Annotated in this window: 47 protein-coding genes, 8 tRNA genes and 3 pseudogenes (1 of these 58 only partly in view); 35 read left to right on the top strand and 23 right to left on the bottom strand. The window is 46.4% G+C overall.

What is annotated here, in order from left to right:
- The first annotated feature begins 195 nt into the window (after positions 1-195).
- A complete protein-coding gene (locus ACU70B_RS11795; RefSeq protein ID WP_447183721.1) occupies positions 196-1,440 on the top strand; it encodes an acyl-CoA dehydrogenase family protein in 1,245 nt (414 codons plus the stop codon).
- A gap of 34 nt (positions 1,441-1,474) precedes the next feature.
- Positions 1,475-2,845 (top strand): acetyl-CoA hydrolase/transferase family protein, encoded by a 1,371-nt coding sequence (locus ACU70B_RS11790; protein ID WP_447183720.1) that lies wholly within the window; start codon positions 1,475-1,477, stop codon positions 2,843-2,845.
- A 211-nt stretch (positions 2,846-3,056) separates the two neighbouring features.
- Here the strand turns inward: ACU70B_RS11790 and ACU70B_RS11785 are convergent.
- A tRNA-Leu gene (locus tag ACU70B_RS11785) sits at positions 3,057-3,141 on the bottom strand.
- 59 nt (positions 3,142-3,200) lie between these two features.
- Positions 3,201-4,193, bottom strand: coding sequence for a GGDEF domain-containing protein (locus ACU70B_RS11780; protein WP_447183719.1), 993 nt, complete (start codon positions 4,191-4,193; stop codon positions 3,201-3,203).
- Positions 4,194-4,463: 270 nt separating this feature from the next.
- Here ACU70B_RS11780 and ACU70B_RS11775 point away from each other — a divergent pair, with 270 nt between their 5' ends.
- Genes ACU70B_RS11775 through ACU70B_RS11765 form a run of 3 tightly spaced genes read left to right on the top strand, consistent with a single transcriptional unit; the run spans position 4,464 to position 7,637 of the window.
- Positions 4,464-5,327 (top strand): energy-coupling factor transporter transmembrane component T, encoded by an 864-nt coding sequence (locus tag ACU70B_RS11775; RefSeq protein ID WP_447183718.1) that lies wholly within the window; start codon positions 4,464-4,466, stop codon positions 5,325-5,327.
- Positions 5,328-5,330: 3 nt separating this feature from the next.
- Positions 5,331-6,998, top strand: coding sequence for an ABC transporter ATP-binding protein (locus ACU70B_RS11770; RefSeq protein WP_447183717.1), 1,668 nt, complete (start codon positions 5,331-5,333; stop codon positions 6,996-6,998).
- A gap of 9 nt (positions 6,999-7,007) precedes the next feature.
- Positions 7,008-7,637 (top strand): ECF transporter S component, encoded by a 630-nt coding sequence (locus ACU70B_RS11765; protein ID WP_447183716.1) that lies wholly within the window; start codon positions 7,008-7,010, stop codon positions 7,635-7,637.
- A 1-nt stretch (position 7,638) separates the two neighbouring features.
- On the opposite strand, the gene ACU70B_RS11760 is transcribed toward ACU70B_RS11765, so the two are convergent.
- The gene (locus ACU70B_RS11760) at positions 7,639-7,806 is read right to left on the bottom strand and encodes a hypothetical protein (RefSeq protein ID WP_447183715.1); all 168 of its coding nucleotides are present in this window, start codon (positions 7,804-7,806) and stop codon (positions 7,639-7,641) included.
- Positions 7,807-8,033: 227 nt separating this feature from the next.
- On the opposite strand from ACU70B_RS11760, the gene ACU70B_RS11755 reads away from it, so the two are divergent.
- From ACU70B_RS11755 to ACU70B_RS11725, 7 genes are all read left to right on the top strand, one after another.
- Positions 8,034-8,702: a nuclease-related domain-containing protein gene (locus tag ACU70B_RS11755; RefSeq protein WP_447183714.1), complete on the top strand. Its 669-nt coding sequence runs from the start codon at positions 8,034-8,036 to the stop codon at positions 8,700-8,702.
- 32 nt (positions 8,703-8,734) lie between these two features.
- On the top strand, positions 8,735-9,928 hold the full coding sequence (locus ACU70B_RS11750) for an outer membrane protein assembly factor BamB family protein (RefSeq protein WP_447183713.1): 1,194 nt from the start codon (positions 8,735-8,737) through the stop codon (positions 9,926-9,928).
- 4 nt (positions 9,929-9,932) lie between these two features.
- On the top strand, positions 9,933-11,537 hold the full coding sequence (locus ACU70B_RS11745) for an S-layer homology domain-containing protein (RefSeq protein ID WP_447183712.1): 1,605 nt from the start codon (positions 9,933-9,935) through the stop codon (positions 11,535-11,537).
- Positions 11,538-11,634: 97 nt separating this feature from the next.
- Positions 11,635-12,528 carry a methyl-accepting chemotaxis protein gene (locus ACU70B_RS11740; RefSeq protein ID WP_447183711.1) on the top strand — a complete coding sequence of 298 codons (894 nt, stop codon included), beginning with the start codon at positions 11,635-11,637 and terminating at the stop codon, positions 12,526-12,528.
- A 114-nt stretch (positions 12,529-12,642) separates the two neighbouring features.
- Positions 12,643-13,338: a GIY-YIG domain-containing protein gene (locus ACU70B_RS11735; protein ID WP_447183710.1), complete on the top strand. Its 696-nt coding sequence runs from the start codon at positions 12,643-12,645 to the stop codon at positions 13,336-13,338.
- 114 nt (positions 13,339-13,452) lie between these two features.
- A complete protein-coding gene (locus ACU70B_RS11730) occupies positions 13,453-13,917 on the top strand; it encodes a deoxycytidylate deaminase (RefSeq protein ID WP_447185765.1) in 465 nt (154 codons plus the stop codon).
- An 11-nt stretch (positions 13,918-13,928) separates the two neighbouring features.
- A complete protein-coding gene (locus tag ACU70B_RS11725) occupies positions 13,929-14,462 on the top strand; it encodes a hypothetical protein (RefSeq protein ID WP_447183709.1) in 534 nt (177 codons plus the stop codon).
- Positions 14,463-14,497: 35 nt separating this feature from the next.
- Here ACU70B_RS11725 and ACU70B_RS11720 read toward each other — a convergent pair whose 3' ends face one another.
- Positions 14,498-16,057 (bottom strand): oxygen-binding di-iron domain-containing protein, encoded by a 1,560-nt coding sequence (locus tag ACU70B_RS11720; RefSeq protein ID WP_447183708.1) that lies wholly within the window; start codon positions 16,055-16,057, stop codon positions 14,498-14,500.
- A gap of 190 nt (positions 16,058-16,247) precedes the next feature.
- Between ACU70B_RS11720 and ACU70B_RS11715 the strand changes: the two genes are divergently transcribed.
- The 5 genes from ACU70B_RS11715 (at position 16,248) to ACU70B_RS11695 (ending at position 23,728) form a co-directional block, all read left to right on the top strand.
- Complete coding sequence (locus ACU70B_RS11715; RefSeq protein WP_447183707.1) at positions 16,248-18,884, top strand: FAD-dependent oxidoreductase; 2,637 nt, start codon at positions 16,248-16,250, stop codon at positions 18,882-18,884.
- 139 nt (positions 18,885-19,023) lie between these two features.
- Entirely contained in the window at positions 19,024-20,301 is a 1,278-nt protein-coding gene (locus ACU70B_RS11710; protein WP_447183706.1) for an ArsB/NhaD family transporter, read from the top strand.
- Between the two features lie 283 nt (positions 20,302-20,584).
- Positions 20,585-21,388 (top strand): hypothetical protein, encoded by an 804-nt coding sequence (locus tag ACU70B_RS11705; RefSeq protein ID WP_447183705.1) that lies wholly within the window; start codon positions 20,585-20,587, stop codon positions 21,386-21,388.
- Between the two features lie 230 nt (positions 21,389-21,618).
- Entirely contained in the window at positions 21,619-22,290 is a 672-nt protein-coding gene (locus ACU70B_RS11700) for a response regulator transcription factor (protein ID WP_447183704.1), read from the top strand.
- Positions 22,283-23,728 carry a HAMP domain-containing sensor histidine kinase gene (locus ACU70B_RS11695; RefSeq protein ID WP_447183703.1) on the top strand — a complete coding sequence of 482 codons (1,446 nt, stop codon included), beginning with the start codon at positions 22,283-22,285 and terminating at the stop codon, positions 23,726-23,728. The genes ACU70B_RS11700 and ACU70B_RS11695 overlap by 8 nt, the downstream gene beginning before the upstream one ends.
- Before the next feature lie 44 nt (positions 23,729-23,772).
- On the opposite strand, the pseudogene ACU70B_RS11690 reads toward ACU70B_RS11695, so the two are convergent.
- From ACU70B_RS11690 to ACU70B_RS11655, 8 genes and pseudogenes are all read right to left on the bottom strand, one after another.
- A pseudogene (locus ACU70B_RS11690) lies at positions 23,773-23,955 on the bottom strand (3D domain-containing protein); the annotation flags it as partial.
- 1,153 nt (positions 23,956-25,108) lie between these two features.
- Complete coding sequence (locus ACU70B_RS11685) at positions 25,109-26,254, bottom strand: tyrosine-type recombinase/integrase (protein WP_447183702.1); 1,146 nt, start codon at positions 26,252-26,254, stop codon at positions 25,109-25,111.
- Between the two features lie 18 nt (positions 26,255-26,272).
- Positions 26,273-26,626 (bottom strand): hypothetical protein, encoded by a 354-nt coding sequence (locus ACU70B_RS11680; RefSeq protein ID WP_447183701.1) that lies wholly within the window; start codon positions 26,624-26,626, stop codon positions 26,273-26,275.
- A 415-nt stretch (positions 26,627-27,041) separates the two neighbouring features.
- A pseudogene (locus ACU70B_RS11675) lies at positions 27,042-28,324 on the bottom strand (IS110 family RNA-guided transposase).
- A gap of 144 nt (positions 28,325-28,468) precedes the next feature.
- The gene (locus ACU70B_RS11670; protein WP_447183700.1) at positions 28,469-28,702 is read right to left on the bottom strand and encodes a YvrJ family protein; all 234 of its coding nucleotides are present in this window, start codon (positions 28,700-28,702) and stop codon (positions 28,469-28,471) included.
- Between the two features lie 75 nt (positions 28,703-28,777).
- On the bottom strand, positions 28,778-29,002 hold the full coding sequence (locus ACU70B_RS11665) for a DUF2922 domain-containing protein (protein ID WP_447183699.1): 225 nt from the start codon (positions 29,000-29,002) through the stop codon (positions 28,778-28,780).
- Positions 29,003-29,050: 48 nt separating this feature from the next.
- Complete coding sequence (locus ACU70B_RS11660; RefSeq protein WP_447183698.1) at positions 29,051-29,275, bottom strand: DUF1659 domain-containing protein; 225 nt, start codon at positions 29,273-29,275, stop codon at positions 29,051-29,053.
- 202 nt (positions 29,276-29,477) lie between these two features.
- Positions 29,478-30,056, bottom strand: coding sequence for a hypothetical protein (locus ACU70B_RS11655; protein ID WP_447183697.1), 579 nt, complete (start codon positions 30,054-30,056; stop codon positions 29,478-29,480).
- A 347-nt stretch (positions 30,057-30,403) separates the two neighbouring features.
- Between ACU70B_RS11655 and ACU70B_RS11650 the strand changes: the two genes are divergently transcribed.
- Genes ACU70B_RS11650 through ACU70B_RS11635 form a run of 4 tightly spaced genes read left to right on the top strand, consistent with a single transcriptional unit; the run spans position 30,404 to position 34,456 of the window.
- Positions 30,404-30,655, top strand: coding sequence for a hypothetical protein (locus ACU70B_RS11650; RefSeq protein ID WP_447183696.1), 252 nt, complete (start codon positions 30,404-30,406; stop codon positions 30,653-30,655).
- A gap of 39 nt (positions 30,656-30,694) precedes the next feature.
- On the top strand, positions 30,695-31,822 hold the full coding sequence (locus ACU70B_RS11645) for a phospholipase D family protein (RefSeq protein WP_447183695.1): 1,128 nt from the start codon (positions 30,695-30,697) through the stop codon (positions 31,820-31,822).
- Positions 31,823-31,838: 16 nt separating this feature from the next.
- Entirely contained in the window at positions 31,839-33,245 is a 1,407-nt protein-coding gene (locus tag ACU70B_RS11640; RefSeq protein WP_447183694.1) for a DNA adenine methylase, read from the top strand.
- Between the two features lie 29 nt (positions 33,246-33,274).
- Positions 33,275-34,456, top strand: coding sequence for a site-specific DNA-methyltransferase (locus tag ACU70B_RS11635; protein WP_447183693.1), 1,182 nt, complete (start codon positions 33,275-33,277; stop codon positions 34,454-34,456).
- Between the two features lie 198 nt (positions 34,457-34,654).
- Here ACU70B_RS11635 and ACU70B_RS11630 read toward each other — a convergent pair.
- From ACU70B_RS11630 to ACU70B_RS11610, 5 genes are all read right to left on the bottom strand, one after another.
- Positions 34,655-34,730, bottom strand: a tRNA-Lys gene (locus tag ACU70B_RS11630).
- Between the two features lie 7 nt (positions 34,731-34,737).
- Positions 34,738-34,812, bottom strand: a tRNA-Gln gene (locus tag ACU70B_RS11625).
- 47 nt (positions 34,813-34,859) lie between these two features.
- Positions 34,860-34,936: transfer RNA gene (locus tag ACU70B_RS11620), tRNA-His, on the bottom strand.
- A gap of 21 nt (positions 34,937-34,957) precedes the next feature.
- A tRNA-Arg gene (locus ACU70B_RS11615) sits at positions 34,958-35,034 on the bottom strand.
- Positions 35,035-35,041: 7 nt separating this feature from the next.
- Positions 35,042-35,115: transfer RNA gene (locus ACU70B_RS11610), tRNA-Gly, on the bottom strand.
- A gap of 293 nt (positions 35,116-35,408) precedes the next feature.
- On the opposite strand from ACU70B_RS11610, the gene ACU70B_RS11605 reads away from it, so the two are divergent.
- The 3 genes from ACU70B_RS11605 to ACU70B_RS11595 all read left to right on the top strand — a co-directional run bounded on the left by ACU70B_RS11605 (position 35,409) and on the right by ACU70B_RS11595 (position 37,937).
- Positions 35,409-36,704, top strand: coding sequence for an acetyl-CoA hydrolase/transferase family protein (locus ACU70B_RS11605; protein WP_447183692.1), 1,296 nt, complete (start codon positions 35,409-35,411; stop codon positions 36,702-36,704).
- Positions 36,705-36,812: 108 nt separating this feature from the next.
- Positions 36,813-37,250, top strand: coding sequence for a thioredoxin family protein (locus tag ACU70B_RS11600; protein ID WP_447183691.1), 438 nt, complete (start codon positions 36,813-36,815; stop codon positions 37,248-37,250).
- A complete protein-coding gene (locus ACU70B_RS11595) occupies positions 37,251-37,937 on the top strand; it encodes a cytochrome c biogenesis CcdA family protein (RefSeq protein ID WP_447183690.1) in 687 nt (228 codons plus the stop codon).
- Positions 37,938-38,017: 80 nt separating this feature from the next.
- Here the strand turns inward: ACU70B_RS11595 and ACU70B_RS11590 are convergent, their stop codons facing one another.
- From ACU70B_RS11590 to ACU70B_RS11575, 4 genes are all read right to left on the bottom strand, one after another.
- Positions 38,018-41,098: an S-layer homology domain-containing protein gene (locus tag ACU70B_RS11590; RefSeq protein ID WP_447183689.1), complete on the bottom strand. Its 3,081-nt coding sequence runs from the start codon at positions 41,096-41,098 to the stop codon at positions 38,018-38,020.
- A 127-nt stretch (positions 41,099-41,225) separates the two neighbouring features.
- Entirely contained in the window at positions 41,226-41,864 is a 639-nt protein-coding gene (locus ACU70B_RS11585) for a transglutaminase-like domain-containing protein (RefSeq protein WP_447183688.1), read from the bottom strand.
- Positions 41,865-42,343: 479 nt separating this feature from the next.
- Positions 42,344-42,658: a hypothetical protein gene (locus ACU70B_RS11580; protein ID WP_447183687.1), complete on the bottom strand. Its 315-nt coding sequence runs from the start codon at positions 42,656-42,658 to the stop codon at positions 42,344-42,346.
- A gap of 206 nt (positions 42,659-42,864) precedes the next feature.
- Positions 42,865-42,942 (bottom strand) — tRNA-Pro (locus ACU70B_RS11575).
- A gap of 153 nt (positions 42,943-43,095) precedes the next feature.
- Between ACU70B_RS11575 and tsaA the strand changes: the two genes are divergently transcribed.
- On the top strand, positions 43,096-43,884 hold the full coding sequence (tsaA, locus tag ACU70B_RS11570; protein WP_447183686.1) for a tRNA (N6-threonylcarbamoyladenosine(37)-N6)-methyltransferase TrmO: 789 nt from the start codon (positions 43,096-43,098) through the stop codon (positions 43,882-43,884).
- A 59-nt stretch (positions 43,885-43,943) separates the two neighbouring features.
- Here tsaA and ACU70B_RS11565 read toward each other — a convergent pair whose 3' ends face one another.
- Positions 43,944-44,786, bottom strand: coding sequence for a L,D-transpeptidase family protein (locus ACU70B_RS11565; RefSeq protein WP_447183685.1), 843 nt, complete (start codon positions 44,784-44,786; stop codon positions 43,944-43,946).
- Between the two features lie 200 nt (positions 44,787-44,986).
- Here ACU70B_RS11565 and ACU70B_RS11560 point away from each other — a divergent pair, with 200 nt between their 5' ends.
- The 9 genes from ACU70B_RS11560 (at position 44,987) to yihA (ending at position 55,316) form a co-directional block, all read left to right on the top strand.
- Complete coding sequence (locus tag ACU70B_RS11560; protein ID WP_447183684.1) at positions 44,987-46,207, top strand: tetratricopeptide repeat protein; 1,221 nt, start codon at positions 44,987-44,989, stop codon at positions 46,205-46,207.
- A 139-nt stretch (positions 46,208-46,346) separates the two neighbouring features.
- Positions 46,347-46,877 carry a peptidoglycan-binding domain-containing protein gene (locus ACU70B_RS11555; protein WP_447183683.1) on the top strand — a complete coding sequence of 177 codons (531 nt, stop codon included), beginning with the start codon at positions 46,347-46,349 and terminating at the stop codon, positions 46,875-46,877.
- Positions 46,878-46,960: 83 nt separating this feature from the next.
- A tRNA-Gly gene (locus ACU70B_RS11550) sits at positions 46,961-47,035 on the top strand.
- A gap of 138 nt (positions 47,036-47,173) precedes the next feature.
- Positions 47,174-48,496, top strand: a complete 1,323-nt coding sequence (gene tig, locus ACU70B_RS11545) for a trigger factor (protein WP_447183682.1) — start codon at positions 47,174-47,176, stop codon at positions 48,494-48,496.
- A 49-nt stretch (positions 48,497-48,545) separates the two neighbouring features.
- Entirely contained in the window at positions 48,546-49,148 is a 603-nt protein-coding gene (gene clpP, locus ACU70B_RS11540) for an ATP-dependent Clp endopeptidase proteolytic subunit ClpP (protein WP_447183681.1), read from the top strand.
- A gap of 27 nt (positions 49,149-49,175) precedes the next feature.
- Complete coding sequence (clpX, locus tag ACU70B_RS11535) at positions 49,176-50,423, top strand: ATP-dependent protease ATP-binding subunit ClpX (protein ID WP_447183680.1); 1,248 nt, start codon at positions 49,176-49,178, stop codon at positions 50,421-50,423.
- 143 nt (positions 50,424-50,566) lie between these two features.
- On the top strand, positions 50,567-52,195 hold the full coding sequence (gene lonB, locus ACU70B_RS11530; protein ID WP_447183679.1) for an ATP-dependent protease LonB: 1,629 nt from the start codon (positions 50,567-50,569) through the stop codon (positions 52,193-52,195).
- Positions 52,196-52,346: 151 nt separating this feature from the next.
- Complete coding sequence (gene lon, locus ACU70B_RS11525; protein WP_447185764.1) at positions 52,347-54,647, top strand: endopeptidase La; 2,301 nt, start codon at positions 52,347-52,349, stop codon at positions 54,645-54,647.
- A gap of 84 nt (positions 54,648-54,731) precedes the next feature.
- The gene (gene yihA / locus ACU70B_RS11520) at positions 54,732-55,316 is read left to right on the top strand and encodes a ribosome biogenesis GTP-binding protein YihA/YsxC (protein WP_447183678.1); all 585 of its coding nucleotides are present in this window, start codon (positions 54,732-54,734) and stop codon (positions 55,314-55,316) included.
- A 1,591-nt stretch (positions 55,317-56,907) separates the two neighbouring features.
- On the opposite strand, the pseudogene ACU70B_RS11515 reads toward yihA, so the two are convergent.
- Positions 56,908-56,973, bottom strand: a pseudogene (locus ACU70B_RS11515) (SEC-C metal-binding domain-containing protein); the annotation flags it as partial.
- 469 nt (positions 56,974-57,442) lie between these two features.
- Between ACU70B_RS11515 and ACU70B_RS11510 the strand changes: the two are divergent.
- On the top strand, positions 57,443-57,671 hold the start of the coding sequence (locus ACU70B_RS11510; RefSeq protein ID WP_447183677.1) for a valine--tRNA ligase. Its footprint extends 2,426 nt past the window's final position; the window shows 229 of its 2,655 coding nt (coding positions 1-229); it begins with the start codon at positions 57,443-57,445; the stop codon falls past the right edge of the window.

The following is a 57,671-nucleotide window of genomic DNA, read 5'->3' as shown; positions in this document are numbered from 1 at the left end:
AGCACTTTAATCATATTTGTAATATAGAAGTATATGCAATAACATATCGTGATAAAAAAACGACAATGTAATACGCTGTGATTATTGATGGCTTCACGAAGATACAAATGACAGACATAAAAAAACTTGCGTAATATGACAAACGTGGTAGAATAATATTACATGATGTAATAAAAATGAAAGGGTGGGATGTACATGTTTCAATTTGTAATGACACCGGAACAAATCAAGTTAAGGGACGAAGTCAGGGGATTTGCCAAGTCTATACCACGTGAGTATATCCTGGATATGGATGCGAACAAGATTAAATATCCCAGGGAATATCTTCAGGAAGCCGGACGCCGCAACCTGATCGGCTTGAGGGTTCCCAAAGAATATGGAGGGCGCGGCCTGCAATGGGAAGATGATATCATAGCATTGGAAGAGATTTGTGTAAACGGATACATGTTTGGCTGTACCTATGGGGTTACGGGTGATGTGGTTCCCGAAGCCCTGGTTCATTTTGGCACGGAAGAGCAGAAAAAGAAATACCTGCCGGCGATCTGTTCGGCGGAAAAATTTGCGGCCGAATGTCTAACCGAACCACGTGGGGGATCTGACTTTTTTGGTTCGACTACTTACGCTGCCAAAGATGGTGACGACTTTATCCTTAACGGACAGAAACGCTTTATTGTCGGAGGAGAAGGGGCGGACTATTTCCTGGTGTATGCCAAAAGCAATCCGGATGGCGGTCCTACCAATTCAATGACCTGCTTTATGGTAGAGAGGGAAATGGGGGTAAAAACAGAATATCTCTACGGTCTGATGGGATGCAGAGGCGGGGGTACGGCCCGGGTTGTGTTTGATAATGTCAGAGTCCCTAAAGAAAATGTAATCGGGGAAGTGAACGGGGCTTTCCCCATATTCTATCAGATGATGATACCGGAGCGCTTTGGTACGGCTGCCATGACCATTGGCGCTGCCCGGCCGGCTCTGGAGATTGCTACTGATTATTCCACCAAGCGCAAAGCATTCGGCAAAACCATAAACAAATTCCAGGGAGTAAGCTTCAAAATAGCTGATGCGGTTACCAAATTGGATAGCTGCCGTTCTCTCATGTATATGACTGCCAGGGCAGTAGACTCGAATGCCGGTGATGCCCTGTGCCGCCGCCTGGTTTCCGAAGGCAAGAAGTTTGTGACGGAACAATGCTGGGATGCGGTTAATCTCTGTATGCAGGTTATGGGTGGAATCGGGTATACGGATATTTATCCGGTAGAAAAGATATTGCGTGATTTAAGGCTTTCCATGATCTGGGTGGGAAGCAATGAGATAATGAGCCTTATTACTCAGCACGAATGGTATGGGGAAAGGAAACGGGAGCTTAAGAATAATACTAAGCGCAATAGCGAAGTTGATTCTGTCAGCGCGTTTGATGAAGACGAAAAAATATACGAATAATGAATTTGACTGTGCTTAAAGGAGGTAGGGGCATATGTACAAGGATTGGCAGGACATGTATAAGGAAAAGTTAAAGACTCCTGAAGAAGCTGTTAAACTGGTTGAAAATGGTGACCGTATCTCATTCCCTACAGCCAACGGCAATCCCCGTTTTTTATCCACGGCCCTGGCTGGAAGAATAAAAAATGGAGAGCTACCCGATTGTGAATTAACGGTAGGCCTTAACCTTAATGCCCCGGAGCTGTGCAAACCGGAGGTGGCTTCCAAGTGTTATTACAGGGCTGGTTATATCAGTCCCTTTGAGCGCCCTATGGCTCAGCAGGGAATATGCGACCCAACCCCGTTCAGGTTTACGGATATACCGCGTACCTGTGTACAGGACCGGGATTACAATGTGGTGTTTATGACAGCTTCTCCTATGAATGAACACGGGTGGTTTAGTGCCGCCATGAGTTGTTCGCACAGTTACTCCATGACCCGGCAAGCCTGGGCTAAAGGTAAACCTATGAGGGTATTTCTGGAGGTGAATAATAATGCCCCCTTTGTTCACGGACAGAACCACTTTCATATTTCCGAGGTGACAGTTCTGACAGAGGCAAACTGGGATATTATTGCCCCTCCCCCGGATAAACCCAACCAAAAGGACGAAGCTATGGCCAACTATATAGCCGAGCTCGTTCCCGACGGAGCTACCCTGCAACTGGGCATTGGCGGATTGCCTAATATACTTGGCAAATATCTTACCAGCAAAAAAGATCTGGGCTGCCATACGGAAATGATAGTTGATGCATATCTGGAACTCTATAAAGCCGGCGTCCTGACTAACCGCAGAAAAACTTTTATGCCCCATAAGACAATCGGAACCATAATCTGGGGAAGTAAGGAACTGCACGGCTTTTGCCATAATAACCCCGGAGTAGAGATACACGGCATTGATTTCTGTGCTAATCCCAATATAATTGCTTTGCATGACGACTTTATAGCAGTCAACTCGATTATGGAATGCGATCTGGCCGGACAGTGTGTTTCAGAATCAATGGGTATAGTCCCTTATTCCGGTATGGGAGGACAGGCAGACTTTGTACAGGGGGCGTGGCAATCCAAAGGAGGCAAGGCATTCCTCTGCTTGTACTCCACTTTTACGGATAAGGAGGGAACCGAGCATTCCAAAATTGCTCCGGTGGTTAACGGCTGGGTGGGAATAAGTCGCTGGGACGTACAATATCTGGTAACTGAATACGGCTGTGCCTATATCAAGGGAACAGGAATGCGAGAAAGGGTAAGAAATATTGTCGGTATAGCCCATCCGGATTTCAGGGAATGGCTGGTGGCAGAAGCCAAACGCCTTAATCTGATTGATTCCAGGTCAGATATTAACATTAAGAAAATGAGAAAAATAGTATAATTAAGCTGATTATATGCTGCAGCAGGTACCAGAGCTCAAGGGGTTCTGGTACCTTTTCTTATCATCTGCGAGAGCAGGGTTATCAGCCCTTAGATATACTCCCGGGTCAAAAGCAGAATTTTTACCATACAGGGTAACGCCTGGCCGGAAGATCAAATCAAAAAGAACAGAAAAAAGAGGGCTTAAACCTCAAACCCTCTGCCTTTTCTATTGGTGCGGATGAGAGGACTCGAACCTCCACGATGTTACTCGCCAGATCCTAAGTCTGGTGCGTCTGCCAGTTCCGCCACATCCGCATTAGTTAAATCGTACACGCAATATTATACTCTGATAACGCTGTGATTTCAACTTGCTTTTAAAGGCTGCACCGGCTTTCCTTTTTCTCTTCATACATGCGGATGTCAGCTAAATCAACCAACTGATAGATTTCGTCGGCTTCATCGGGGTATAGGGCGCTGCCTATGGATACGTGGTTGAAGTGTCCCAGAGCGATTATGGAAGAGCGCAGGCGTTCAACTACGGTGGAACATAGCTCGTAGCCCACCCCGGGAAGGATGATGCCGAACTCGTCGCCGCCATAACGGGCAACGATATCTGATTCTCTGACGCTGTTTTTAATCGTATCCGCTACCTGCTTCAACACCCGGTCACCCTCCAGATGGCCATGCTCATCATTAAGACGTTTAAAATCATCCAGATCGATCATAATCAGGCTGAACATGGTAGGCTGGGGTGTGTTATTGACTAATACATTAAGCTGGTCGTAAAAGTACTGGTGCGTGTATAGACCGGTCAGGCCGTCTCTTATCACGTAGGATGATAGGATTTGGAATTCATTGTAAACCAGGATGTAGATTAGCGTTCCGGAAGCTACTAAGGTGATCGCCATGCATAAGAAGGTAGAGATGTCAAAACCGCCGGTAATTCCCAGCAGCAAAAGGGCCAGGGTTGATATTGCTATAAGCAGAAGTAATTCGGGAAAGGAAGGGCTGGTGGCACAGACCACCACCGGAAACAGAAAAGCCAGTAGGAACGGTGAGTTTAACCCCCCGGAGTAGTAACATACCATAAATATTAGAATGGTATCGATTATGGCTGCAAATATAGCGGGTCGAGTGGATAGGCTATTCGGGGCTTTGCTGAAAAAGAGAACGGAAGTATAGCACACAACCAGGGCAAGGCTGATGATCAGGCCTTTTTCAAGCCTATCAATTAAAAGCAGAGATAGCACTACACCCAGACAAGCTACTATAAGCCTTGAAAAAGCCAATATGCGCTGCTGCTTGTAGGTACGCTTATTGTTTATGGCTGAGCTGAGAGCTGTCTTACCGTTTAAGATAGTTTTCATTACATTCCTATCCCCTTGTTGAATTCAGTTTATAGCAGATAGCGCAGAGATAGCAAGTGCAATTTGTACAAACGTCCTATACAATATAGGACGTTTTTCGAGTTTTCATGACTAAAGATTAGGATTATTAGCGATAATTGGTTTGTGAGTTAAAATTCTGTAATATCGGATGCCAGGAAGCGAGCTGGGGATGAATATTCCCCTCTGATGACTTTTATTGTTTGGACAATCAGGTAAAATAAAGAAGTGTGAAAGGTAAGGGGAGCTTCTATGCTGGAAAAATATCATACCCGGAGCGTGGCGATTTATCTTTTAACCTGGTTTTTGCTGGCTCTTTTATATAATGGCATGGCCCAGCTTATGCTTATGCTGCCGGTGGTTTTGTTCTTCAATTACCGCCTGGACAGACTGCGCTCGCTTAAAAAAATGGTTTCCTATATAATACCGCTGGCGTTACTGATTGTAGCCATTAATGCTCTCTTTAATCAAAACGGTGAGCTGTTGCTGGCCGCCGTAAGAATCCCGGGCTATACTATTGCTATATATCGGGAGACTATTGTTTTTGGTTTGGCCATGACCATAAAACTGGTGCTTATCCTGGCAATATTTACCGTATTTAACCAATTGATTCCGATAGAAAAGGTAATGGATATTTTTGGCCGTTTCAGCGGCCCTGCCATTTTAATGGTGGCAATTTCAGCCCGGCTGACACCGGAACTGGCGGTTCGGGCCCGTTCCATAAGCCAGGTGCAAAGAAGCCGCGGTGTAGCTGTCCGGGGAGGGGGGCAGGCCCAACGTATTCGTAAACTGGGACCCTTGGTTTTTAATCTCCTGCGGGCTTCACTGCAGACAGCGCTGCAGATGGCTGAGGCTATGCAGGCCAGAGGCTACGGCAACGGCCGCAGAAGCATATACTGCCAGGAAAAATGGGGAACCCGGGACTGGGTATTGGTCTTGCTGACCACGCTGGTTCTGGGGCTGGCAGTGGCAGGCTGTTACACTGGAGAAGGATTGCAGAATTGCAGCCCGTTCCAACAGGCTGGTTTACCAGCCCGCTGGAGGGAAGTATTGCTCCTGTTGTTCTTATCTTTGCCCTCGCTTACAGGTTCCGGGCTATCTTTGCGAAAGGTTTGAATAATGAAAAAACGACCTGAATATTCCGAACAATTCTTTAATCTCCGCCGGTTTTCTTACTACTATCCGCGCACTCCCCAACCGGCTCTGCGCCAGGTTAGTCTGGAGATACTGGAGGGAGAGTTTGTATTATTGATGGGGCGCTCGGGAAGCGGTAAATCCACCCTGGCCAAAGTATTGTGCGGCTTGGTGCCGGATTTTTACGGTGGGGATATGGACGGAGAAATCCTATACCAGGGAATTCCCCTGGCCCAGTGGCCTAAAAGCAGGCTGGCAGAGGAAATCGGTATTGTTTTTCAGGACCCGGATAAGCAATTGCTCTATAAAAATGTAGAACGCGATATTGCCTTTGGATTAGAGAACCTCGGTTTTGACAATGCTCTTATGCAGCGACGGGTTGCGGAGATGATGGACTTTTTGGACTTGAACGGCTTGCGGCGGCGGGATAGCCGTCTTATCTCCGGAGGAGAGCGGCAGAAGATTGCACTGGCCGGCGTTCTGGCCATGAACCCGAAGGTTTTGATATTGGATGAACCTACTTCGCAGCTGGATCCGGTGGCAGCAAGCGAGTTTTTGGCATTGATAAGGGACTTGAACCAGGAGTGGGGGATAACCATTATTCTCATAGAACAAAGGCTGGACAAAGCCTTTGTTATGGCCGACCGGGTAATGGTAATGGAGGCCGGAGAGGTTGTCTTTCAAGGGGGGGGCAGGGAACAGTTGCGCTGGGCGCGTAATGAGGATTACCCATTGCTGCCGGGTATTCCGGCCATGTTTGCTGCCGGGCTAAAAAATGAGGAAGCCCCTCTGACCATTAAGGAGGGGCGCAAAATGCTTAAGGCTATAGGTGCGGATATAGTTGCCCTGCCTGAGAAAAAAAGATGCAGCGAACCTGATCTGAACCTGGGCGAACCGCTGCTGGAGATTAACCGGCTCAGCTTTTCCTATGCCAATGATGTACCGGCAATAAGAGAACTCAGCTTACAAGTTTGGCCGGGCGAGTGCATAGCCCTGATAGGCTCCAATGGCGCCGGAAAGAGTACGCTGCTGCAAATTATAGCTGGACTGCTGAGCGGTTACAGGGGCCATATCAGGGTCGGTGCGGTAAGTGGAAAAAAACTTAAACCGGAGAATTTGCAGCATCAACTGGCGTATCTGCCGCAAAACCTGGAAGATTTTTTTCTGGCCGACACGGTTATTCAGGATATTCTGCTGGCCGGTAAGCAAGAAGCAACATCGGAGTTCTGGCTGAAAGTCATGAATTTGCAGCAGTACCGGGAGCATGACCCTAGGAAGTTGAGCACCGGGGAGAAGCAGAGGGCGGCTCTGGCGGCAATACTGGCTGCAGACCCTGCTCTTATCCTGCTGGATGAGCCTACCACCGGAGTAGACCGGGAACATAAACGAGAGCTGGGTGCGCTTTTAAGCAATCTCTGCCGTCAGCAAAAAACAATCTTTCTGGTCACCCATGATATTGACTTCGCCAGCGAATGCGCGGGGCGCATAGTATTCATGCATGACGGAAGGATATTGGCAGAAGGTCCGGCAGATGAACAGATACCAGGGAATATTTTCTACGCTTCGCAGGCAGCCAGGTTGTTCCGGCCTTTTGATAGAAGGGTAATAAATGAAGCTCAGGCGGTTGAACGTATTGGAAGAATCAGGAATTGAGGTTGAGTTATGAACTGGGGTTTTATTTCGACAATTATAATTCTAGGCGCTATTGTTATACTCTATCTCTGGGCCCAGAAAGCAGCCGTTTCCAGCAAGGAAATTGCACTTCTGGCTGCCCTGTCGGCAATAGCGGCTTTGGGGCGGGTTCCCTTCGCCGCTATCCCCAGTGTTCAGCCTACCACCTTTGTCGTAATGCTTACGGCCTGTGTTTTCGGGCCCCAGGCGGGTTTCATGGTAGGAGCCAGCGCTGCCCTGGTATCAAATTTTTTTCTGGGTCAGGGTCCCTGGACTCCATGGCAGATGATAGGCTGGGGTATGGTTGGCGCCGTTACCGCCTATCTGTACCGTCTGCTGCCGGGATTAAAGCCGGTCGGATTGGCCTGTATTGGCCTGGTTTGGGGTTATTTATTTGGCTGGGTGCAGAACCTGGGGTTCTGGATAGCCTTTGTTTATCCCCTGAACTTGAAATCATTTCTGGCAGCCTATGCTTCCAGTTTGATTTTTGACAGCCTGCATGCAGTCTGTAATTTTTGCTTTTGCCTTTTTCTGTCGGCACCGGTCATAAAAATCCTACAGGAATATAAGGATAAGATTTACTACCGGAACATTTCCTCCGATGACGGCAAGAATCCCTAGACTAGTCCCGCCCCTGGCTGGGTGTATCCCACAGCCGGGCCGCTTCTTTATCATCAGCCCAATCATAAATCCCTTCCGACATATCTGCGGTAATGTCGTTCAGGGCCTGAGGGTTATTCAGGAGAAAGTCCTGAATGCTGACTACCTCTTTTTTAACATTTGGTTTCACTTGTTAACCACCTCCTTGGTTTAGTTTTTACCGGGTCAGATTCTATTAATACGTGCATTTAGACAATAAGCACTTGATTTTAAATTAAGAGCCGGTATATCCTTGATATATAGTGTAGTAATATAATTCACGATTTAATCGGGCAATAACAATAACCAAAAAAAGGAAAAAACGATATACCGGTTGAAATAATATTGAAACAACATTTTATGGAGAAAGGAGAAAAGATGCAGACATTACTAATGCTGTCTCCGATCTTCCTGGTTTTCTTGGCGGCGGTTTATTTTATATGGGCATTTAAAATAAGAAGTCAAAAATTGGCCCGCCAGAAAGAGATAATGAAAGCTGGGGATAAAGGAGAGTACAAGGTTCAGTCCATTTTGAGCCCGCTGGAGAAGCCAAATTCACGTTATAAGGTATACCATAACATTAAACTGGGACCGGATGCCTTACATACCAATGAATATGATAGCGTAGTCATTGGCCCCAATGGCATTTTCCACATTGAAACCAAAAATTACGGGGGTGAGCGCGGCGGAATAATAGACGTGGACAGCAGGGGGAACTGGATATTGCACAAGAAAAACGGCTACTCCAAGCTGATTAACAATCCAGCCGGTCAGGTAGATTCCCATGAATATCGCCTTAAAGGGTTTCTTAATCGGGTAGTGGGGGTAAGGAATTTACCTACCCAGGGCATTATAGTTCTTTCCTGTGATAAGATCAGTGTGCGCTACAATAAAAAAGCCGACAGTGATATACCGGTATTAAGCCGGCATGAGCTGCTTGACTACATCCATAACTACAATAAGGGGAATCTGGTTTTATATCCACGTACTATAAAGAAGATATGCAAAAATATCGAAGAGATGAATAGAATGGCCCAAGCCAATTAACGGTTGGGGAATGGTAAATGGGAGGGTTAAACATGAAGCGTATACTGTTGGTCGCACTTGCGATTCTGTTTGTTTTCCCCTCCCTGGCACAGGCAGCGCCCAAACTGGAGTCATATGCCAACGCTTCCGAAACCCGCCAAAAAGCTCAAATAATATGGAAATTATCCGGTCTGGGCAAACCTTCCGAACAGCTGCTCATGCTGCCTGATGGTAGGTTATTAATATTAACCGGAAATAAAATGCTCTGTGTCAACCAGCAGGGCCAATTGTTATGGGAAGCTAAAGCCGGCAGCGGCAAAATGGGGAACCCGGTGCTAGCGGATAATGGCTCAATTTTCACCGCCGGCAAAGGCATGATTGCGGAAACCAAGATAAACGGAGCCAATGGCTGGAGTTTTGCCGTGCTGCCTGGAGGCAAAGACAAAGAACCCCAGATGGCCGGAGGATCAAACAATATAATTTACCTGCCTCTGCCATACGCCCTCTATGCTCTTGACACCGAAGGTCATGCGGTCTGGGCTTTTTCACCCTGGGACAATTCCGACCGCTTCACGGTGAAAACCCCGGCTAAGCGTACGTTTATGACCTGTGCTGCAGATGAGCGGGCGTTTTATGCGGTCTATGCCGATGAAAAAGGGAATTATAAACTAATTGCAGTAGATAGTAAAGGCAGACACCTCTGGACGTATTGGTTAGGGGACGTTCTTGATGCGCATATCCTTCCCGGAGGAAATGACAAGGTTTACGTTACTGCAACCCTGAAACCGCCTCAGCGCCGGGGGGGAGGAAAATCTGCCTCGGGAAAGCTTAATCAGGGTCGCATATATTGTTTTGTTGCCAGTGAGGGAAAAAATCCACTATGGCAGTATAATGTTAAAATATCAGACAGCCTTACAGCGCCTGTATTGGATGGCAGCCTGCTTTATGCAAGCGGAGGGAGCACCCTTTATGCTGTGGATGCCAACACGGGCAACTTAGTATTGGAGAATCGCCTCTCAAACATGGTTTCACCTCCGGCAGTGGATACGGTTAAGGCAAGGGTTTATGCCGGCAGCAGCAAGGGGCTGCTTTATGCCGTCAACAGTAGCGGCCGGCTGGATTGGTCGTGGGAGCTGGAAGGGGCAATTGAACAGGCTCCGCTGCTGAGCTCGGATGGTTTTATCTATGTTTGCACCCAGAAGGGCAACCTCTATAAAATCCGTGACAATGCCGGCGGGAAAGGATGATAATATGAACTCGCGTCGAAGATCGCATATACTATCTCTGCTGATGTTGCTCGGTACAGGTCTGTTTTTCCTTGTCCCCCCAGCCTGCGCGGCATCCTTTGAAGATCTGCAGGGACACTGGGCCAGTGAAGCCATTTATCATGCATCGGTGCTTGATTTGGTAAGCGGATATCCGGATGGGGATTTCAAGCCGGAGCAGAGTTTATCACAAATGGAGTCCCTGGTACTATTCATGCGGGCTGCCGGTTATGATCCGGACAAAGGAAATAAAACTGACAAGAAAACGCCGGTGACCAAGGCTAAAATCCCTCAGGTTTCCTGGGGGCAAAACTATCTTAATCAGGCAGTTCGGGACAATTTAATTACGGAGCAGTGGCTTGCCGATTTTGATAGTGACACTCCTGCAAGCAGGGCCCAGACGGCTGATTTGCTCTGTCGCTTATTACAGCTTCCTCCCGGTGAAATATCAGGCGGTCTTTCGCCTTTCAGCGATTTAAACCAAGCAGTGCCTGAATTGCGGCCGGCAATCATTGCCGTAGCCCGGGCTGGTATAATTACCGGCTACCAAAACGGGAGTTTTTATCCGGGCAACAATTTGAAAAGGGGCGAAGCTGCCTCTATTCTGGATCGCCTGATGCAAGATAATTGGTTGAAAATAACCGCTGCCCGCGAGGTTGAAGGTTGGGTGGAGAGAATTGATTTTAAGCGCAGTCCGCCTGAAATTGAAATACAGTCTTTACAGGGAAATAAAAAATACAAACTCTCACCCGAGGTCAAATGCTTCAAAAATGGCAAAGAATGCCCTTATCAGCAAACTCTATTCTGGCGGGTGAAACTATACCTGGACAGCAAAAAGCAGGTGGGCTGCATAAGCCTGCTGGAGAAAAAAAGTTCGGGTCAGGAAAACAAGATAACCGGAACAGTGAGAGCGGTAGCGCTGGGAAATGACAGCTTTTTGACCTTGGTTGACCTTGATGGGCGGGAACGGATTCTGCCCCTGTCCTGGGGGGCAGAGCTTGATAATGGCGGAAAAAGTAATGCCAAAGGGTTTCAAGCTCTTAAAGCCAACACCTTTGTTGATGCTTACCTTGTAAATGAGGAAGTTAGCCGGGTAGCCGTACTCGACACCAAAAGCCTTTCCGGCAGTGTTTGCAGGGTAACCGGAAAAAGACTGGATCTGGACAGCAAGGGTTCCGGCAAGAAGCCTCTTTGGTTCAACTACTGGGATCGAGCACGAATTATTGATAAGAATGGTCACAATAACGGTGTAATAAGGGGTGACAAGGTTAAAATCACTTATTTGGACCCTGACCCTGGTGGTATTGATGACGAAATCCCGTTGGAAATAATAATAACCAGTCGTCCGGAATGGAAAAAAATCAGTGGCGAGGTGGAGAAAACCGGTGATAGCTATGAAGGGAGGCAACTGGTGCTGAAAAAAAACAAAAGCTACATTCTGGACGGGTCTGCAGCCATTTACCGGGAAAACGGCAGTTCCATTGACTTTAATAGCGTAAAAACTGGCGACAAGGTGGAAGCCATGCTTGATGGTGCGGGCATAGTAATGAAGTTGACTGTCATGGATCCTAAAGTAAAACCGGCCCCATAAGAGAAAAAACCTTTTTGGAATAATATGTAATATCCCACCCTCGTTTTTGATAGGAAATTATTGTATTTGCAGGAAAATCATCATTAGCAGGCGAATAATGATGATAATAATCTACAGGTGGGGGAGTGGGATGATGGTCAACGTGGTTATTATAGGGGCCGGGCAGGGGGGCTGCTCGGTTATGCGGGTTCTTCACGGGATAAGCACCATAAGAATAATAGGTGTTTGTGACGTTAACCCCGATGCGCCGGGGATAAAGCTGGCCAGAGAAAAAGGCATTCCGGCATACAAGGATACTGAGGCGGTTGTCAAATTGCCTTTGTTGGATTTAATTATTGAAGCGACCGGAAACAGTACGGTTCAGGAAATCATTAAGAGCAATAAGCGGGATGAAACTGCTTTGGTTGATTCCCACGGGGCCAATTTAATGATGCTTTTGGTGGAAAGCCGTGAAGCCATGATAAGTGAATTGCATCAGCAGGCCGAGAAATTAGCTGATATGTCGGCAGATTTATCCTCAACTATGCAGAATGTATCTCGGGTAGTGGAAGAAGTAGCTGGCTACGCGCAGGAAATAGCCGCCAAAGGCAATAATCTTATAAAATCTGCCGCTGAAGCCATACTACATCTGGGAGAAACCGGCGAGGTTCTAAAGATCATTAATAATACGGCTCAGCAAACCAAACTGCTGGGATTCAATGCAGCCATAGAAGCCGCCCGCAGCGGTGAGCATGGGCGAGGCTTTGCGGTGGTGGCCGATGAAGTTCGTAAACTGGCTGAGGACAGTACCAAATCGGTATCCAAGATATCAAAAATTATGTATAATATTGAAAAATCGGTCGAGATTATCACCGGCGGGGTAAACGAGGCAGGCGTAACGGTTCAAAAACAAGCCGAGCTGACCCAATCAGTAGCGGCTAACATTGAGCAACTTGAGGCGATGTCCCAGGAACTATCAGCTACCGCTCATCGTCTGACCCAGCTGGCTTAAAAGCTGAAATTACAGGCTGGGAATTTTAGATGGTAAGGGTGTACCCACGCCCACGCCCCTTCTTGGTGTAATATTTTGCGCAGGATTTCCGGACTTGGGAGTTAAAAGCTTAAAATGTACAGAATAAAACACCTTAATAGATTTTACGATATACTGCAAATACTGGAATTCAAGACGGGAACCCGCATACTTGCTTCCAGTAACAATCGTATGGACTGGCCGCAGCAGGGGGTATGCTTTTTTTTTGAGCCCAGAGAATTGCGGGAAAACGGCAAGCAGATGCGGGTGGTAAGGATGGTCATAGCCAATCCTAATGCAGATCCGCTAAGTGCTCTGTGGGATCGCTTAAGGCAGCACCGGGGAACCATAAGCGGCAAATTTGCCGGCGGAGGAAACCACCGTGTATCGGACTTCCGCTATTATATAGGCAGTGCCCTGATAAATCGGGACAGTATAGATTGCCCTTCCTGGGAAGAACTGGATTCTTCCAATACCGCTATCAGAAAAAAAGAACACTCCCTGGAAACTGAAATTAGCCAGATAATCAATAATATGCCCTTCTTATGGATTAGCACCGAGCGTAGCTCAAAGCCGGGGCAGTTGAACCAATTCATTAAACACAACGCTATATCATTACTGAGCAATTACCACCGGAAATTTATTTATGACCCGCCTTCCCCGCACTGGCTGGGGCACTATTGCCCTGAACCGGCGGTGCGGATTTCCGGATTATGGAATAGCCGGGGTGTGGATGTACCCTATAATCTCAAGTTCCTGGATTACCTCGAAAAGCTGACCCGGTTGGTATAATAGGCGGCTAAGCTTTATTTTTAGGCTCCCGGCAGGAATCGCAGAGGTTGGCATAGAAGCGTTATACAGAAATTAATTGGGATAAGGCTTAATAAGCATTTGGGGGTGGTTCTGCTGAAGCCCAGACCAGGTAAAACAGATTATTACCTTAATATCGCTCTGGATGTAGCCGCCCGGGGCACGTGCCTGCGGCGCAATTTCGGAGCAGTAATAGTAAAAGATGATGCTATAGTGTCGACTGGCTATAGCGGTGCTCCCCGGGGGTTACCCAATTGCTGTGATCTTGGAGTCTGCGAAAGAGAGCGCCAGGGCATACCCAGCGGCGAACGATACGAACTGTGCCGCAGTGTGCATGCGGAAATGAATGCCATAATAAATGCGGGAAGAGATAAGACCCTGGGTGCTACTCTATATCTGGTCGGTTTTGATGTAAAAAGCGGTGAGCTGATAGATGCCGAGCCCTGTTTTTTATGTAAACGAATCGTAATTAATGCCGGTATTTATAAAGTGATATGCCGCAATCAAGACGGAACCTCAACCAGTATAATACCCGAAGGACATCCGAACTATCAGCAGTAAGGAGAATGACGATGATCTATAAATTAACCCTGATCAGAGACCTTCCGGAAACGGAAGCCGGCTTTACTTTTTACCTCCGGGGCGGCATGGCTTCCCATGACGGGGAAGAATGGTTTTCCTGGATTACCCGCGAACCTGCCTATGCCCGTATTTATCAGCTTTTCGTAGAAGAACGCAGCGACTGGGTACTGATCGAGGAGAGCAATATACCTGATACCCGCTATGAACTGCAGGACAATTTCCCTAACAACAGGCTGGTTTCTTTTAAAGAGGCATTGGATGAGCAGGGCTTTCTCTATGATGATAGCTTCCATGGAATTAATAATATCCGCTGTTGCGGAGAGCAATTAAAAATGCTGGGGGCCACCAAGGCCGACTGTATATATTGCAGCAACTGCGGCAAAGCAGTACAGGATGCAGTTAATTACCTGGTTTGGGGGTTGAAGGATGTAGAGCCTCCGCGTCGGCCTTATTTTACCGAATACAGTTACGACCCTTATCAGAAGTTTATAACCGGGCGGGTCAAGGATGAGAACCTCAAATAAAATCCGGCCTGCAGGCCGGATTTTATTGCATGCTCTTATTTATTTTTTACCATCTGTTCGTTATAATAATTAATCCAGCCCGGTCCCCGGGCTGCATCCGGGTCTACGGAGGAGCCGGGCGGGAGCGAGTATTTTAAAGCCCCGGAGGGGCAGGCGTTTACGGTCTTGATAATGGATAAAGGGCTGTCGCCATCAACATTTACCCAGGGACGAGCCTCAGTATTAAAGACTGCAGGCAAGGCGGTGAAGCAATTAGTGTCATGGGTACATTGCTCCGGGTTCCAGTAAACTATTATGTCCTGGTTTTGATAGGACTTTGCATAATTCTCCGGATCATAAGTGTGAGGGTTATTGGGATTAGTTTCTATCTGAAAAGCTAAATCAGGTTCCAGCAAATCCTTTTTGCCCAGCAGGGTTAAGGCAAAATCCCGACCCCAATTATAAGCCCGCAACAGGTCGGATGCGGTGGGATTCATTCGCACCCGCAGTCCCGGCATTACTTGCATCCGCAACATTCGCAGGCGGGACTCAATTATCGGCACCGCCTCACCGCTCCAGCCATAAGCCCCAAAGGCTGCCGCCATTCTATTGCCGTGCACCAGCGGTGACAGGCGAATAAGCAAATCCCAGACCTGGGGAGGAGCATCCTTATTAATCGTTGGAGAACCGATAATCAAACCGGAGGAAGCTGCAATTTCTGCGCTCAACTCATCCGGGCCGGCGGTTAGAAGATCGTATACCTTGATACTTAGTGAGCCTCCGGCGGCCAGACCCTGTTCGATACTGGCAGCCAATCTCTCGGTATAGCCATGGGCACTAATCCAAGCCAGTATGACCTTGGGCGGGATAGCGCCCGTTTCGGCTGCACTGCTCCATTGACGGTAGAGGGCGAAATATTTATCCAGATCCTGGCGCAATACCGGGCCATGACCGGGACAGACAATATCTATATCGTATTTTTGCAGCCGGTTAAGAGCCCTGCGCATAGGTTCCTTAAAGGGGCCCAATATATGTTCAAAATAATCCCTGAGTTCTTCCGTTATATCTTTGTCAATCAAGTCATTAAACAAGCGTTCGTCAGGATAATGACTGCCGAACGAGTCACAGGAAAAGAGGATTTTATCCTCTTTAATATAAGTATACATAGTATCGGGCCAGTGTAGTAAAAGGGCGTTGATAAATCGCAGGGTTTTACCCCCCAGGTCAATTTCTGTACCGTTTCGTATCAATTCGTACCTGAACTCACGGTTGCACACCTCACGTAAAAATTCAATCGCATTGAGGTGCCCTACAATTGTCAGAGCCGGCGCCAGATCCAGTAATTTACTGACAGAGCCCGCATGGTCGGGTTCAGTGTGGTTTACAACCAGATAATCAATCTGGTCCAGATTTATCACTTGTTTGAGTTTGGCCAGATATTCTTCGAAGAACTTTTCCTTCACGCAATCAATAAGGGCAACCTTTTCCTCACCCCGGACTACGTAAGCATTATAGCTTGTTCCGTATTTTGTTTTCATGATAATGTCAAATACCCTGAGTTCAGGATCCAGAGCCCCGGCCCAGAAAACGTTGTCCTTTATCTCTACAGCATTCATTATCCACCCTCCCTAAAAACTCCTATTTTTTATATTAAAGGGCTTTACCCTCAGGTACAAGAGTAAAGTGGATATTTCCGGCTTGATTCCAGGTGCGTTTTATAGCAGATTCATAAAATCCGGTTAATTAGCTTGCTTTTTCACAAACTCTAAAATATGATTTATTTAATTAAAGGAAAGGGGGATTACTATGCAAGCGATCAAGATGAAAGACGATATATTCTGGGTCGGAGTGCGTGATCCGGAACTAAGGATTTTTGACCTGGTCATGACTACTGATTATGGTACCAGCTATAATGCCTACTTGGTTAAGGGAAGTGAAAAAACCGCTCTTATCGAGGTCTGCGAGGACAAATTTTTTGACGAGTACATGGACAAAGTAAAAAGCCTGGTTGATATTGCCGAGATCGATTACCTGATAATGAATCATACCGAACCTGACCACTCGGAAGCAGTAGCCAAACTGCTTGACTTAGTCCCCAACCTGAAGGTTTATGCCAGTCAAACCGCCCTGCAATTCCTGAAAGAAATCTCTAATCATAACTTTGCCTCGCATGAGATAAGGGACGGGGAAGAACTGGAACTGGGCGGTAAAACCCTGCGATTTATCAACGTTCCTTTTCTGCACTGGCCGGACACCATCTATACTTATCTGGCAGAGGACAGAATTCTTTTCAGCTGCGACTCGTTCGGCAGCCACTATCCGGACGAACGCCTCTTCAACGACCTGATGGAAAGCGATTTTATTGATTCCTATAAGGACTACTTTGACGCCATTATCGGGCCCTTCAAGCCTTACGTATTAGAGGCGCTGGACAAAATTGAGGATCTGCCCCTGGATATGATTGCACCTGGGCATGGCCCGGTGCTGCGTCAGGATATAGATAAATACATCGACCTATATCGGCAGTGGTCCCGGCCAAGAAACAATGGGAAAGACGAGCGACCCAAAATAGTACTGGCATATATCAGCGTCTATGGCTTCACTAAAATGCTGGCAGATGCCCTGGCTGAAGGAATAAGCACTATAGGCGACTTTGATATCCGGTCTTTTAGTCTGGTAGAGGACAAGCTGGAAGATGAGGAACTGCTTGACCGTATTGCTGCCGCTATTGCTGATGCTGACGGATTATTGCTGGGCTCCAATACGGTAAATGGTGATGCCCTGCCGCAGGTATGGAAACTATTGGGACGGTTGTCGCCGATTACCCATGGCGACAAAGTGGCCATGGCCTTTGGGGCTTACGGTTGGAGCGGTGAAGCGGTGCCTGGCATCGAAAACCGGCTGCAGTCTCTGCGAATGAAGGTTTTGCCTGGTTATAAGGTAAACTTTAAACCTTCCCAGCGCAACCTGGAGGAGGCTTTTAATCTGGGGATGGACTTTGCCCGGGCGGTACTGGAGAAGAAACAGGATCAGAGCCAGACCCGCTGGCGCTGTCTGGTTTGCGGACATATCCATGTGGGACCGGAGCCCCCTGACATTTGCCCGGCCTGTGGGGTAGGCAAGGAGAACTTTGTCCCTGAGGGTATCGAAGATGAATTTATAAACGACACCCAGGAAAAATTTATAATCGTAGGAGGCGGAATTGCTGCTCTGTCAGCAGCCCAGGCTATCCGCAAGCGCGACCGTACGGCCGAGATTATTATGTTAAGCGAAGAAGCCAGCAGGCCTTATTACCGGCCGGCTCTATCTGATTTCCTAACCGAGGATCTACCCGATAATCGGCTCTTTGTGTTTGAAAAGGCTTGGTATGACGAAAATCAGGTTGATTTAAGAACTGCCAGCCGGGTAGTTAAAATTGATACTGCCGCCAAAAAGCTGGAGACCGAGCAGGGGGATAGCATAGCGTACGGCAAGCTTATCATCGCCACCGGGGCGCGGAGCAATATACCTCCTTTTAAAGGTGGAGACAAGCAGGGAGTATTCGCTCTGCGCAGTCTGGACGATGCTTTAAAACTTAAAGAAGCCATGAAGGCAGCGAAAAAAGCAGTAGTTATCGGCGGCGGGGTTTTGGGCCTGGAAGCAGTCTGGGAGATGCTTGGTAGTAAGATTTCGGTGGCTGTAGTTGAATTCAACCAGCGGCTTATGCCCCGGCAACTGGATGAAGCCGGTTCCATGCGCCTGCAGGAACTCATGACCCGGCAGGGGGTGGAACTCTGCCTGGGAGTAGCTACCGATGAAATACTGGGAGATGAAAAGGTAAGCGGAGTCAAGCTGAGCGATGGCAGGGTGCTGGAGGCTGATCTGGTTCTGCTGTCCACCGGCGTGCGTCCCAATGTGGAACTGGCTAAAGAGGCCGGAATAAATGTCGACCAGGGTATTGTGGTAGATAATAATATGCGAACCAGCGTCAGTGACGTTTATGCTGCCGGTGACGCAGCCCAGTTTGGGGAAAGACCGGTAGGTCTGTGGCCGGTCTCAATGGAAATGGGACGGGTTGCCGGAGCTGCTGCCGCCGGCGACTGGGTGGAATACAAACAACCTGTTTTATCCACCATGCTGGTGGCATTTGACCGGGAAATATTCTCCATTGGTGAGGTCAATCTGCCTCCTGACCAGTGCCGTGTGGTTGAAGTAATTGACCCGGTGGAGCAATATTATAAAAAGAGCTATATTAAGGATGGAGTTCTGGTCGGGGAGATCATTATCGCCCCTCACGTGGACACCAGCGAATCCATGCGCAACCTGGGACGGGACAAGAGCGGCAAAAAACACTATAAACGTTGGAAGTGCCGGGTATGCGGCTATATTCATGAAGGCCCGGAGCCCCCGGATATTTGTCCTGTATGCGGCGCCCCCAAAGATATGTTTGACCCGGTGGAATAAGCCTAAACCCGGTCCCTGTAAAGGGGCCGGGTTTTTTTTATGAATACTTTAAAAGCTTATTTGGGCAATTTTCCTCTGGCATAATAAATTCCAAGCAGTAAAATGAGTAGGGAAAAGCTAATTAAGGAGTGGATAAAAAGTGGAATGGCAAGTAGTGACATCGGCAGTAATATTTCTTCTAGTGTATGCGATCATTATCAGCGAAAAAATCCACCGTACGATAATTGCTTTGGTGGGGGCAGTATCGGTAATCATTCTGGGAATAATCACCCAGGAACAGGCTATTCAGGCGATTGATTTCAACACTATCGGGCTTTTGACCGGAATGATGATAGTGGTTGGCATCACTCGCCGCAGTGGGGTATTCGAGTACGTGGCTATTCGGGCAGCTCAATATACCAAAGGCGACCCACTGAAAATCATGGTTGCTCTGTGTATGATTACGGCTTTAGCTTCAGCTTTTCTGGACAACGTTACTACCGTACTGTTACTTGTGCCGGTAACCTTTTCCTTATGTGATGAACTGGAAATTAACCCGATCCCTTTTTTAATAGCGGAAATTATATCTTCCAATATCGGAGGAACCGCTACCCTGATAGGCGATCCTCCCAACATCATGATAGGTGGCGGAGCCGGTCTGGGATTTATGGATTTTGTGACCAATCTTGCCCCCGTAGTATTGATAGTTTTTGTTGTGACTATAGCGCTGCTGGCAATAATCTTTCGTAAATCGCTGGTGGTTGCTCCGGAAAAGCAACAGCGTATAATGGTGTTTAATCCGGCAGATTTTATAAAGGATTATACGCTGCTGAAGAAATCTCTTGTAGTTCTAGCTCTGGTAATAATCGGATTTATTCTGCATCAGAGCTTGCATCTGGAGTCTGCTACCGTAGCTCTGGCCGGAGCTGCACTGTTAATGCTGCTAGCCCGGGATAACGAACCCGAAGAGGTTTTGCTCACGGTGGAATGGCCGACCATTTTTTTCTTTATAGGACTGTTTATACTGGTAGGATCACTGGAAGAGGTAGGTATAATTGAAAGCATAGCCCGTGAAACCCTAAACTTGACTCACGGCAACCAGACGGTTACTGCGATGACCATACTATGGATGTCAGCGATAGCCTCTGCTTTTGTAGACAATATACCCTTTACCGCTACAATGATTCCTCTGATTAAATCTATGGGCCAGCTATCAGGAATGCAGCTGGATCCTCTCTGGTGGTCGCTGGCACTGGGCGCCTGCCTGGGAGGGAATGGAACCCTGATCGGAGCCTCCGCCAACCTGGTAGTAGCCGGTATGAGCTCGCGGCGCGGTGTGGTTATAACCTTTATGCAATACCTCCGCTACGGATTTCCTTTAATGCTGGTCTCGATCGTTATCTCCACTGCTTATATATATCTGCGCTATTTGATGTAAAATCTAACGGGAGAAGCAGAGGAATCGGCAGGGCAAACTCTTAACCGTTTATTCGATTATAGAAGGACTTGGTCAGCGCCAAGTCCTTCTGCCTGCCTAAAATAAAAAACGAATTGTATTAAGGTACCGGATATTAAGCCGGAGCGGATGTAACGTTGGAGAACCGGCGGCGATTCAAAGCTTATTGATTTTTAAAAAAATTCATGCTTTGTTCACAGGATCTTCATAATTTTTGTCTACAATAAACCCGGGCTCAAAAAATTATTGAAAGGAGAGCGATAGGGTGCCAAAGCAAAGGATATTAGGCGGAATGTTGAGCGGCCTGCTAATCGGTGGCTTGCTGCTGTTCTCTGCAGGATTGGCCCGGGCTGATGAATCGGCCGACAAACAAGTCCCTGCTTGCAATCCGGCCCATGCTGCCATGCATCAAGGATTGGCGGTAGCGGAAATAATGGATGACGTACTGGACCAACTCCAATCTGACAAGGTACTGACCCAGGAACAGGTTGATAAACTGATTGCATTGCTGCAGGAAAACAAGGGGAAGAAACCCGCGCCGGGTAAAAAATGGAGTGAAGATGAACAGGACAAATTTAAAACTATGACTCCGGAAGAACGCAAGGAGTATGTGGTGGAGAAAAAAGCATCCTCTCGGCCCCAGGATGTGAAATCCGACAGGAATAAGAACATGAGCCATAGGCCTGATCCTTTGGAAAAGGCAGTATCCGGCGGTATAATCACCCAGGCTCAGGCTGACACTATCAGGCAGGCAGTCAGAGAGCGCGCGGAGAAGCAGCGTCAAGAACGATTGCAGGCTCGTTTAGATGGGTTAGTGAAGCAGGGGACCATAACCAACGAGCAGGCCAGCGCTATCGTACAACAATTTGCCGGCTTCAAAAAAGAACGGCAAGCAGAAAAGGAAAAAATCAAAGCCATGTCTCCTGAAAAGCGTCGGGAGTTAATGAAAGACCGGAAAGCATCAAGAATCAATCCTCTTAAAGCGCTGGTCGAGGCAGGGACGCTGACCCAAGAGCAGGCAGACCAAATAATGAAGGCCCTGCACCAACCACCAGCTCAAGCTAAATAAGCTCGACCGGGCAAGCCCCCTTTTTTCCTATTCGCTAGGAAAGGCTCTGCAGCTAACCCTGTAGAGCCTTTTCTATTGAATATAATCGAAAGAGCTTGATTATGTTGGCAATGGTCATAAAATATACACAAAGATGTTTTAAAATCTAAAATAGGGGAACGTTAAGGTTTGAGCCAGGAGCCCTGGGCTGATGATAAATGGTTTTTTTCGTGGAGGTGTCGCCTTTTCTTATGACTAGAATATTGGTTGCTGATGACGAAGAACGCATCAGACGACTCGTCTGTGACTTCTTGAAAAAGGAAGGCTTCGCAACTCTGGAAGCCGGCAATGGACGGGAGGCCCTGGATATATTTTCCCATTCGCCGGTTAATCTGGTTATTCTGGACGTCATGATGCCCGAATGCGACGGATGGTCAACTTGTCGAGAAATCCGCAAGGAATCGGATGTCCCCATCATCATGCTTACGGCGCGGGGAGAAGAAAGTGACGAACTATTCGGTTTTGAACTGGGTGCTGATGAGTATATAAGCAAACCGTTCAGTCCCCAGGTACTTGTAGCCAGAGTTCAAGCTTTGCTCCGGCGTATGGGCAACGGGTTAAAACATCTGGAACGCTTTGAGGGGCTGGAAATTGATAAAGAAGCCCGCTATGTAAATGTGGACGGCACACGGTTGGAGCTGAGTCCCAAGGAGTTTGAGCTTCTGACCTACCTGGCCGAAAACGAAGGAAAAGCACTGAGCAGGGATCAAATCCTCAATGCCGTTTGGGACTACAACTATTACGGCGATCCCAGGACTGTAGACACCCACATTAAAAAACTGCGCTTAAAGCTGGGGGCGAAGGGAGAACTCATCCGGACGGTACGCGGCGTCGGCTACAGATTCGAGGTAAACCATGCCTAGTTCCATTCGCCGGCGCTTATTTACCGGGGTAACGCTGCTAATCGCATTTTTTGTGCTTTTTTCCTGGATTCTGAATACCAATTATTTGGAGAAATATTACCTTTCTCAGAAGAACAACGCCTTGATGGCAAATGCCAAAAATATCGATCGGCTTTATCCGGACCGCCCTGAGGATACCTACCTTCAGATCGAAAGCCTGGAGCGAAATTCAGGGATACATGTTACGATTTTGGACAGTTCCATGGCTATCCAGTACTCTTCCATGGTAAAAAGAAAATCTGATCCCGGGATTTATCTGCTAATGTCAAGACAGGACGAGCTTGCGCAAAAAGGGAGCATTTCTGGACTAAGCCGGGATCGGTTTTTAAATGCCGATTTTTTAAATCTTATTTATCTGCTTAAAAACGGTCACTATCTGATACTCAGCACTCCCTTGGCAGCCATAGAACAAAGTGCCGGTATCGCCAATCGCTTTTTTCTATATACCGGTCTGGCCACTATTATCCTGGCGATTATTCTGGCCTTTACCTTTGCCCGTCGATTTACCCGGCCTATCCTGGAATTAAACGATATCGCCCAGAGTATGGCCCAGCTTGATTTTAGCAAGAGATACGGAATCAAGACCAATGACGAACTGGAGGAACTGGGGACAAGCATCAATTCCCTTTCCGATCAGTTAAACGGGGCTATTTCTGATTTGCAGAGCGCGAATGCAAAGTTAAAGGAAGATATTGAACGGGAACGGCATATCGATGAGATGCGTAAGGAATTCGTCTACAGTGTTTCCCACGAACTCAAAACGCCAATAGCACTTATTCAGGGTTATGCCGAAGGCCTGAAAGTAAATGTGAACGAGGATGAAGCCAGTAAAAATTTCTACTGTGAAGTCATCATGGATGAAGCGGCCAAAATGAACAAGCTGGTCAAGGAGTTACTGGATTTATCCCAGATGGAAACGGGATACTTCAAACTGGAAAAGAGGGACTTCAAGCTCTCCGAGTTGCTGGAACGCTTGTTAAACAAATACCAGCCTATCTTTAATGAAAAAAACGTTATTCCCCGGGTGGAAAAACAGAGCTGTGATTTACTGGTACATGCTGATGCGGTACGAATTGAACAGATCCTGGTAAATTATATCAACAACGCGCTGAATCACCTGGACGATTCCAGGGTACTCATAATAAAGTGTGAGGAGTTAGAGAGGAAGGTGAAGGTGTCGGTCTTTAATTCCGGCAAACCCATCCCGGATGAATCACTGGATAAAATATTTGAAAGCTTCTATAAAGTTGACCGGGCCAGAACCAGAGCTTATGGAGGAACCGGGCTGGGATTATCCATAGTCAGAGCCATCCAGGAACTGGATCAAAATGCCTATGGAGCAGTAAATCTGGAGCAAGGGGTGGAGTTCTGGTTTGAAATCGACCTGGCCCAAGGGTGAGCAGTTGTCGAATGGCCGGAGAACTTTCTCCGGCCATTTACGGTTTAGCGAATATACACTTTAATCGTTCTCATGCCCCAGGTATGAGCCTCGGCCTTGGAATCAAAGAAGAGGTCAATCCGGTTGCCCTTGATGGCTCCGCCCTGATCAGCCGCTATGGCTTCACCATAACCCTCTACATAGAGTTTGGTGCCCATGGGAATGACATTAGGGTCAACGGCTACAACCCCACGGCCCAATGGGATGCCAATGTAGGAAGGCTGCCCGGCGTATGGAAAATTTTCTTCCGGAGCTTCCGTGTACCCTGTTGCCACCATGGTAAGGATACGGGTATGTCCACGAGATACCTGGGGCTGCTCTTTCCTTTCCGGAGCAGAAGCCTGGAGATCCGGTGTAGAATTGGACGCGATCTGAATTTGCCGGACGGGCTGTTTTTGCGGGGCCGGGGAGCTAATAGAGGCGCTTTTAATGGTTTGGGGCTTTTCTTTAATGTTGTTGAAGGCAAGAATTTCTCCCTTGCCAGAGTCTTTATCCACCCGGGCCGCTTGCGGCTTTCCTTCGTTATTAGCCACCTCAGCAGCGTCAATCTGAACGAAGGCCAGGCCAACTACAAAAACAAACATTATAACAACTGCTGTAATTCCCTTTTTCATAAAAGTCTCCTTTCTAAACTGATTGGGGACTGTCTGCCCATTAAGGCTTTAGTAAATGTCACATTAGGAAGTCTAACAGTTAAGCATCTGGCACGGCAAACAGCCTGAAATGCCTGTAGATAGGACATGTTATTCTGAGAAGAAAGCAGGCCGGGAATAATGCCATATCCTCAGATCTCTTTTGCCATCCAGCCCGCAGGGATAAATAACCATGCCCGGTTTAAAGCATTTATGCGAAACGCATAAACCGCAGAAGCCTTAAATACCGCCGCACAGCCTGACGGAACTTATTGACTGCTGAGCAAGGTTGTCACCCCGTCAGCGATTGATGTTCTGATTGCCTGGATAGTTTGGCAGGCGAGCGGGTTGACGGTGGGTTGTTTATGGGGGGAGAAAACCTGTGAATAGGGGAAATTAGCTGCCCCCTCTCTTACCACTTGGCGAGCGATAAAGGCGCTAAAAATAGCAGCAAAAAAACCGCGCAAACCTGCGCGGTTTCTCATTTTCTAATGGTGAGCCATGGAGGATTCGAACCTCCGACACCCTGATTAAAAGTTATGCCATGTAGTGATAAATGAATATTCTGTTAGCTCAGCAATTCCGATTTATCGGTGTTTCTTTGTAAGGGCTGAACAGTACGTGTATAGCAAATTTGGCGACGTTTTTGAAATTATGGCGACGATTTGGCGACGAGTTTTATATCTTACAATCCCATTTTATATTTTTCTTATTCCCCCATGAACTGGCTCAACTGGTCAACGGCTGCCCTTTGCATACTGGGGAGGACATGGCTGTATGTATCAAGGGTGGTAACGATGCTTTCATGCCCCAGGATTTCCTGAACCCGTTTGGCATCAACACCGGCAGCCAGAAACAGAGTGGCACAGGTGTGCCGCAGGTCATGAAAGCGGGCCTGGGGATGACCGTTGGCAATAGCCAGCTTCTTGAAGCGTTTACTCAGGTTTTTCGGGTCCAGTGGGCAACCGTCCTCCAGGCAGAAAACCAAATCATGGTCCTTATAATCTTCTCCGTGTATCAGTTTTTCCTGGGCACGTTCCTTCTTAAGCTGCCGCAGCAGTGAGGTTAACTCCGAACTGGTGGGTATTTGCCGTTTACTCTTAGCAGTTTTGGGCTCTTTGAAAAAGTAACCCTGCTTGTCTATGTACTGGTATTGCTGTCTGACATTAATTGTCCCCATTGAGAGGTCAACATCAGACCAACGCAGGCCGCAGAGTTCACCCTGGCGCATGCCGGTAAAAATTGCTGTATATATAACCGGGTAATCCCGGTCTTGCTTGATGTTATTCAGGAATTCAGTTACCTGTTTCTTTGAAAGCACATACATCTGAGGCTTTTTATATTTTGGGGGATTGACGGCATCAACTGCATTGCGGCTTACAAGCTGCCACTGGCTCGCATGTTTCAATGCTTCTCTTATTATCCGGTGGTGATAAAGCACGGTACGGGCAGAAAGCCCTCCCTTGCTGTCTTTGCGGCCTGATATAAGCTTCTGCGTATAGTATTCCTGTAGATGCAGGGGTGACAGTTTTTCCAGGGGTATTGAGCCAAGTGAGGGTATAATATGATTGTAGATTTCGGCTTTATAGCTTAAAATGGTCTTAGGAGCCAGGTTCAGTTCTGCATATGTGCTCAGCCATTGAATGAAATACTCACCTACTGTAATATTAGTAGGATCAATATAGGTTCCGGTCTGGAGCTGATAAAGTAACTCATTCATTACCTTTTCGGCTTCCCGTTTGGGACCATCTACTGATTTATAAATACGTTCTCTTTTTTGAGTAACAGGGTTACGTCCCCGGTCAATAACCACCGTCCAGCTTCCTTTACTCCGCTTTTCCAGGTGTCCGCGCAATAGTTATCCCTCCCGCCTTTAAAATGGAAAGTCGTCAGGGTTCTGAGTAACTATTTCTATTTCATCCAAATCGATTTCATCTGTCAATGATGCCCAGTCATCGTCCGGTGCCTCCCGGCCTTCGATTTTGGCCTTAGCCGTCTGCCAGTTTTCCAGGTACTTGTGCTTGAAAAAGGTCGTTTCTGCTCCACAGAGTTCACAGTACCGGCTGTTACCTGCGGCTATGGTATCACAGTAGGTACAACTATTAACTACGAATTTTCCACATATGCGGCAGAACTCACCCCTCTCCCACATCTCTTCATTTTCACAAATCGGGCACTTCAGAGCTTTACCATTTTCGTTAAGCTCATAACCATCGTTATAAAACACAGTTATCACTCCTCTCTATTATTTTTAGGTTTTTCTTTGATTAGCTCCTGTTTTCATAGAATTTGACATTTTGAAAAAGAGCAATATGTGAACAGAATCAGCATTTAATGCAAGATTCAGAGAAAGTGGGTATAGCAAACTAAGCGTCTTGATTTTCGGTTATGTTTGGCAATGGTAACCCACATAATCTCATGGCAACAAACCTCTCATGTCTAACAGGGTCATGGAGATATTCCAGCCCTAAATTCCTTCGTTCTGCCTATCCACAAGATGGGTGTCAGCGATGCTTTCTTACCGAGTCATTACTCTGATGGAGTGTTTATTGCTGACTACCTGCTCTTTTTGTACTTAATCGGTTCTATGAATCAGACTACTCTGCCGGGACGCTTTCCAACAAAGACTTACTTTTTTCTCGTTATGCTGCCAGCATTTCTTGGGGCCGCTTAATGTCGTTGATGAGCTTTACTGGATCGTAGGCGATCCCTTTTGAGAGAATCACGTAAAATACCCGAATCAGCTTGCAGCTTAACGCGATTAGTGACTGCTTTTTCTTTAGCGGTTTTTTCGCTCTGGTTGTGTAATATCTGTGTATTTCAGCAAATTCAGCATTTTTTGAAACCAATGGCATAACCGCTTGGAACAATACGGCCCTGAGGCGACTCCTGCCTCGTTTGCTGATGGTGGTTTGACCTTTACATTTTCCTGAGCTGTTTTCTTTCAAAGCCAACCCCGCAAGCTTCTGTATCTGTTTGGGAGACTGAAAGCGTCTAATATCTCCAATTTCAGCGATAAATCCTGCAACGGTTACAATTCCTACACCTTTGATTGCCAGGAGTTTCTCCACCTCGGGTATCTGCATGCAAAGTTCCTCTATGACAGCCATTACTGACTCATATTGATTCTTTTCGTTTTGGTAATCCTCTATCAGCAAATCGATTTCAAGCTTTGCGGCTGCACTACCATTGGTACATCCAATGGTGCTTTTGGCTGCTTCATACAGGCTTTTAGCCCTTTTCATTCCCACAAACCTTACCTTGGCATCCCGCCATAGCTTGTTGATTCCCTCCACGCCAAAAGCTACAATATCTGCCGGCAATGGCGCTGATCGAAGTACGATAATACTGCTGACGGCTTCAAACTTTGTATATACTTTGCAATATTCCGGAAAGTATATTTTTAGCCATCTTTGAATACGGTTTTTCACACCGTTTAACTCTTTGGTAATTCGCAGCCGACAAGCGGTTGCTATCCTCAAATCTGCATACACTCCCTCAGGAATGTATGGCTCGTTGTACCTGCCCTCAATCACTAGCTTTGCGATTGTTTTCGGGTCTTTGAGATCTGTTTTGCTAGGATGGTTGTCATCAAGTTCCTTACTCCGCTTTACGTGGAATGGGTTGACCAAAACAAGCTTTATTTCTTGTGCTTTAAGGTATGATGCCAATCCAAACCAGTAATGGCCTGTCGGCTCTGCTCCTACCAGTACGGCATTTTTGTTTGTTTTTTCTTTAGAACATCAACCCATTCACTAAAGCTCTGAAAACCTTCCATGCTGTTTTCAAACTTAAAAACTTTGCCAAGTTCTACACCACGCCAATCAAATGCTCTTGCATAATCTGTTTCGCTGGCAATGTCTACCCCGACTACGATACTTTGTTCTGATACTTGATTTAACTTTTCATTTTGTGTACAATTCATTCGAATACTTCCTCTCAATGACTTTTTTTAATTAGGGCGTTCCTTGGATCGACCCTGTGTGTCATTGTAGGGGAGTATTCTTTTTTTGCCAAAGTCCATTTTCTCTGCATTACAGGAATGCTTTCTTTAGATAATTATAGTTATTCAACTTATCCGGAGTTTACGCCGGAGGGCAGGCGGTATTCTGGCCTCCGGGAGTATCACCGGAGACATATACACTGCGGCTGCTTTCCGGGTAGCTCCGGCTTGGCAGAGTAATGATGCACTCCCTATAGCCAGGGTAAGATCACCCAGCTTGTTTTCTATACGGATGAGCAGGTAAGCAGCCACAGCAATAGGGAAACCCACATTAGCAATGAGATTCAGCAATTCCTCCATCGCTTCACTTCCTTTCCTTCAATATTTATTTTACAAACAAAACGGGCAGGAATCCCTGCCCATTTACATCCTGGCCTAAACCAGGCTGATGTCTTCAGTTTCCTTGGTTACGATACGGGCGGCAATCTTGCCGGTCAATTCGCCACCGGAGCCGTTGAAAATGTTTTTGGCCACGACAGTATCCATAGCCGCTGCGATTTCAGCAGCACTTACGGCCTCTCTGGCATCATAAACGCGCATACGATGAGTCCGGTTAAGTTCAGTAGCAAAGTCCATTTCCAGAACTCTCTGAATAGCCATGTTTTATCCCCCTTTCTAAAAAATAATCGAATTACGGTCATATAGGGTCTACTCGTTAATAAGTTCGTTAAAGTCCCGACGTTGAATACCAATGTTGGTTCTGGACTGCAGGCCGATCAATGCCTGGGCTACATCATACAGGTCGGCATGAACAGCATCAGGTTTTACGTCTTTAAACGCGCGGCTGACGTAAAGATTCTGCCCGGATGCACCTGTTCCGTTCTCCATCACCAGGACCAGGTCGGTTGCAATGGGAGTTGCGGTAACAGCCATGATTTACACCTCCTTGTCTTAAACTGGAGGCCACCGGCAGAATGGCTCTCCTGCCTTGATTGTATGAGGTGTAAAGAAATGCAGCAAAACGGGAGAAAGTGAAAGCATCAGTAAAAATGGAAGTAGGAACTGAAGACGAAAGCATAATAAAAGAAGGGTAAAGGGACTTTTAGTAGAAGAATAATGTAAAAACAGGAAATGATTAGATGCGGGTCAGGTGTTCCAGATAAGTCTCGATGCGGTTCAAACGCTTCAGGAGGATATGAGCCGCCTGTATTACCTGGTCTTCTTCTGCCGGAGCAGGACGCAAATAGCGGTTAGCCACATCCCGGCCCAGGGAAATACTGGCGCGGGCAGTGGAAAACGAGCAGAACAGTTCGAAGCTCTCACCAGTAGTAAGATATAACAGAGAAGAACCCTTTCCGCCCGGTTCCGGGCGGTCAATATAAGCAAGGTCTATGTAACCATAAACCCGGTCACGGGCTACCCGGGGCTTACGCATTTTCAAAGGCACATAAACCCGCCCCCCGTCAGCCCTGGTCGGTTCAGGAAGAAAGAAGGGCAGGGGAGGATAGCGGTTAAAATCGCGGGCAATAATCCGAGCCTGGGCCTGGAGGTCTATGGCAAACTCTTTGGCCAGGGAAGAGCGGACAGAGTCCACGGAACGGGATTCAATATTCACTACTGCATCAGCGTAAAGCAGTTCGGTTGAGCTGCCGGAATCAGTATAGAGGGGTCGAAACAGTACAGGCAAAGTCAAAGTGTTTGTGGGAGAGGCCATGATGAAACATACCTCCTTGCAGAACTAGTGTTCTTATTATAGCATAACTATGCCGCAGGCGGGAACGTGTGGAGCGTAGCGGAACAGGTTCCATTTGCATGATGGCGGGCTGTTAATGCTGCCAAGGTCGTGTTATCCTCCAGGGATTAAGGGATAAGACGACCGCAGTACTAACCCTTCGCCGCAGGGATGGGGGAGACCACTGAGCAATCACCGGGGAACTGGTCCGGCACTCAGGTGGTTCAGGAAAATATAAGGGACAGGTTTAACCCTGGTAATCGGATTATTGTTTTTCAGAGTTATATATCTGAGTGACGGACGAGCGGGCGGCCACTGAGCCGGAGGCGATGCCCTGGAGAAAATGTTGCAGCGAAAGGAATGAGGTGCGAACGACCGCCGCAAAGCATTTGCGGAAATGCATGGCCCGCAGCATTGCAGGGGAAGTCCCGGCATGCGCGGATGCAGTATGGCGGGGCTGCCCCGGTGCAGCGCACCCGGAGGGCTACATAATCCTCCATTATCGGATGGTGGCGGTGGGGGAGCAAGGAACCATACTTAATTGTCTTAGTTTTGATTATCAAGGGAATCTAAAGCTATAGAGTAATAATAGTTATAATAATATTTGTGGAGGGAATTAGATGAATTTTTATATTCAAGATCCAACATATCCAGAGTCATATTCTTTACATGAAGCTTTATTAAGCGCTTGTGAGGGCGCAATTTATGGTGGGGGTACATATGCCTTTGTTACACCAGGTGGTGTAAAATTATTTTTAGAAGATCAAGTATTTATAGATTTTGTTTCCAATGGGAGCTTTAAATTAGTAGTGGGGATCGATGAAATAACCAGCGATCGGGCACTGGAAACGCTTGGGAGACTGAGTGAGGAATATAGTAATAATCTAGAGATAAGTGCCTTTTCTCATAATACTAAAGGGTCGTTATTTCATCCGAAATTTAGTTGGTTTAAAACCGATAGTGGGGGGACTTTGGTACTTGGATCAGGTAATCTAACTGAAAAGGGGCTTAGACGAAATAGGGAAGCGTTTACTGTTATTGATGTTGATGAAGCTAAGATTAATGAAATTGAGGAACGTTGGAATGATTGGCTTGCCCATAATGGTAATTGTTTAAAATCGGTTGATGATATTGATGTTTTAAATAAGGTTAAAGAAAATGCAATGTTATCTTCTAGGATTTATCGAAAATCACATTTAGAAACTGATGTTGATGTACAAGATGAGGAAGAAATACAGGTTGAACCAATAATTGAAAATGAAGATTTTGAAGCTTGGAGTTTCGCCGATCGAGATTCTGTATTAATAACTGAGATACCCAAGAGTGGCAATAGGTGGAATCAGGTAAATTTTGATAAGAATTCATTTATTAATTTCTTTGGAGCTCAACCTGGCGATAATAGTCTTCGTATTTTACTGCGAAATGTCTTATCAGATGGTACTCTTGATGAAATTGAAGTCAGGCCTAGTGTATCTGTAGTTTGTCATAATTGGCGTTTTGAATTGAAAGCAGCAGCTAATAAACTTTATCCGATTAATGATAGACCAATAGGGATATTTATTCGTGTGTCACCTCGAATGTTTTTATATGTTCTTGCTATGCCGACCGATGTTTTTTATTATGAAGTAAGGCAATTTCTTGATCAGAAATATAATGGACGAGCAGATAGAATGAAAAGATACCAAGCAACCGTTCAGGAGGTTAAAACATTTTGTGGAAATTTACCTTTTTGGAATATTATAGATTGAATTAGGTGTATTATAAATGAACGATTCATTAATAAACCAAAGTAGCATTTATGTTAAGGACCATCAACTAAGTATATTTAAGGAAGATATTCCTTTAACCCAAGAATCATTTAGACCGATTCACTACCTTGGAAGCAAACTGAGAATTCTTGATTTTATTGAGAATACTATAAACAAAATAGATCCTGATGGTGGAAGTGTTTGCGATCTTTTTGCTGGCTCTGGAACTGTTTCAAAACATTTATCTAAAACAAGGTCAGTAACAGCAGTAGATATACAGGAATATTCTAGAGTTATATGCTCAGCTTTACTTAATCCTATAGATGGCAATTATCAAGTTCAGGATTTTATTGAACAATGTAAGAACGCTGATCATTTTAAAAAATTATATCGAGCTATTGAACCTATGATTGAATATGAAACAAAATGTATTAGGAATGCTTCACATGGAGATCTAATCCCATTATGTGAATTAGTTGAAAGTGGTTCAATTATTAGTTTTGAACAAGGTATTATTTCATCTTGTTCTGCTGAATTAATTGATGCACTTAGAAGTACAAACTCTCGTTTAATTGCATTAGATTTCATATCAGGCCCTGAGGCACTAGTTGTTCGTTATTTTGGTGGTCTTTATTTTTCTTATTTGCAGGCTATGCAAATTGATAGTTTACTCGAGCAAATACATAAGCTTAGTAAAGAAGTACAAGATACCTTTCTTGCAGCAACCTTAAGTACTGCAAGTGAAATAGTAAATACGGTTGGTAAACAATTTGCTCAACCTATAAAGCCCAGAAAATCAGATGGAACTCCCAAAAAAAACATTATTAATAGGATTCAAAAAGATAGAAATGATAACGTATTTGAGGTTTTTGGAAAATGGTTAGAACGTTATTTATCGCAAGAGAAAGCCAATTATAATCATTATATATATAAAATGGATTACTCTGATGCGCTAGATATTATAAAAAATGATATTAAGGTTGTGTATGCAGATCCACCATATACTAGGTATCATTATAGTAGATATTATCATGTTCTAGAAACTATTTGTTTGCGTGATAATCCTACGATTTCAAAATCTAATTTGCATGGAGGAAATACTATAAGTAGAGGAATATATCGAGAAGATCGGCACCAATCACCATTCTGTATAAAAAGTCAGGCTGGTATTGCCTTCGATACAATGTTTAAAAAAATACATAGTATGGGTGCTGCACTAGTCTTATCGTACTCCCCATACGATAAGACGCGAGAAACAAGCCCCAGAATATTATCAATTAGTGAATTGGAGGCTATTGCCAAGAAATATTATAAGAACGTTGATCTCGTTAGCGCAGGTCAATTTTCACATAGTAAATTAAATAAGTCTGATAAGAACTTAAATGTCTCAAACGATGCTGAAATATTAATAGTATGTAAGTAGTAATTATTTTCATGGAGGAGTATAGACGTATGGCAAGTATTCAACAACCTGAACTTGAGCCTATTAATAAATATTCATATGGTGACGCCGATACAGACAATATGATTATCAAAGGAGATAATCATATTGTGCTTGATATGTTAAAAAATAAGTATAGCAATCAGGTGAAATGTATATATATTGATCCACCGTACAATAATGGAGAAAAATACAATCATTATCGTGATGATAAAGATCATGATGTTTGGCTAATTGGTATTACTGAAACATTAACAAAGCTAAACCCTTTACTGTGTGATGAAGGTAGTATATGGATATCTATTGATGATAGTGAAGTACATTACCTTAAAGTGGCAGCTGACAGAGTATTTGGTAGAAAGAATTTTATTACAACTATTGTTTGGCAGCAAAGAACCACAAGGGAAAATCGCAGAGTTTTTTCAAACAATCATGAATATATATTAGTTTATGCTAAAACCCCAAATAGTTTTAAGCAATCAAGAAATTTACTACCATTTACATCAGAGATTCTTTCCAGATATAAGAATCCAGATAATGATCCCAGGGGACCATGGCAATCAGTATCAGCAAATGTACAATCAGGTCATGCTGTTCCATCGCAGTTTTATAAAATTACAGCACCTAGTGGGAAAGTACATGCCTTACCAAATGGAAGGTGTTGGGTTTACAATGAGAAAAAAATGAATCAAGAGATTAGTAACAATAATATTTGGTTTGGCGAAAATGGTAATGGTGTTCCTCGTATTAAAAAATTCTTATCGCAATCATCCACTGGCTTAACACCTGAAACTTTATGGTTAGCTACCGATGTGGGTACTAATAAAATGGCAAAAAAGCATTTGTTAAGTATATTCCCAGATAGCCTTGTATTTGATACCCCTAAACCGGAACAATTAGTTAAGAGAATACTGGACATTGCTACAAATGAAGGTGATTTAGTTTTAGATGCATATTTAGGATCAGGTACAACAACAGCTGTTGCGCATAAAATGAAACGAAAATATATTGGAATTGAAATAGGAGAGCATATAATTGATTATGTTTCTTTAAGAATGTCCCGTGTTATACAAGGTGAAAAAGGTGGAATTTCTAAAAATGTTGATTGGAAAGGCGGAGGAGGATTTAAATTCTATGAGTTGAACGAATCAAAATACTACAATGAAGATCAAGTCGCCAAATCGTCGCTATAAATACAAAAAAGTAAGCAGATTCGGTTGGAATTGAACCTGCAACCTTCTGATTAAGAGTTAGCTGCCTATACGATTGATTCAATTAGTTAAACATAGATATGATATTTACGGCGACGATTTGGCGACGAGAGGCAATTAGATCTATAAAACAGAAAATCAAAAAAACCGCGCAAACCTGCGCGGTTTCTCATTTTCTAATGGTGAGCCATGGAGGATTCGAACCTCCGACACCCTGATTAAAAGTCAGGTGCTCTACCTCCTGAGCTAATGGCCCATAAAAATGGCTGGGGTGGCTGGATTTGAACCAACGAATGACGGAGTCAAAGTCCGTTGCCTTACCCCTTGGCTACACCCCAACAGTAAAGAGTATAATAGCATATTAATGACGCTGTCAAGGGTTAAATGGGGTGGGTGATGGGACTTGAACCCACGACCCCCAGAGCCACAATCTGGTGCTCTAGCCGACTGAGCTACACCCACCACGTTGGTCCGAAGTTATAGTGGCGTCCCCGGAGGGATTCGAACCCCCGACCCACGGCTTAGAAGGCCGTTGCTCTGTCCAGCTGAGCTACAGGGACATAAAAATGGAGCGGGTAGAGGGAATCGAACCCTCGCAACCAGCTTGGAAGGCTGGGGCTCTACCACTGAGCTACACCCGCCCGCAAAGAGTATTATATATCTTTTCCATACCCATTTCAAGAACGATTTCAACTTTCTGCGTAGATTACGGTGTTTCCTATCACGCTATGGTAATTCCGGCCCAATGACGGCGCTATTTATTATTATATGCTTGAGCCTATAACGTTATACCATTTTTTAAGACTATGTTATTTAAGAGGCATTTCCTCACCCCACAACAATATCGGTTGAAAAAAACGCTTGATCTATGCCATAATAGGGGCGTATTACTATTAATTGCAGCAATTATAAATAATTATGAGGTGTGAGATAATTGAACTACAGGGAGATGTACCAGCGCAAGCTGGTATCGTTGGAAAAGGTTCTGGAAAACATTAAAAGCCATCAGGAAGTGGTCACTTCTCTTTGCGCCTGTGAACCAGTAGTCCTGTTAAGCAGCCTCCATACTATAAAAGACCGGGTGGAAAATGTTTCTGTAGTAAATGCCATGATGCGGGAAAAATACGAATTTTTTATGAATCCGGAGATGAAGGGGCATTTCCTTCTGAACAGCTGGTTCTACTCTGACGGTCCGCGCGCTGCCCATAACCAGGAAACAGTTTCCTATGTGCCTTTACAGTTGCACCAGTTTAGCAGGAATCGCATGGCTTACCGCAGCCCTGATGTATTTTTGGGTTGCGTTTCGCCCATGGATAAACATGGTTACTTTTCCCTATCTCTAAGTACGGTTCTGGAAAAAGACTTTATCGAAAATGCCGATATCGTAATAATGGAGGTCAATCCTAAATTGCCCCGAACCCATGGAGACACTCATATTCATATATCAGATATTGATTATCTGGTCGAAGTGGATTATGAAGTACCTACTCTGGAACTGCCGCCGTTGAGTGAAAAGGATTTATTAATAGGCAACTATGCCGCTGATCTGGTGGAAGATGGGTCAACCATACAAATTGGCTTTGGTAACATTCCGGGAGCTATTGCCCATTGCCTGAGCCGTAAAAAGGATCTGGGCGTGCATTCGGAAATGTTCACTGATGCCATGCTGGATTTATATGAGACTGGAGCCATAACTAACCGTAAAAAAACCCTGTGGAAGGACAAGTTTATTGCTGACGTAGCCCTGGGTTCAAAAAGACTTTATGATTTTTTGGATGAAAACATGGCGGTGGAGTTCCACCGGGGCAGCGTAGTCAACGACCCGGCTGTTATCTCGCGCAATTATAAAATGGTTTCCATTAATTCGGCTCTGCAAATGGATCTGACTGGACAATGCTGTGCCGAATCTTTGGGGTTTAAGCAATATAGCGGTACCGGAGGACATAAGGAATTCATAACCGGAGCTCAGGATTCACCCGGTGGGAAATCGATACTGGCCTTCTACTCCTCGGCCAAAAACGATAGTGTATCCCGCATTGTTCCCTGGTTTAAGCCGGGTACGGTTGTTACCACTTCCCGTATCGATGTTGACTGTGTGGTTACCGAGTATGGAGTAGCCTGCCTCCGGGGACGCTCGGTTCGGGAAAGGGTTCAGGAACTGATAAATATAGCCCATCCCAATTTCCGCGATGAACTCAGATTTGAAGCCAGGCATAATATGGTTTGGTAAAACGGACAGGGCCGGCAGCTGCGCCGGCTTAATTTTTAGGCAGAGCTTTGCAGAAGGCCGGAGTAAAAGTATAATCATAGCTATAAAAAATCGATAGGGGGAAGATTTATGAAACAGAAACCAATTAATGTTGCAATTATAGCTGTTATGGTGCTCCTGTTGGGTATATTTCTCTATTATAAATTTATTCAACCCGGGAATGAGTCTGCTCCCGCACCAGGTTCCAGTACCGCTGCCCGGCAAATAGAGGCTGGAAAACAAGCGGGGGGCAGTATGTGGCTCTTGTTTCGCTCTGCCAACTGCCCGTCTTGTGTGGAACTGAAGAAGATTTATGACCGCATAGAACCGGAGTATAAGGGCAAAGTCAAGTTCATATCCATTGATGTTGATGATAAGGAAAATGCCCAATTGGCAAAGGATTACGGTATCGCTTATGTTCCCACCACGTTTATTATCGATGGTAAAGGCAAACTCAGCTACAAGGAGGTAGGAACCATCGCTGAAGATGACCTGCGAACCGAACTTGACAAGGTGGTGAAGCCATAAATGGAGAACTGGCTAAATCAGGCAGCACCGCAGTTTTTGACCAATTTCTCCCTTTACGGCTACGGCCTGGTTTTTTTAGCCGGTATTATTACCAGCATTGGTCCCTGCAATCTCAGTACGGTACCCGTAATAATCGGTTATGTGGCAGGTACCGAAGCAGGCAAAAAACGTAGTTTTATGATGTCTTTGCTCTTTACACTGGGTACTGCTACAACGTTTATGCTGTTGGGGCTTATCATTGCCGCCGTGGGGGGAATATTCGGAGCCAGCCGGAGCATTTTATACTATGTCGTTGCCGCCGTATGTATAGTCATAGGCCTGAATCTGGTGGGAGTATGGAAATTTAATTTCAGTTTCGGCGGCGATCTGCTCACCCGGGCCGGAGAACAGAAGGGTTACCTGGGCAGCTACATTTTGGGGCTGGTGATGGGGCTGGTAGGTTCCCAGTGCGGGACTCCCATATTACTGGCCATTCTATCCCTGGCTATGGCCAGCGGTCAGTGGCTCTACGGCGCCACCCTGCTTTTCGTCTATGCCCTGGGCCGCGGGGTTCCTATTGTTGCCATAGGCACATTCACCGGACTGGTCGCCCGCATGGACCAATTCGCCCGCTGGAATGCGGTGCTGGAAAAGGTGGCGGGAGTGATGATTATACTGATCGGCGGATATTTTGCCTGGATAGCGTAAAGGCAAGTAAGCATAATAAAATAAGGGCGGTTTCCCTTTGACAAAAAGGGAAGCCGCCCTTGCTGTTTCAATATTAAGGTTTAGGGTAAGCTGATCATCTGTAATACAGCGGTATCCTCATAGCCGGTTGCTTTTACGGTAATATACTTCTGCCCCGGGTTTTGCAGGGGATATGCGTCCGCGGGATAGAGGCGTAGATAGCCTTCACCAAGTTCATAGGCGCCATAAGGTCCGACTTCAGCCTTATCCGCAAGGGTAATACCACCAACTACAACTCCGGTTATGTTGTTTCTCCAGGTTTGATCATCGGTAAAGGTAATATCGAAGCAGTATTCCGGGGCAGTATTGGCATATGCCGGATCTGCTGCGGTTAGTTCCGGTGCCTGGTTCCCCTGGGTATACATATAATTATTAATAACATACTGCGGATATGGATAGTTTTCGGTCTTGGCTTTAATGGAAATCCCGTCGCCATTGTCTATTGAAGAGGGCAGAACTATGTTAAATGTTGTAATCCCGTCTGCGTTCGCTGAGGTAGTTAACTCCACCCCGGTTGCATCGGCGGTATAACTGATACCGTCAATAAGATAACTTTCCGCTGTTGCCGCATCATTATTTGTCACACCTATATCCAAAATAAACCGGTAGCCGGGAACAGGAGTGCCGTCGCCGGTGCGAGCAACGGCAGTTACAGTGCGACTTGTCTCCAATGCGAGCAAGCCGTCAATCTCAGTAGTTGATTTGTCATAATTGCACTGTGCTGGAATGACTTCTATCGTTGTTATAGCTACCGGAGTATTATTTTTAAGGACTACGATGGCATACATACCCTGTTCCAATCCGGAACGTAAAGTGGATTCTATTGTTGGATACCCATACTCAGGATCAGATACTGCTACCGGATTAATAAACCACGATTCTTGTGCGGGTGGGGGTAAAACAACTTCACTTCCTTGCCATAAATCCAGGCTGATAGTATCACTACTTGTCCATATAGCCGAGCTAGCATCTCCCTGGTTTATTGTAATATTAGTATTGACATATCCTTCCATTAACTGACCAGGATATATTTCCACCCTCGGTACTACAATAATGCCTATGGTCCTGGTCGAAGAAGTATATCCATCTTTACTGGCTGTAAGGGTAATAATAGTGGAACCTTCAGTGTAAGCAATAATTTCTCCCCAGCGGCATCCCGTTTGCGTGTTACAATTTAGGTTTAAAGTTGCTACATCAGGGTTGCTGTTAGCGGTAACCTCTACATTGGCATCAGATGGAGAAGTGCTGTATTCTATAGAACCGTAGTCCCCATTGATTAGACAGAAGCTGTCCCGTTCCAGGGTGAGCGCTATGGTTGGTGGAGCACTAGCGATAGTATAGGCGAAACTGACCACCTGGCTATCGCTCATACCGGTCTTAACCGCATAGGCCTTAACGGTGGCGGATGCAGCAACATTAAAGGGTGTACTGTATACCGCCCGGGTATTGCTCGTTTTTGGATCGCTGCCGTCAATGGTGTAATAAATAGCCGCACCGGTAGTAGTGGTGCTTAGTGTTACAGTTGGGACAGTTATATAACTGCCGGCAGGTGGGGTGGCGGTAGGTGCCATAACCTGCTGGGCGCCGGGATTATTACTTCCTCCGCCCCCGGTGCCGGTTTGATTTCCGGCGGTAATTTGCGCCTGGTTTAGTGCCTGGTTCAGAATATTCGTCAGGTTACCCATAGGGCTGCTGCCGGACTGGTTGCCCTGGGGTGCGCCAAGCGGTGTTTCCCGGTTGTTCTGCATGTCGCTGGCTCTATCTGTTACCCAGCCTCTCTGCTGGGACCAATCTCTGGCTTCGGATGGATTCATAGGGCCTGGGGGAGAGGGGGGAGTTCCCTGGGTACCTATACCGGAACTCTGCCCCGGGGACAGGTTCTGAGTCTGGCCACCGCTGCTCAGATTTCCTTCTCCTTCTAAAAGGGTCATGCCGCAGCCCGTACCGCTTACGGTGTTACTCCAGAAGCTTCCTCTTATAGCGGCAACTCCCCAGGGCATATCTACCTTTACCTTTACCTTTTTCTTTTCCGCCGTTTTATACCACTGCTCGCCCTCTTTGGCGGCTAATAAATCAAAGTTTTGGTCTCTGCTGGCTAACAGTTTATGCTTGTTATTAGCGGCGGTATGATTATCTTCTGGATTGCCGGTATATTTACTGGCAAGAGCTCCAAATATTTTACCCTGGCTAAGCTCTATCTCCAGATTATCGACTGCGGTTCCCGGCATTCCGCCGCTTTTAATGAAGGCTCTGCCCTTGGCTTCGGTTATGCTTATTTGGGTATTGTGTTTTAAGAGTATACCGCTGCCGTCAGGAAAGTTTATTTCGGCTTCGCCGTCGTTCCCGGTTATTATGGTATCTCCGGCTTTAACTATGGCGGGCGCTGATACGGGTTGAGCTTCATCGCTGCCTGCTCTTTTGAGGCTTACTTTTCCTTTGGCTTTAAGTTTACCTGTGAGCTGGTTCTGGTTTAATCCGGGGTCTTGGGTTAATAAGATACTTAAAGCTTTAGCCGCATCACCCCTATTAAATGCCTGCTCGGGATTGATCTTATTGCCATCTGTTGTTATCATTCCTGCAGCCAGGGCGGTTGCCATGGCTGCAGCGGCCCAGTGGCTTTTATTCATGTCTTCCAAGGAAACTGATTCCTCACCGGTGTCAGGAGCGCTTGATGTTCTTAAGAAGAGGCTTATCCCTTGGGCTCTGGTCAACATGGCTTCAGGCTGGTAGGTGTTATCGGGAAATCCGCTTATGTATCCGGCCTGGTATGCTGCGTTGATATAAGAAACGGCCCAGTGGCTGCCAGCGACGTCAGCGAAGCTGCTCGGCGCGGCGCTTGTGGTATCTAACCCCTTAACCCGGCACAATAAGGCTGCTGCCTGGGCCCGGGTAAGCCCATCGGCGGGGTGGAAGCTGCCGTCGGGGAAGCCGCTGATCAGCCCTCTTGCGGCCATATAGTTTATGTAGAGGACATTAACGTCACTGCTGCTAACGTCGTTGAATAAGGAAACCGACGCTTCACTTTTACTATCGGCTGGAACGGCCGCAGCGACCCCTGTTAATGTGAGCAACAGCAAAAAGATAAAACTGCAGGTGAAAATGTTCCTTGAGGTTTTTCGCATAACATACTTCCTTTCATTCGGATATGTCTCAATTGATTCCTAAGCTGGAATATATTGATCGGGCGAGATAGAATGTTTCGGCAGATATATATTCCGTATCGTAAAAACCAGAGGCGTTACGTGAAAGCTATGGTTCTTTATCCAGCCAGTTTTCAGCCAGATCCCCGTAAATCCTTCGGCTGTTTTCCAGGATAAAATCCCAGGGCAGGTCAGGGTATATGCCGAAGTCCTCCAGATAGTCGATAAATGGGTGGCCTTGTAAATCCTTGTTCGGAAGTATGGCATCACTAAGCCCGTTGAAAACTACTACTGGAACACCGGTCCGTTCGCATATTTCCTGGTCAAAGGCAGGGGCCGCCTTGAGCCAATTGCCATTCAGGAAAATGCAGTTATACATATGCGGGAAAAACACGTTGGTCTGCATGAGTTCCATAGCTTCCGGCGGGGATTTATGGTTGCGTATGGAAGCGAGGATAAATCCGCAGGGTATTCCTGCCGCGCGACATAGTGCTGCCAGCAGAACAGCCTTCTGCACACACCAGCCCTGACCTTTGGCCAGGATTATAGAGGCACGGTACGCTTCAATATCCCCGGTAGTAGCGTACATATTATAGTGGCATTTATCTCGTACATGATTGAACAGGGCCACTGCTTTATCAACTTCACTAACAAGGCCTTGGGTAATTTGCTCTGCCAGGTTACGAATAAGGGGATGCTCGCTTTCTATAAAAGGGGTGGCCTGCAGATACAACGATGTATCTTTCATAAAAAACCTCCTCCGGTTATTAAAGTTAAATACTTCGACATGAAAAGAATATTATCCTTTCAAAACAAATTATCCTTTAATTATACAACCTATTCCTGGGAAATCTGTTTAAAAAAGAAACTATGCAATAAACTGTTATACCATGTCGGGATTCGGTTTTTTTACCTTATAGCCTGGATGCACTGGGGATCATCATGGCGTGTACTTTTTGCCCTGTTTGATGCCGGATAAGCAACGAATTTTCGGCGGGTTTAATAAGGAAGGCATATCTTCTATACCAGCTTCGGAAAGGCCCTGCAGCCAATACTTTTTCTGGTCACGATTAAAAATGAGCGGCATTCGATAAGTAAAACGTAGCACAAACATAATGTAGAAAAGCCGGGATTTGATCCCCGGCTATATTCAGGTACATACTCTTAAATATTTAGGTGGACAGATACCGAACAGTTCTTTTGTTGGGCAAGAATCATAATATTGTTTTAATTGTGAGGCAGCACAGCCAATTCAAAATTAAAATCTGCTACATAAGAGGAACGGGAGAAGAACCAATACAGGGACGAAACCAGCGGAGCGGTTGCCATCATCAGGTAGACTTTTTTCCCGGGAGAACCAATAAGGCTGGGATTGTCCGGATAGTATGCTTCAGATATCACAATGGCATTTTGCTCTTTTTGAAAGGACGGACCTGATAGATGTACGCCAGTTGTCGGGTTATAAGCAATTTCAACAGTGAAAAGCTCATATTGGGTAAGGGAAACATTTGCACCTTGATCCAAGTTTGTGATAATTCTCAAGATAGAAAACCTCCTTTGTTTTTTTACATTGATATATATCAAACAAAAGCAGGAATTATTCCAAAAAATAACTAAAGCGCTGGTATATTTTAAAACGGCTAAATGGGCTTGCGATCTTAAACTGACACCGGCTTCCAACTAAAGGGGCATATAATACAGATAAGCATAAAAAAACCGCGCTAACCTGCGCGGTAATTCATTTCTGCTGGTCGGGGCGACAGGATTTGAACCTGCGACCTTCTGATCCCAAATCAGACGCGCTAGCCAAGCTGCGCTACGCCCCGAACTTCTTTATGATAGCACCTGGAGCGTAAGAATGTCAATTGTATGGCAGGCCGGTAACGCTTGCTTGCTTAAGCTGATCTCAGCATTCACGCAAAACGCTGTTAATATATAATGAAGGTAAGCAAAGCAAAATAAAGAAGGAGGAGCAGGGGATGGTTAATATAGACTTGAGTCCGGTGGGTTACGTTCTTTCGCCGGTAGAAGAACCCGGGGATATGCCTTTGGGGGGAAGAGATGCTGTTATTGAGCTCATGCCCGAATACGCCGAGGCTCTGCAGGGACTGGAGGAGAGCTCTAACATTTGGATCTTGTCCTGGTTTCATAAGGCGCCGCGGGATGTGTTAAAGGTCAAACCGGGTAAGGTTAATCCTGATTTACCTGAATATGGAGTTTTTGCCCTGCGTGCTTATGCCCGCCCTAACCCGATTGGCTTAAGTCTGGTAAAACTGGAAGGAGTGGACGGCAACAGGGTATACGTTCTGGGATTGGACGCAGTAGGCGGGACGCCTGTATTGGATATCAAACCCTATTTTGAAAATGATACCATCTTTTCGCCCCTTACTCCCTATGTAAGGGGAAAAAGCCGGGAAATGCGCCGGGGTATGATTAGAAAACATGCGTTGGTTCACCACGGGGAAGAGTGTCCGGATATGCTGATAGGAGTGAGAATGGCAGCTATAGCCGAGGATTACTTTGGTCAACTCAACTGTTCGGACCTCATGGTCAAAGTACAGGGATCGCCCTGTCTGGCTGACACTATTCAGGGAATCAGCCGCGCCCGTTTTGCCAATCCCCCGCGCTTCAATTACAGCAATATGAGTGACAGGAGTGAAACTATCTGGGCTAAAAATGGCCGCGTCTTGACTATCTGTCTGAAAGATGTCTTCAGTCGGGAAGATATAAATTATTTGGCTGATGAAGACCTTTTTTATATATTCTGAGGCTGTCAATAATCTGTAAGCCATGGTCTGCATGTACCCCGGAATTATCCGGGGTTCAGCTATGGCTCAAAACTATTGTTGGCAATATCCATAGCTTTCTCCAGGGCGAAATAGGTATAAGGACCTACAATCCCGTCGCTGGCCAAATCATAATCGGTCTGGAAAGACTTCACCGCCTCTGTGGTCTTAGGCCCGAATGCACCATCAGTTGAGGAATTATAATAACCCAGCTTTTTGAGATCCTTTTGCAATTGCTTCACATCATCACCGCTGGAACCCTCTTTTAATATCCTTCCCGTATAGGCCTTGCCAACTATATTTACTGGCGTACCAATAGGGGTGAGGTCATATATTTTTATCACATCCTTATTATACATGCGGATGCAGCCATGGCTTACCGCCCTGCCGATCGAATTGGGGTTATTGGTGCCGTGAATACCATACCCTCCCCAGGGAACTGACAATCTCATCCAGCGAGCACCGAAGGGGCCGCCGGGATTCATTGTTTTCTGAACGATTACCCAATTGCCCAGGGGGCTTGGGGTGGATGGTTTCCCTATAGCCACCGGATAGCCGGTGCTTTTCCCGCCAATAGTAAAGGTCAGCCTGCGCTTGCTCAGGTTGATCAAAATAGATGGCCGTGCAGTCAAAGATTCTTTGCCGGCCGCTGTTTTTTCTCTTCCCAGGTTCAGTGTGTTCCAGATTTCAGGTCCGACAACCCCGTCCGCCGACAGGTCTAATAGCTGCTGTAAATGCACTACTGCTTTGGCCGTGGTTTGATCATAGCTGCCGCTGGCGGCGATATGGTACCCCGCTTCAATAAGTTTTTCCTGGAGCAGAAGCACATCGGGCCCCTGCATAGTGTTTTCACCATATCTTAAAAACCGGCTGGCATAAATCATTTATTTTCTCCTTTGTTGACCCTCATATACGGGGCAAGAATTATTTTCACTGTATATACTATGAATTTTGCTCAGCTGAGTTGACAGGCCGGCGGCGAGAATAGATTTCAGGAAAAATAATTAATAAATTCCAAATATTAGGAGGAAATCTTTAACTTATGTAGAAGTAAACAGAAAAGCATTGAGAGTGTGGTGGGAAAATGCAGGAGAACGATATCAGGCAGGTGGAAAGCATGATCGAGGCTGCGTTAGATAAAATGCGCAATCATGATATCAGCGCTGCGCTGGAAGAATTGTTGCAGGCGGTAGAACTGGAACCGGAGAATGTAAAAATCATCAATCTAATTGCCTCCTGTTACTTTATACAGGGGGAATTTGACCGGGCTATAGCCTGCTGGGAAATGGTGCTCAGGTTGGATGAAGCTAATAAAGACGCCGAGGTCAGGCTAAAATCGTCAACTGCTCCGGCGTTTCAATCCTGGTTGAAACGTTATCGTGAAGTTCTGGCCCGTATGGAGAGCAGGAACTATCAGCAGGCGGTAAAGGAGTTAAGGCAATTGATGGAAGAGAACGACGGATTTGTCAGCTTATACGAGTTGCTGGGCCTTTGCCACCTGGCTCTTTCTGAGGCTGATAAAGCCAAAACAGTATGGCAAAAAGGTCTGCAGCTGGACCGGAGCAATAAATCCCTGCTGGGTTATCTGGAAAGCAGGAAGGAAAACCGGACCTTGGCCTGTGAACAGATTGCCGCCGGTAATAAAGAAGCTGCTGCAATGAAAGTAAAGCACGGCTCCCGTTATTACGGTTTAGCCTGGGCTGCTGCCGGGATACTATGTCTGGCCCTTCTTATACCTGCCAGCTATTATATTGACCAGAAACAGGTTGGGGCTTTAAAAACCCAGGCTGTGCAGAAGAAAATAATGGACTCCATGCAAGCGACCAAGAAGACGGGTAAAACTGCCCCGGTTATAGCTCCGGCTTCCAAACTGGAATTTTCGGCTAATGCCAGCGGGCAGCCGCAAGTTGATTTAAAACAGGGCAAAAATGATGCCGGTGAAGAGCTTTATTATAACAAAGGGCTGGCCGCATATCTAAGGGCCGACTGGCAGTCGGCAGCAACTAACCTGGGTGAGGTGGTTGGAATGCAATCTGGGAGCTATTTAAATCGGGAAGCCCTGTATTACCTGGCCCGAACCAAATATCTGAGCGGAAATTTGGACGAAGCCAGGGAATATTACCTTCAATACCTAAAGGAGTTTCCCGATAGTAATTATTATGACGACAGCTTGTACTACCTGGGGACTGTGTACCACCGCAGCGGAGACGATAAGTCCGCCCGGAAGATGTTTAAAGAGCTTCAGGCTATCGAACCGGAAAGCGGGTATTTATCCACTACTTTATCCAAACAGATTATGAATTAAGCAGTTAATGGCCGGGCCGGAAAAGCCCGGCCTTTTTTAACCCCTTTGCTGGATGTATAATGAGGACAGAGATATACCAGAGGAAATCATCAGCGCTTTTAAGGTTAAAAATGATTAAAGCGACGGGGAGAGGGGAATAATGGATAAAAAAGTTGCTGCCGGCATATTACTGGTGCTTTTTTTGTGTACCGGAGGCTGTAAAGCAGGCGGAGGAAAAGGCTCAGGCTCAGATCCGGTCAGTAATCAACCCCTTAAGGACATACCTGCCGATACCGAGATTGTAGAAGGGCTGAAAACCAGTAAATCTCCGGCAGGGAAAGTGGCGGGCCAACAGGATGAAGATATTCTCGAGCTGAAACACTGGAAATATGGCAGTGAGAAAAGCGGGCAACAGAGTGAGCCGCAGCCGCCCCAGGAACCGCAACCGCCCCAAGCGCCAGTTATGGATGAAGTGACCACTGATGATTGGGAACCAGTATTGATTCAGATTTTGAGTCAGGAAGAAATTGAATTAATAGTAAAACGACTGACAGAATTGGGTTATTTAAAAGGCCCGAATCCCAGCGAAGAGGATTTCCAGGCTGCTGTACGCGATTTTCAAAGGGAGCACTCTTTGCCTATTACCGGTAGGCTTGATGCCCCGACTCGTGATTTGCTGAACAAGAAATAGAAAGTATTTATGTTTTTAAACCGGATAGGACTTGACTTAAGATGTTCTTTTTCATTATTCTTATAAATGAAGAAATGACAAAAGCGGAAGTGGCTCAGTGGTAGAGCATCGCCTTGCCAAGGCGAGGGTCGCGAGTTCGAATCTCGTCTTCCGCTCCAGATTATCATACCTCGGCATTGCCGGGGTGTTGTGTTTTTGGCTGATCTAGGGTAAATTCTTAAGAGGGTCTTTTTGCTAGACGTCTGGCAATTACATTCCTGTGCATTGGTCAATCTTAATAGTTAGGAGGAGCATAAGTGGAGGCTAAATTAGAGAAGATAGAGAACAGTGAGGCATACATAGAGATCGAGGTGGATGCCGAGAAGTTCGAAGAAGGGTTAGAGAAGGCTTATCGTAAAGTGGTCAGGCAGGTCAGTATTCCGGGTTTCCGTAAGGGACGGGCGCCCAGACCGCTTTTGGAAGCCCACTACGGTAAGGAGATTCTTTACCAGGATGCACTGGAAGTAATAGTTCCTGATGCCTACGAAGAAGCCCTGAAGCAATTAAATATAGAAGCCTTGGCTCAACCGGAATTTGATATCGATGAGATTGAAGATGGCCAACCCTTTAATTTTAAGGCCCGGGTAGCGGTTAAGCCTGAGTTTGAGCTGGGCAAACTGGAAGGATTGGAAATTAGCATCCCTCGTTTCCAGGTGACTGACGAGGATGTTGACCATAAACTGGAAGACATACGTTCCCGCTATGCTGAACTGACCGAAAAAACAGCGGAACCGGCAGTAATCGGCGACACTGTGGAAATCGATTTTGAAGGCTTTATAGATGGCGAAGCCTTTCCCGGCGGCCAGGGCAGCGATTATCCCCTGGAACTGGGTTCCAATACCTTTATTCCCGGTTTTGAAGAACAACTGGCGGGGATTAAATTGGGAGAGGAAAAGGATGTCAAGGTCACCTTCCCGGATGAATACCATGCCGAAGATCTGGCGGGCAAGGATGCCGTGTTTAAAGTCAAAGTCAAAAAAATTGAGAGCAAAAAGCTGCGTGAACTGGATGATGCATTTGTTCAGGAAGTCAGCGAATTTGAGACACTTGCCGAACTTCGTGACGATATCAGGACCAACCTGGAAAAAATGAGCAATGCCCGCAAACAGGAAATCATAAAGCAGGAGGCTATAAACCTGGCGGTGAGCAACTGTGAAATACCGGTGGCCGATGCTGTAGTTAATCAGCAGTTGGAGCGCATGCTGGAACATTTTGGGCAAAAGATGGCCAGCCAAGGTTTGAGCCTGGAACAATACTTCCAGTTTACCGGCAGTAATCCGGAAGCTTTCTACAGTGAATTGCGGCCGGAGGCTGAGAGGATCGTTAGGACCAACTTCCTGCTGGAAAAAATAGTAGAGGAAAAAGGTTTTAGTGTAAGTGATGAAGAATTGAATAATCAGATAGAAGACGCAGCCAAAGACATGGGGGCTGACCTGGAAACAGCCAAAGCGACCTTGGGGGAACTTAAGGGTAATATTGAAAAGGGCATGAAGATTGATAAGGCTGTTCAATACCTGGTCGACAATGCCGTTATCAGCGAGAAGGAAGAGGAAAAGGGCGAAGTAGAAACTGGTGAATAAATAGAATAGTATAAGGTTAAATGAATAGTTTTAAAGAAGGGGTGATAAAATGTCATATCTGGTTCCGATGGTAGTTGAACAGACCAATCGCGGTGAAAGATCCTACGACATCTATTCCCGGTTGCTCAAGGACAGAATTATTTTTTTGGGTACTGCTATCGACGATACTGTAGCCAATCTTGTTATTGCTCAACTTCTTTTCCTGGAAGCGGAAGACCCCGATAAAGATATTTCGGTTTATATCAACAGCCCGGGCGGCTCTATCAGTGCGGGCATGGCAATTTTTGATACGATGCAGTATATAAGGCCTGATGTTTCCACAATATGTGTGGGAATGGCGGCCAGCATGGGTGCGTTTCTCCTTGCTGCCGGTCACAAGGGCAAGCGATTCGCTCTTCCCAATGCTGAAGTAATGATTCACCAGCCTTTGGGCGGTATGCAAGGCCAGGCCACTGATATTGAGATTCACGCCCGCAGGCTTATAGCCATGAAAGAATCATTGAACCGTATATTGGCAGAAAGAACCGGACAAAAACTTGAAAAAATCCAAAAAGATGTAGAACGGGATTATTTTATGACTGCTAAAGAAGCCATGGAATATGGTATCATAGACGAGGTCATAAGCCATCCGAAAAAAGCTGGAAAGAAATAGCCTTTTCTTTGAGAGAGAGGTGAAAGTATGAAATATGGGGATGAAAAAGGTCAGTTGAAGTGTTCATTTTGCGGAAAGACCCAGGATCAGGTCAAGAAGCTGGTAGCCGGTCCCGGGGTCTATATCTGTGATGAGTGTATAGAACTGTGTAATGAGATAATCGAAGAAGAATTAGCGGATGATCTGGGATTTGAACTGGGGGATATTCCCAAGCCCCAGGAAATCCGTGAAATCCTGGATGATTATGTCATTGGGCAGGATCGGGCCAAGAAATCCTTGGCGGTAGCCGTATATAACCATTACAAGAGAATAAACCTGGGCATGAAGCTGGATGATGTGGAGCTGCAAAAGAGCAACATTATGATGCTGGGACCTACCGGAAGCGGCAAAACCTTGCTCGCTCAGACGCTCGCCCGCATACTTAACGTGCCGTTTGCTATTGCCGATGCCACCTCTCTGACTGAAGCCGGTTATGTGGGCGAAGATGTCGAAAATATTCTTTTGAAGCTTATTCAAGCGGCTGATTACGATATTGAAAAAGCCGAAAAGGGCATCGTCTATATCGATGAGATCGATAAGATTGCCCGTAAGACCGATAATCCCAGTATAACCCGGGATGTATCCGGTGAAGGGGTGCAGCAGGCGCTGCTGAAAATCTTGGAAGGCACGGTAGCCAGCGTTCCGCCTCAGGGGGGGAGAAAACACCCCCATCAGGAGTTTATTCAGATAGACACCAGTAATATTCTGTTTATCTGCGGCGGTGCTTTTGAGGGTATAGACAAGATTATTCAGAACCGGGTAGGCGAGAAAGTAATGGGTTTTGGGGCTGACATAAAGAAACGCGAGGAGAAAGAAATCGGTGAGATTCTTAATATGATCCTGCCGCAGGATCTCCTTCGCTATGGTTTGATTCCCGAGTTTGTAGGCCGGGTACCCATAATCGTCACCCTGGATGCTTTGGATATCAATGCCCTGGTTAAAATATTAGTCGAGCCCAAAAATGCCCTGGTCAAACAGTACAAAAAATTGTTTGAACTCGATGGGGTGGATCTGGAATTTATGGAAGATGCCATGCATGCCATTGCTGATGAGGCACTGCGCAGGAATACCGGAGCTCGTGGCTTGAGAGCCATAATCGAAGATATCATGCTGGATGTAATGTATGAAGTACCTTCCCGTATCGATGTTACCAAGGTAGTAATTACCAAGGACATTGTGGAAAAGAAAGAAAAACCATTGCTGGTAACGGTAGATGCCCGGCGCAAGGTGAACTAGAGCCAGTAAAACATCTATTTTTAAAATCAAATCTCAAGAGGAAAAGGTAGCGAAAGCTGCCTTTTTTTACTTAACCTCAATCATAATCCTTGAATACTGCTTCGGGAATAATAAAAACAGATTTCAAGGAAGGAATTAAATGAATGAACAATTTTTTTATTCAGTACGGAGGTATTTTGTATCTTATCCAGCTTTTTTTTGCCATTATAATCGGCCTTTATTTCTGGAATCTGTTAAAGAATCAGCAGAGCCGCAAAACGGTGGTGGTAAAGGAAGCGGAGAAAGAGACCCGTAAATTGAAGCAAATGCGCAACACCAGACTTACCGAGCCTCTGTCCAGTCTGACCCGTCCCGCCAGCCTGGATGATGTGGTGGGACAACCTGAAGGCATTGACATACTAAGGTCAGCCTTATGCGGTCATAATCCTCAGCATGTGATAATATACGGGCCGCCCGGGGTAGGAAAAACAGCCGCTGCCCGTCTGGTGCTGGAGGAGGCTAAAAAAAACGTTATATCACCGTTTGGTAAAGAAGCTAAATTCGTGGAAGTAGATGCTACCATTACGCGATTTGATGAGCGCAATATTGCCGATCCCCTGATTGGTTCGGTCCATGACCCTATTTACCAGGGAGCCGGCTCTCTGGGCTCGGCCGGAGTCCCCCAGCCCAAACCGGGCGCCTGCACCAAAGCTCACGGCGGCATATTATTTATAGACGAGATCGGCGAACTCCATTCCACCCAGATGAATAAGCTGCTTAAGGTGTTGGAAGACCGCAAAGTAATGTTGGAGAGCGCTTATTATAATGAAAACGACAAAAACATTCCCGCCCATATTCATGATATCTTTAATAACGGCTTACCGGCAGATTTCCGATTGGTAGGAGCTACGACCAGAATGCCGGATGAACTGCCCCCGGCTCTGCGTTCCCGTTGCCTGGAAATTTTTTTCTCTCCCCTGGATAAAGAAAACATAAGGACCATTGCCGGCAATGCGGCCGGTAAAATAATGTGCCAATTAACCCCGGAAGCGTTGGAGCATATTACCCGTTATGCCAGCAACGGGCGGGAGGCGGTAAATATGATTCAACTGGCAGCCGGAATAGCGCAAGTTCACAATAGCAGTAATATCACCAAGGCGCTAATCGAGAAAGTGGTAAACAATGGGCGCTTTGCACCCCGGCCTGAAGTTAAGCCCTGTAGCAGACCCCTGGTGGGAACGGTCAACGGCTTGGCGGTGTATGGAGCCAATGTCGGCACCTTGATAGAAGTAGAGGCGGCCAGTATTCCGGTCGCCAGTGGCAGGGGGAAATGGACCGTTACCGGGGTGGTGGATGAAGAACAGATGGGAGGCCACGACCGCAAGTTTACCCGTAAAAGCATGGCCCGGGGGGCGGTGGAAAATGTGCTGACCGTATTGCGTTCCCATTACCGGCTGAATATCGATGATTTTGATATTCATCTCAATTTTCCGGGCGGTATCCCAGTCGATGGTCCTTCAGCCGGAATCAGTATGGCCACTGCTATTTATTCCAGTCTGCTGGGACGGGCGGTAGATAACACCTTGGCCATGACGGGAGAAGTCTCGGTTCACGGCAAAATCAAGCCGGTAGGGGGAGTGATGAGCAAGGTGGATGCTGCCCGTAAAGCAGGGATAAAGAAAGTATTTATACCAGGTGAAAACTGGCTGGACATTTTTGCCGAGTACCAGGATGTTGATATTGTTCCTATCCGGGAAGTGGGAGAAGTCTTGGATAATGCATTTGTAGATTAAACCGCTGCCTTTGCTATAATATATATAGACCTTCTATACCGCCAAACTACCGGTCGGCTAGCCTTGCGCGGCTCCGGTACATATAGTAGAATGAATTTGCCCGGGAGGTGTTGAATTGTTTGAAACAAATGAGGTCTATCGTGAAATACCGATGTTGCCGCTGCGCGGTGTACTGGTTTTTCCATACACGGTGATTCATCTGGATGTAGGACGGAAGAAATCTATCAATGCCATAGAACAGGCTATGTTAGAAAATAAAGAAATATTTCTGGCTACCCAGAAAGAAGCCCAGACTGATGAACCCGGCGAAGATGACATCTTCACGGTAGGGACAGTGGCCGAAGTAAGGCAGATTTTGAAAATGCCGGGGGGCACCATGCGAGTTTTGGTGGAGGGCCTTTACCGGGCTGAAGTAACCGATTATTTAAGTCATGACCCTTATATGAAAGTGGTAGTGGAGGAATGGAGAGAATACCCCGCTGATAAGACGGCCGAGCTGGAAGCCCTTATGCGTACCCTGATTGCCCAATTTGAACAATATGTAAGAATAAGCAAAAAAATCCCTCCGGAGACTGTGGTTTCCGTAGTCGCTATTGAAGAACCAGGACGGCTGGCGGATGTTATAGCATCCCATCTCTCCCTAAGAATCAATGAAAAGCAGAAAATACTTGAAGCTGGCGATATTTCCAAACGCCTGGATTATCTCTGCGAACTTTTAGCTAAAGAAATGGAAGTTCTGGAACTGGAGAGAAAGATAAATATCCGGGTGCGCAAACAAATGGAAAAAACTCAGAAGGAATACTATCTGCGGGAACAAATGAAAGCTATTCAAAAAGAACTGGGGGATAAGGATGAAAGGGCCGCCGAGGTGGAGGAGTTAAAAGCCGACATCGAGAAAGCCAATCTGCCTAAAGAGGCTCGTGAAAAAGCCTATAAAGAACTGGAACGGCTGGAGAAAATGCCGCCCATGGTGGCTGAGGCCGTAGTGGTCAGGAATTACCTGGATTGGATGCTTTCCCTGCCCTGGTCGATTGAGACCAGAGACCGCCTGGATTTAAAAGTGGCGGAAAACATACTGGAGGAAGACCACTATGGTCTGGAAAAACCCAAAGAAAGAATCCTGGAGTATCTGGCCATCCGCAAACTGGCCAAAAAGATGAAAGGCCCCATCCTTTGTCTGGTCGGTCCTCCGGGGGTAGGTAAAACCTCCCTGGGCAAATCCGTAGCTCGTTCCCTGGGACGCAAATTTGTCCGCATGTCCCTGGGGGGGGTTCGGGATGAAGCCGAAATCAGGGGGCATCGGCGTACTTATGTGGGCTCCATGCCCGGACGGGTATTGCAGAGCATGAAAACGGCAGGTTCCAGAAACCCGGTATTTTTATTGGACGAAATCGATAAAATGACCATGGACTTCAGGGGAGACCCGGCATCGGCACTGCTGGAAGTACTGGACCCGGAGCAAAACTATACCTTCAGCGACCATTACCTGGAAGTCCCCTTTGACCTCTCCAAGGTAATGTTTATAACCACGGCCAATACCGTTCATAATATTCCCCGGCCCTTGCTGGATCGTATGGAAGTCATCGAAATAAGCGGTTACACCGAAGAGGATAAAGTGCACATTGCCATGGATTACCTGGTGCCCAAACAAATCAGGGAACATGGATTAAAAGAGAGCAATATCAGTTTTTCCGAGGGGGCCATCCGCAAGATTATCCGTGAATATACCCGCGAGGCAGGGGTGAGAAACCTGGAGCGGGAAATCGCTTCAGTCTGCCGTAAAGTTGCCCGGCAGGTGGTAGAGGATAAAAATACCGCAATCAATGTAACCGGCAGCAGCATAACCAAATTTTTGGGGGCGGAGCGTTTCCGTTACGGAGTGGCCGAAAAGGAAAGCCAGATAGGGGTTGCCACCGGCCTGGCCTGGACGGAAAGCGGGGGCGATATCCTCTCCATCGAAGTAGCCCTTTTGCGCGGTAAAGGCAACCTGATGCTGACCGGCAAGCTGGGCGATGTGATGAAGGAATCAGCCCAGGCCGCCCTCACCTATGTCCGTTCCCGGGCTGAGGAACTGGGTATTGACAGCGAAATACCGGAAAAATTTGATGTCCATCTGCATGTGCCGGAAGGGGCCATACCCAAGGACGGTCCCTCGGCCGGGATAACCATTGCCACTTCGCTGGCTTCGGCCATGTCGGGCCGGCCGGTGCGCAACAATGTAGCTATGACCGGAGAGATTACCCTGCGGGGCAGAGTACTTCCTATTGGAGGGCTGAAGGAAAAAGTTCTGGCTGCTCACCGTGCCGGGATTAACACCATAATAATGCCCGTAGACAACAAAAAGGATCTGGCTGACATACCCAATAATGTCAAGAAAAAAATACGCTTTGTCATGGTGGATCATATGGATAAAGTACTGGCAGAGACCTTGATTGATATCAATATGAACTAATTAAAGAAAGGCAAGACACGGAGAGGGGGTCTTTTATCTCCGGGTCTTGCTATACGCCGAACGGAAGCAAGGGTGGAGTGGGAAGTGTTAATTAAATCAAGTGAATTTAAGGGAGCGTTTGGGGATTGGAACCGGCTCCCGGAGGAAAATCTGCCCGAGATAGCTCTGGTAGGCCGTTCCAACGTAGGCAAATCTTCACTCATAAACAAGATTGTGAACCGCAAAAACCTGGCCAAATCGAGCTCCACCCCGGGAAAAACCAGAACTATTAACTTCTATTTGCTTAATAATGCTTTTAATCTGGTAGACCTTCCGGGCTATGGCTATGCCAAAGTATCCAAAGCGGAACAGCAAAAATGGGGCAAAACCATAGAGAATTATTTGAAAAATCGAAAGCAGTTGCGGGGAGCTATTCATCTGGTCGATATCAGACATGAACCCGGGAACCATGATGTTGCCATGAAAGAATGGCTCAGCCACTATGAAATCCCTATCCTCCTGGTAGCAACCAAAGCGGATAAGATATCCCGCGGGGCCCGGCAAAAACAGCTCCAGCTTATAAGCCGCAAATTACATCTAAACCCGGATGTCAGGCCCCTGGTCTTTTCCGCCGCAACCGGCGAAGGAGCCGGAGAGATAAGGGATGCGATAGGCGAAATAATTAATTAACATCAATGCCCGGGGGCCATACCTATAGGCAAACACCTACGAAAACAGCAGTAGAAACCTTTTGATCAGTTATAGCGTTAAGTTTGGATGCATAAATATTCCGTCGCCAAGACTCCACCTGGGCAACACCGACTGCTTGTCTCGCGCCTGAAGGGGGACGTTCCAATTCGCGTCCGTGCTCAGTGTCACTCTCACCCCCTTAATGGTGAGGCCCTGCCGAACATCAGTGTGTCCTGGGGGTATCCCCCCCCCATCCATTGGGGATCGCCCCCTTCCGCCGCTCGCCTGATGCTCCAGGCTCCGTCTAACGGCTTTATGCATCCAAACAGAGCGGTTATACTTTCAATCTGCGTCCTTAATGCGAGTATAACGAGCATAAGTTGTTGTCCTCGAAGAGGGCGTCTATTACTTATTAATAATTGATTACCCGTTCCCGCATATATTGGATTAATTCCTTTTCCGTATGGTTATCACGGGCAGCCATAAAATTGTCCAGTATCTGCAGCAGTTGCTCTTTCCCGTTGTCCCCGGTCATATACTCGCGGGGGGTTTTTCCTTCCAGCTCGGCCAGGGAGCTGTCCAGCCATCGTTCTGTTTCCTGGTCCTTGATAATGGTGAACCAGAGATGACTCTTATCCGGCGGGGGTGGCTGTTGCAGGAAGCGATTGCTCAAAACCTGCAGCTCTTTTCCGGGCAGTATAGCTGCTACCTTGTCCTGCAAGTCAACTATATCTTTCAGCACATCGGCACAGCATAACAGCGTCCTATCGCCCAGGATTAGCCTGACGTAACCATGGTGCTCCGGCCGGGGTCTGAACCAGGTGAATCCCCCGGTCTGATGCAGCGGGATAAACTCGTTATCTTCGCCCCAGGCTTTAAGCAGAAGCTCTTTCTCCTCGGTGCTAATTTCGCAACTGCGCATATCATTAAAATTAACCAGGGTCTTGGAGTAGGCATGGTCAAAAATGCCATAAAGCATTTCCGCGTGAAATTTTAGCACATTAAGGATGGTATCATTAAACAGCTGGCGCAAGAAATTCATATGCTCCAGCAAAAAATCCTTCTGCCCGGCTTTATTGTCAACTGCCAGAACCATACCGGAGAATACATTTTCCCCTTCTATCTGTACCAGGCGGCCCAGAAGCAATAGTTCGGCGTTGCCATCCATGCCTTCCCAGGGTTCTTGAAGCAGGATTTCACAGGTTTTATCCACGAGAATATCGCGTACCTTAAGATAAAAGCCGTGGCTTTCTTCAACCTGATAAACCGAAGCAAAGGAGATGCTTAGCGCCGCCATACAGTCGCGTAATGATGCAGCCATATAATTGGCATTTTCGGTTAAATAATGGTAGGCCAGAGTATTTTCGTCCTCGGTCAAGAGGTCAAACCACAGCCAGTCCGAAAAAATGGATTCATGCTCCGGGGGAAGGCTGTTTTTAACGGTAAAACGCAGAAACTGTTTCCGGGCATCTCTGCGGATTCTTTTAATCAGGTTGTCATAATAAGTGTCCAGTTTCATTTTGGCAGCAGTCATGAGTTCACTATTACGGGTAAAAGGGTCGTCACTGGCATCGATTAGTTCGTCCAACACACCGCAGCACTTCTTGTATTTTTTTCCGCTGCCACAGGGGCAGAGCTCATTTCTGCCTACTTTCAGCCTGGCCATCATTTTTCCCCCCAGATAATTAGTTGGTGCCGAAGCATTAATATCAATGCTTAAAGCTTAGCATAACAACATATATTTTTAAATTATCCCCCATTTATTTCGCAAGGACTTGAAATAAATGTGAAATTAAGTACAATATAAACAGAGAGCAGGAGTATCAAAAATTGAATCTATCTGGCATGATTAGGCCTTATCTTTTAGCCCTGCACGTTAAACCAACGGGCAGGGAATTTTCTATTTAAGCCCCGTAATGCGGATTCTTTATTATTGCCAGGGATTTACAGGGATATAAATCTATCGTATAAAACTTGCGCAGGCCCGATGATATTAAGTACAATTTAGATTGTATAAACGGGCTTCATAATTGTAATCGTTATAATCCCTGCGGAAATCTGCAGGCAACTATACTGATTTAAGCTAGTTACAATACTTTAAGGGTATATGAGGAGGTAAACCGTTAATGTCTTCAGCCAAGAATTTACCCAGTGTTTATGATCCCGGAAGTGTTGAAGGAAAATGGTATGAATATTGGAAAGATAATAATTATTTTGTCCCCCGGGACGATCGGAGTAAAAAACCGTTTTCCATAGTTATGCCCCCACCCAATGTTACTGGTTCACTCCACCTGGGTCATGCTCTGGACAATACCCTGCAGGACATATTGACCCGCTGGCGGAGGATGCAGGGCT

It is taken from the genome of Syntrophomonas curvata (assembly GCF_052976825.1).
This window is presented reverse-complemented; position numbering and strand designations above follow the sequence as displayed.

What these genes read in the sequence shown, in the direction of transcription:
- clpP (WP_447183681.1), top strand. Translation starts at nt 48,546, where the DNA reads ATGTCATATCTGGTTCCGATGGTAGTTGAACAGACCAATCGCGGTGAA.
- ACU70B_RS11735 (WP_447183710.1), top strand. Translation starts at nt 12,643, where the DNA reads ATGTACAGAATAAAACACCTTAATAGATTTTACGATATACTGCAAATA.
- ACU70B_RS11700 (WP_447183704.1), top strand. Translation starts at nt 21,619, where the DNA reads ATGACTAGAATATTGGTTGCTGATGACGAAGAACGCATCAGACGACTC.
- ACU70B_RS11650 (WP_447183696.1), top strand. Translation starts at nt 30,404, where the DNA reads ATGCCCTGGAGAAAATGTTGCAGCGAAAGGAATGAGGTGCGAACGACC.
- ACU70B_RS11745 (WP_447183712.1), top strand. Translation starts at nt 9,933, where the DNA reads ATGAACTCGCGTCGAAGATCGCATATACTATCTCTGCTGATGTTGCTC.
- ACU70B_RS11765 (WP_447183716.1), top strand. Translation starts at nt 7,008, where the DNA reads ATGAACTGGGGTTTTATTTCGACAATTATAATTCTAGGCGCTATTGTT.
- ACU70B_RS11740 (WP_447183711.1), top strand. Translation starts at nt 11,635, where the DNA reads ATGATGATAATAATCTACAGGTGGGGGAGTGGGATGATGGTCAACGTG.
- ACU70B_RS11790 (WP_447183720.1), top strand. Translation starts at nt 1,475, where the DNA reads ATGTACAAGGATTGGCAGGACATGTATAAGGAAAAGTTAAAGACTCCT.
- ACU70B_RS11795 (WP_447183721.1), top strand. Translation starts at nt 196, where the DNA reads ATGTTTCAATTTGTAATGACACCGGAACAAATCAAGTTAAGGGACGAA.
- ACU70B_RS11720 (WP_447183708.1), bottom strand. Translation starts at nt 16,057, where the DNA reads ATGAATGCTGTAGAGATAAAGGACAACGTTTTCTGGGCCGGGGCTCTG.
- ACU70B_RS11635 (WP_447183693.1), top strand. Translation starts at nt 33,275, where the DNA reads ATGGCAAGTATTCAACAACCTGAACTTGAGCCTATTAATAAATATTCA.
- ACU70B_RS11725 (WP_447183709.1), top strand. Translation starts at nt 13,929, where the DNA reads ATGATCTATAAATTAACCCTGATCAGAGACCTTCCGGAAACGGAAGCC.
- clpX (WP_447183680.1), top strand. Translation starts at nt 49,176, where the DNA reads ATGAAATATGGGGATGAAAAAGGTCAGTTGAAGTGTTCATTTTGCGGA.
- ACU70B_RS11585 (WP_447183688.1), bottom strand. Translation starts at nt 41,864, where the DNA reads ATGAAAGATACATCGTTGTATCTGCAGGCCACCCCTTTTATAGAAAGC.
- lonB (WP_447183679.1), top strand. Translation starts at nt 50,567, where the DNA reads ATGAACAATTTTTTTATTCAGTACGGAGGTATTTTGTATCTTATCCAG.
- ACU70B_RS11775 (WP_447183718.1), top strand. Translation starts at nt 4,464, where the DNA reads ATGCTGGAAAAATATCATACCCGGAGCGTGGCGATTTATCTTTTAACC.
- ACU70B_RS11660 (WP_447183698.1), bottom strand. Translation starts at nt 29,275, where the DNA reads ATGGCTGTTACCGCAACTCCCATTGCAACCGACCTGGTCCTGGTGATG.
- tsaA (WP_447183686.1), top strand. Translation starts at nt 43,096, where the DNA reads ATGGTTAATATAGACTTGAGTCCGGTGGGTTACGTTCTTTCGCCGGTA.
- ACU70B_RS11665 (WP_447183699.1), bottom strand. Translation starts at nt 29,002, where the DNA reads ATGGCTATTCAGAGAGTTCTGGAAATGGACTTTGCTACTGAACTTAAC.
- ACU70B_RS11770 (WP_447183717.1), top strand. Translation starts at nt 5,331, where the DNA reads ATGAAAAAACGACCTGAATATTCCGAACAATTCTTTAATCTCCGCCGG.
- ACU70B_RS11670 (WP_447183700.1), bottom strand. Translation starts at nt 28,702, where the DNA reads ATGGAGGAATTGCTGAATCTCATTGCTAATGTGGGTTTCCCTATTGCT.
- ACU70B_RS11560 (WP_447183684.1), top strand. Translation starts at nt 44,987, where the DNA reads ATGCAGGAGAACGATATCAGGCAGGTGGAAAGCATGATCGAGGCTGCG.
- ACU70B_RS11640 (WP_447183694.1), top strand. Translation starts at nt 31,839, where the DNA reads ATGAACGATTCATTAATAAACCAAAGTAGCATTTATGTTAAGGACCAT.
- ACU70B_RS11715 (WP_447183707.1), top strand. Translation starts at nt 16,248, where the DNA reads ATGCAAGCGATCAAGATGAAAGACGATATATTCTGGGTCGGAGTGCGT.
- ACU70B_RS11780 (WP_447183719.1), bottom strand. Translation starts at nt 4,193, where the DNA reads ATGAAAACTATCTTAAACGGTAAGACAGCTCTCAGCTCAGCCATAAAC.
- ACU70B_RS11655 (WP_447183697.1), bottom strand. Translation starts at nt 30,056, where the DNA reads ATGGCCTCTCCCACAAACACTTTGACTTTGCCTGTACTGTTTCGACCC.
- ACU70B_RS11695 (WP_447183703.1), top strand. Translation starts at nt 22,283, where the DNA reads ATGCCTAGTTCCATTCGCCGGCGCTTATTTACCGGGGTAACGCTGCTA.
- lon (WP_447185764.1), top strand. Translation starts at nt 52,347, where the DNA reads ATGTTGCCGCTGCGCGGTGTACTGGTTTTTCCATACACGGTGATTCAT.
- ACU70B_RS11595 (WP_447183690.1), top strand. Translation starts at nt 37,251, where the DNA reads ATGGAGAACTGGCTAAATCAGGCAGCACCGCAGTTTTTGACCAATTTC.
- ACU70B_RS11600 (WP_447183691.1), top strand. Translation starts at nt 36,813, where the DNA reads ATGAAACAGAAACCAATTAATGTTGCAATTATAGCTGTTATGGTGCTC.
- ACU70B_RS11645 (WP_447183695.1), top strand. Translation starts at nt 30,695, where the DNA reads ATGAATTTTTATATTCAAGATCCAACATATCCAGAGTCATATTCTTTA.
- ACU70B_RS11565 (WP_447183685.1), bottom strand. Translation starts at nt 44,786, where the DNA reads ATGATTTATGCCAGCCGGTTTTTAAGATATGGTGAAAACACTATGCAG.
- ACU70B_RS11590 (WP_447183689.1), bottom strand. Translation starts at nt 41,098, where the DNA reads ATGCGAAAAACCTCAAGGAACATTTTCACCTGCAGTTTTATCTTTTTG.
- ACU70B_RS11750 (WP_447183713.1), top strand. Translation starts at nt 8,735, where the DNA reads ATGAAGCGTATACTGTTGGTCGCACTTGCGATTCTGTTTGTTTTCCCC.
- ACU70B_RS11755 (WP_447183714.1), top strand. Translation starts at nt 8,034, where the DNA reads ATGCAGACATTACTAATGCTGTCTCCGATCTTCCTGGTTTTCTTGGCG.
- ACU70B_RS11555 (WP_447183683.1), top strand. Translation starts at nt 46,347, where the DNA reads ATGGATAAAAAAGTTGCTGCCGGCATATTACTGGTGCTTTTTTTGTGT.